Annotated in this window: 49 protein-coding genes and 2 pseudogenes (1 of these 51 only partly in view); 25 read left to right on the forward strand and 26 right to left on the reverse strand. The window is 65.1% G+C overall.

Annotated features, from left to right (window positions below; all coding sequences use genetic code 11):
- Positions 1–207: 207 nt before the first annotated feature.
- Together tpiA and secG are read left to right on the forward strand one after the other, a co-directional pair.
- Complete coding sequence (tpiA, locus tag ABIB35_RS14605; RefSeq protein ID WP_354182534.1) at positions 208–1023, forward strand: triose-phosphate isomerase; 816 nt, start codon at positions 208–210, stop codon at positions 1021–1023.
- A gap of 64 nt (positions 1024–1087) precedes the next feature.
- The gene (gene secG / locus ABIB35_RS14610) at positions 1088–1339 is read left to right on the forward strand and encodes a preprotein translocase subunit SecG (RefSeq protein WP_354182455.1); all 252 of its coding nucleotides are present in this window, start codon (positions 1088–1090) and stop codon (positions 1337–1339) included.
- Between the two features lie 64 nt (positions 1340–1403).
- Here the strand turns inward: secG and pgl are convergent, their stop codons facing one another.
- The 6 genes from pgl to tkt are packed head-to-tail and all read right to left on the reverse strand — an operon-like array spanning position 1404 to position 9664.
- Positions 1404–2228, reverse strand: a complete 825-nt coding sequence (pgl, locus tag ABIB35_RS14615; protein WP_354182456.1) for a 6-phosphogluconolactonase — start codon at positions 2226–2228, stop codon at positions 1404–1406.
- On the reverse strand, positions 2225–3160 hold the full coding sequence (locus ABIB35_RS14620; RefSeq protein WP_354182457.1) for a glucose-6-phosphate dehydrogenase assembly protein OpcA: 936 nt from the start codon (positions 3158–3160) through the stop codon (positions 2225–2227). The genes pgl and ABIB35_RS14620 overlap by 4 nt, the downstream gene beginning before the upstream one ends.
- Complete coding sequence (gene zwf / locus ABIB35_RS14625; protein WP_354182458.1) at positions 3157–4701, reverse strand: glucose-6-phosphate dehydrogenase; 1545 nt, start codon at positions 4699–4701, stop codon at positions 3157–3159. Before zwf ends, ABIB35_RS14620 begins: the two co-directional genes overlap by 4 nt.
- Entirely contained in the window at positions 4702–6330 is a 1629-nt protein-coding gene (locus ABIB35_RS14630; RefSeq protein ID WP_354182459.1) for a phosphoglucose isomerase-related protein, read from the reverse strand.
- Positions 6331–6334: 4 nt separating this feature from the next.
- Positions 6335–7450 carry a transaldolase gene (gene tal / locus ABIB35_RS14635; RefSeq protein ID WP_354182460.1) on the reverse strand — a complete coding sequence of 372 codons (1116 nt, stop codon included), beginning with the start codon at positions 7448–7450 and terminating at the stop codon, positions 6335–6337.
- 24 nt (positions 7451–7474) lie between these two features.
- Entirely contained in the window at positions 7475–9664 is a 2190-nt protein-coding gene (tkt, locus tag ABIB35_RS14640) for a transketolase (RefSeq protein ID WP_354182461.1), read from the reverse strand.
- A gap of 439 nt (positions 9665–10103) precedes the next feature.
- Between tkt and ABIB35_RS14645 the strand changes: the two genes are divergently transcribed.
- The gene (locus ABIB35_RS14645) at positions 10104–11000 is read left to right on the forward strand and encodes a heme o synthase (protein WP_354182535.1); all 897 of its coding nucleotides are present in this window, start codon (positions 10104–10106) and stop codon (positions 10998–11000) included.
- A 113-nt stretch (positions 11001–11113) separates the two neighbouring features.
- On the opposite strand, the gene ABIB35_RS14650 is transcribed toward ABIB35_RS14645, so the two are convergent.
- The 4 genes from ABIB35_RS14650 to ABIB35_RS14665 all read right to left on the reverse strand — a co-directional run bounded on the left by ABIB35_RS14650 (position 11114) and on the right by ABIB35_RS14665 (position 14432).
- Positions 11114–11536 carry an excalibur calcium-binding domain-containing protein gene (locus ABIB35_RS14650; RefSeq protein ID WP_354182462.1) on the reverse strand — a complete coding sequence of 141 codons (423 nt, stop codon included), beginning with the start codon at positions 11534–11536 and terminating at the stop codon, positions 11114–11116.
- A 174-nt stretch (positions 11537–11710) separates the two neighbouring features.
- Positions 11711–12733, reverse strand: coding sequence for a COX15/CtaA family protein (locus ABIB35_RS14655; RefSeq protein WP_354182463.1), 1023 nt, complete (start codon positions 12731–12733; stop codon positions 11711–11713).
- A gap of 5 nt (positions 12734–12738) precedes the next feature.
- Positions 12739–13482, reverse strand: coding sequence for an ABC transporter permease (locus ABIB35_RS14660; protein WP_354182464.1), 744 nt, complete (start codon positions 13480–13482; stop codon positions 12739–12741).
- Positions 13479–14432, reverse strand: a complete 954-nt coding sequence (locus ABIB35_RS14665; protein WP_502915799.1) for an ABC transporter ATP-binding protein — start codon at positions 14430–14432, stop codon at positions 13479–13481. Before ABIB35_RS14665 ends, ABIB35_RS14660 begins: the two co-directional genes overlap by 4 nt.
- 133 nt (positions 14433–14565) lie before the next feature.
- Here ABIB35_RS14665 and ABIB35_RS14670 point away from each other — a divergent pair, with 133 nt between their 5' ends.
- The 6 genes from ABIB35_RS14670 to ABIB35_RS14695 all read left to right on the forward strand — a co-directional run bounded on the left by ABIB35_RS14670 (position 14566) and on the right by ABIB35_RS14695 (position 20224).
- Entirely contained in the window at positions 14566–15345 is a 780-nt protein-coding gene (locus ABIB35_RS14670; protein WP_354182466.1) for a helix-turn-helix transcriptional regulator, read from the forward strand.
- Complete coding sequence (sufB, locus tag ABIB35_RS14675) at positions 15345–16820, forward strand: Fe-S cluster assembly protein SufB (RefSeq protein WP_354182467.1); 1476 nt, start codon at positions 15345–15347, stop codon at positions 16818–16820. Before ABIB35_RS14670 ends, sufB begins: the two co-directional genes overlap by 1 nt.
- Complete coding sequence (gene sufD / locus ABIB35_RS14680; protein WP_354182468.1) at positions 16820–18151, forward strand: Fe-S cluster assembly protein SufD; 1332 nt, start codon at positions 16820–16822, stop codon at positions 18149–18151. The genes sufB and sufD overlap by 1 nt, the downstream gene beginning before the upstream one ends.
- Positions 18152–18258: 107 nt before the next feature.
- The gene (gene sufC, locus ABIB35_RS14685; protein WP_354182469.1) at positions 18259–19056 is read left to right on the forward strand and encodes a Fe-S cluster assembly ATPase SufC; all 798 of its coding nucleotides are present in this window, start codon (positions 18259–18261) and stop codon (positions 19054–19056) included.
- Between the two features lie 38 nt (positions 19057–19094).
- Positions 19095–19424: a metal-sulfur cluster assembly factor gene (locus ABIB35_RS14690; RefSeq protein ID WP_229965736.1), complete on the forward strand. Its 330-nt coding sequence runs from the start codon at positions 19095–19097 to the stop codon at positions 19422–19424.
- Positions 19425–19540: 116 nt separating this feature from the next.
- Positions 19541–20224: an HAD family hydrolase gene (locus ABIB35_RS14695; protein ID WP_354182470.1), complete on the forward strand. Its 684-nt coding sequence runs from the start codon at positions 19541–19543 to the stop codon at positions 20222–20224.
- Here the strand turns inward: ABIB35_RS14695 and ypfJ are convergent.
- From ypfJ to ABIB35_RS14715, 5 genes and pseudogenes are all read right to left on the reverse strand, one after another.
- Positions 20221–21123, reverse strand: a complete 903-nt coding sequence (gene ypfJ, locus ABIB35_RS14700) for a KPN_02809 family neutral zinc metallopeptidase (protein WP_354182471.1) — start codon at positions 21121–21123, stop codon at positions 20221–20223. The two genes, ABIB35_RS14695 and ypfJ, sit on opposite strands and share 4 nt — an antisense overlap.
- Positions 21124–21130: 7 nt before the next feature.
- Entirely contained in the window at positions 21131–21793 is a 663-nt protein-coding gene (locus ABIB35_RS14705; protein WP_354182472.1) for an energy-coupling factor transporter transmembrane component T, read from the reverse strand.
- A 10-nt stretch (positions 21794–21803) separates the two neighbouring features.
- Positions 21804–22094: a hypothetical protein gene (locus ABIB35_RS18770; RefSeq protein WP_502915804.1), complete on the reverse strand. Its 291-nt coding sequence runs from the start codon at positions 22092–22094 to the stop codon at positions 21804–21806.
- Positions 22095–22433, reverse strand: a pseudogene (locus tag ABIB35_RS18775) (ATP-binding cassette domain-containing protein); the annotation flags it as partial. It abuts the gene before it with no gap.
- A 140-nt stretch (positions 22434–22573) separates the two neighbouring features.
- Complete coding sequence (locus ABIB35_RS14715) at positions 22574–23197, reverse strand: biotin transporter BioY (RefSeq protein WP_354182474.1); 624 nt, start codon at positions 23195–23197, stop codon at positions 22574–22576.
- Positions 23198–23428: 231 nt separating this feature from the next.
- Here ABIB35_RS14715 and ABIB35_RS14720 point away from each other — a divergent pair, with 231 nt between their 5' ends.
- From ABIB35_RS14720 to ABIB35_RS14730, 3 genes are all read left to right on the forward strand, one after another.
- Positions 23429–25027: an ABC-F family ATP-binding cassette domain-containing protein gene (locus ABIB35_RS14720; protein WP_354182475.1), complete on the forward strand. Its 1599-nt coding sequence runs from the start codon at positions 23429–23431 to the stop codon at positions 25025–25027.
- Between the two features lie 597 nt (positions 25028–25624).
- Positions 25625–26794, forward strand: coding sequence for an ATP-binding protein (locus tag ABIB35_RS14725; RefSeq protein WP_354182476.1), 1170 nt, complete (start codon positions 25625–25627; stop codon positions 26792–26794).
- 279 nt (positions 26795–27073) lie between these two features.
- Positions 27074–28675, forward strand: a complete 1602-nt coding sequence (locus ABIB35_RS14730) for a hypothetical protein (protein WP_354182477.1) — start codon at positions 27074–27076, stop codon at positions 28673–28675.
- Between the two features lie 142 nt (positions 28676–28817).
- On the opposite strand, the gene ABIB35_RS14735 is transcribed toward ABIB35_RS14730, so the two are convergent.
- From ABIB35_RS14735 to ABIB35_RS14745, 3 genes are read right to left on the reverse strand one after another with little or no spacing between them, the layout of a single operon-like run.
- A complete protein-coding gene (locus ABIB35_RS14735) occupies positions 28818–29696 on the reverse strand; it encodes an SURF1 family cytochrome oxidase biogenesis protein (protein ID WP_354182478.1) in 879 nt (292 codons plus the stop codon).
- On the reverse strand, positions 29697–30035 hold the full coding sequence (locus ABIB35_RS14740) for a hypothetical protein (RefSeq protein ID WP_354182479.1): 339 nt from the start codon (positions 30033–30035) through the stop codon (positions 29697–29699).
- Entirely contained in the window at positions 30032–30442 is a 411-nt protein-coding gene (locus ABIB35_RS14745; RefSeq protein WP_354182480.1) for a DUF3099 domain-containing protein, read from the reverse strand. The genes ABIB35_RS14740 and ABIB35_RS14745 overlap by 4 nt, the downstream gene beginning before the upstream one ends.
- 115 nt (positions 30443–30557) lie before the next feature.
- On the opposite strand from ABIB35_RS14745, the gene ABIB35_RS14750 reads away from it, so the two are divergent.
- A complete protein-coding gene (locus ABIB35_RS14750; RefSeq protein WP_354182481.1) occupies positions 30558–31286 on the forward strand; it encodes a beta-ketoacyl-ACP reductase in 729 nt (242 codons plus the stop codon).
- 164 nt (positions 31287–31450) lie between these two features.
- Complete coding sequence (locus tag ABIB35_RS14755) at positions 31451–32227, forward strand: SDR family oxidoreductase (protein WP_354182482.1); 777 nt, start codon at positions 31451–31453, stop codon at positions 32225–32227.
- 3 nt (positions 32228–32230) lie between these two features.
- Here the strand turns inward: ABIB35_RS14755 and serB are convergent, their stop codons facing one another.
- On the reverse strand, positions 32231–33214 hold the full coding sequence (gene serB / locus ABIB35_RS14760) for a phosphoserine phosphatase SerB (protein ID WP_354182483.1): 984 nt from the start codon (positions 33212–33214) through the stop codon (positions 32231–32233).
- A gap of 129 nt (positions 33215–33343) precedes the next feature.
- On the opposite strand from serB, the gene ABIB35_RS14765 reads away from it, so the two are divergent.
- From ABIB35_RS14765 to ABIB35_RS14795, 7 genes are all read left to right on the forward strand, one after another.
- Positions 33344–34129, forward strand: coding sequence for an ABC transporter ATP-binding protein (locus tag ABIB35_RS14765; protein ID WP_354182484.1), 786 nt, complete (start codon positions 33344–33346; stop codon positions 34127–34129).
- Positions 34130–34156: 27 nt separating this feature from the next.
- Complete coding sequence (locus tag ABIB35_RS14770; RefSeq protein WP_354182485.1) at positions 34157–34990, forward strand: sulfite exporter TauE/SafE family protein; 834 nt, start codon at positions 34157–34159, stop codon at positions 34988–34990.
- A complete protein-coding gene (locus tag ABIB35_RS14775; protein ID WP_354182486.1) occupies positions 34991–35797 on the forward strand; it encodes a TrmH family RNA methyltransferase in 807 nt (268 codons plus the stop codon).
- 375 nt (positions 35798–36172) lie between these two features.
- On the forward strand, positions 36173–36781 hold the full coding sequence (locus ABIB35_RS14780; RefSeq protein ID WP_354182487.1) for a hypothetical protein: 609 nt from the start codon (positions 36173–36175) through the stop codon (positions 36779–36781).
- Between the two features lie 181 nt (positions 36782–36962).
- On the forward strand, positions 36963–37220 hold the full coding sequence (locus ABIB35_RS14785) for a type B 50S ribosomal protein L31 (RefSeq protein ID WP_354182488.1): 258 nt from the start codon (positions 36963–36965) through the stop codon (positions 37218–37220).
- Positions 37221–37311: 91 nt separating this feature from the next.
- Complete coding sequence (lplAB, locus tag ABIB35_RS14790) at positions 37312–38391, forward strand: lipoate-protein ligase LplAB (RefSeq protein ID WP_354182489.1); 1080 nt, start codon at positions 37312–37314, stop codon at positions 38389–38391.
- A gap of 84 nt (positions 38392–38475) precedes the next feature.
- Positions 38476–38811 carry a cupin domain-containing protein gene (locus ABIB35_RS14795; RefSeq protein ID WP_354182490.1) on the forward strand — a complete coding sequence of 112 codons (336 nt, stop codon included), beginning with the start codon at positions 38476–38478 and terminating at the stop codon, positions 38809–38811.
- A gap of 27 nt (positions 38812–38838) precedes the next feature.
- Here ABIB35_RS14795 and pepN read toward each other — a convergent pair whose 3' ends face one another.
- From pepN to ABIB35_RS14810, 3 genes are all read right to left on the reverse strand, one after another.
- A complete protein-coding gene (gene pepN, locus ABIB35_RS14800) occupies positions 38839–41445 on the reverse strand; it encodes an aminopeptidase N (protein ID WP_354182491.1) in 2607 nt (868 codons plus the stop codon).
- Between the two features lie 41 nt (positions 41446–41486).
- A complete protein-coding gene (locus ABIB35_RS14805) occupies positions 41487–43172 on the reverse strand; it encodes a glycosyltransferase-like membrane protein (protein ID WP_354182492.1) in 1686 nt (561 codons plus the stop codon).
- 145 nt (positions 43173–43317) lie between these two features.
- On the reverse strand, positions 43318–44346 hold the full coding sequence (locus tag ABIB35_RS14810) for a YeiH family protein (RefSeq protein WP_354182493.1): 1029 nt from the start codon (positions 44344–44346) through the stop codon (positions 43318–43320).
- A 133-nt stretch (positions 44347–44479) separates the two neighbouring features.
- On the opposite strand from ABIB35_RS14810, the gene ABIB35_RS14815 reads away from it, so the two are divergent.
- Positions 44480–47254 (forward strand): cation-translocating P-type ATPase, encoded by a 2775-nt coding sequence (locus tag ABIB35_RS14815; protein ID WP_354182494.1) that lies wholly within the window; start codon positions 44480–44482, stop codon positions 47252–47254.
- Here the strand turns inward: ABIB35_RS14815 and ABIB35_RS14820 are convergent.
- Positions 47233–48672 (reverse strand): SDR family NAD(P)-dependent oxidoreductase, encoded by a 1440-nt coding sequence (locus ABIB35_RS14820; RefSeq protein ID WP_354182495.1) that lies wholly within the window; start codon positions 48670–48672, stop codon positions 47233–47235. The genes ABIB35_RS14815 and ABIB35_RS14820 overlap by 22 nt on opposite strands.
- A gap of 190 nt (positions 48673–48862) precedes the next feature.
- Positions 48863–50110: pseudogene (gene glgC / locus ABIB35_RS14825) on the reverse strand (glucose-1-phosphate adenylyltransferase); the annotation flags it as partial.
- A gap of 136 nt (positions 50111–50246) precedes the next feature.
- Between glgC and glgA the strand changes: the two are divergent.
- Positions 50247–51452, forward strand: coding sequence for a glycogen synthase (gene glgA / locus ABIB35_RS14830; protein ID WP_354182496.1), 1206 nt, complete (start codon positions 50247–50249; stop codon positions 51450–51452).
- Between the two features lie 474 nt (positions 51453–51926).
- Here the strand turns inward: glgA and ABIB35_RS14835 are convergent, their stop codons facing one another.
- Together ABIB35_RS14835 and ABIB35_RS14840 are read right to left on the reverse strand one after the other, a co-directional pair.
- The gene (locus tag ABIB35_RS14835) at positions 51927–54020 is read right to left on the reverse strand and encodes an acyl-CoA dehydrogenase family protein (RefSeq protein ID WP_354182497.1); all 2094 of its coding nucleotides are present in this window, start codon (positions 54018–54020) and stop codon (positions 51927–51929) included.
- Positions 54021–54113: 93 nt separating this feature from the next.
- Entirely contained in the window at positions 54114–54800 is a 687-nt protein-coding gene (locus ABIB35_RS14840) for a TetR/AcrR family transcriptional regulator (RefSeq protein ID WP_354182498.1), read from the reverse strand.
- Between the two features lie 76 nt (positions 54801–54876).
- On the opposite strand from ABIB35_RS14840, the gene ABIB35_RS14845 reads away from it, so the two are divergent.
- The gene (locus tag ABIB35_RS14845) at positions 54877–56214 is read left to right on the forward strand and encodes an acetyl-CoA C-acetyltransferase (RefSeq protein WP_354182499.1); all 1338 of its coding nucleotides are present in this window, start codon (positions 54877–54879) and stop codon (positions 56212–56214) included.
- A 2-nt stretch (positions 56215–56216) separates the two neighbouring features.
- Positions 56217–57429, forward strand: partial view of a 3-oxoacyl-ACP reductase gene (locus ABIB35_RS14850; RefSeq protein ID WP_354182500.1) — the 5' portion only. 128 nt of this gene lie beyond the right edge of the window; only the first 1213 of its 1341 coding nucleotides appear in the window; it begins with the start codon at positions 56217–56219; its stop codon lies off the right edge, out of view.

Below are 57429 nucleotides of genomic sequence, written 5' to 3' on the forward strand. Positions count from 1 at the left end.
TCGGCCCCGGGGGGGGGGGGCCCCCCTGTCCCCCCTCCCCCGCCCCCCCGCCCGGCGGCCGCCCGCCCGCCCACCCCCCCCCCCGCGGGGGGGGGGGGGGGGGGGGGGGGGGCCCCCCCCACTTCCATGTCCGCTCTTTCTGCCCGGACACAACATGGCGGATCCACATCCCATTTGATGAAGATATATGAAACCGGAGCGAAGAAGATGACCACCTCGACCAACGGCAAGTTTGATCGGACACCGCTTATAGCGGGCAACTGGAAGATGAACATGGACCATGTCCAGGGCATCACCCTGCTGCAGAAGCTTGCCTGGACGCTGAAGGATGCACAGCACGACTACAACCGTGTGGAGGTGGCGATTTTCCCGCCGTTCACTGACCTGCGCAGCGTGCAGACCCTGATCCGGGGCGACAAGCTTGATCTGGAATACGGTGCGCAGGACCTCTCTCCGAAGGACTCCGGCGCCTACACCGGGGATGTGTCAGGCCAGTTCCTCTCAAAGTTGGGCTGCAAGTACGTCCTGGTGGGCCACAGCGAACGCCGGACCGTGCACGGGGAAAGCGACGAACTGCTGAACGAAAAGCTCAAGGCGGCGTACCGCAACGATCTGGTACCCGTGCTCTGCGTGGGCGAGGGGCTGGAAATCCGCAAGTCCGGTACGCATGTGGCGCATACCCTGGAACAGGTCCGGAGTGACCTCGCGGGCCTGGACGCAGACGCCGTTTCCGCCCTGGTCATTGCCTACGAGCCGATCTGGGCCATTGGTACCGGAGAGGTGGCCGGACCCGAGGACGCGCAGGAAATGTGCTCTGCCATCCGCAGCGAGATCGCGGACCTGTACGACGATGCCGTCGCGGCCAAGACCCGTTTGCTCTACGGAGGGTCTGTTAAGGCACAGAATGCGGCGAGCATTCTGAAGGAACGGGACGTTGACGGCGTGCTCGTTGGCGGCGCCAGTTTGGATGTCACCGAATTTGCTAATATTGTCAGGTTCGAACATCATCTGGTGACCGACTGATTTGCAGCTGACCTGCACCGCAGCGTAAGTCTCCGATCCATGAGTCACCCCCGAAAGGCCTTACGTGGAAATTCTGAAGATTATCCTGCTGGTTCTTCTCGCGATCACCAGCCTGCTGCTGACGCTGCTTATCCTGCTCCACAAGGGACGCGGCGGCGGCATGTCCGATATGTTCGGCGGCGGTATGACCAGCAGCATGGGTTCATCAGGTGTAGCTGAACGCAACCTGAATCGCTTCACCGTGGCCCTTGGCCTTTCCTGGGGCGTCGTGATCGTTGCTCTGGGACTGATCCAGCGCTTCTCCGGCGAAGCCTGATTCTGAACACTTAAACCACAACAGCCCCGGAGATCCGCAGGGATCTCCGGGGCTGTTTGTTTAACTAGTCCTCCGTGTCAGGGCCGTCTCCCTCAGGATCCAGCAGACGGTCGGACAGCTGGGACGCTGCAGACTGGTCGATGAGCCAGCGGGTCTTTCGTCGTCCCCGGGGACCGGCTGCGGGAACCTGGACAAGTCCGGCGCCGGCCAGGGCCAGGCCCACGGCCCCGGCCTTGTCCTCGCCGGCCACGGTCAGCCATACTTCCTCAGCGGTGTTGATGGCTTCCATGGTCAGCGACACCCGTTCCGGCGGCGGCTTGGGCGCATTGTGTACGGCAACCACTGTTTCCCCGACGGTCCGCACACCGGCCATTTCGGGAAACAGTGAGGCGACGTGGGCATCAGGGCCCACACCCAGCAGTAGCACATCAAACCGGGGGAGGCGCGGATCAACCTGCTCAAAGCCGGGGGCCAGCTCTTCTGCAGCAGCGGCATCCGCCAGCGCCAGCGCGTACGCGGCCGCGGCCTCCTCAACGGAAGCCACCTCATCGGCTGCCGGCACCGGATGGACCCGGTCAGGATCAACGGGCAGCTGTGAGAGCAGGGCTGCGTCGGCCTGGACTGCGTTGCGGTCGGGGGAGTCCGCCGGCAGGAAGCGTTCATCACCCCACCAGAAATTCACCCGGCTCCAGTCCACGGCACCACGAGCAGGAGCGGTGGCAACGGCGTCGAGCATGGCAATACCCACGGTCCCGCCGGTGAGCACCACAGTGGCGACTCCGCGGCGGCTTTGCACGTCCACCAGCTTGGTGATCAGCCGCGCGGCTGTAGCTGTGGTTAGGGCAGAAACATCCGGGTGGATGCTCACCCCGTTCGGAGAATGCCTCATGCGGTGGTCCCTTCCTGGGACAGGCAGGCTGCCAGTCCCTGCGTCAGTACTTCGCCGTACACTTCGTCAGGATCCAGCCGGCGCAGTTCCTCCGCCAGGCAATCGCGCAGGTTCCGGCGCGGCAGGGCAATCTGCTGCTCCGGCTGTCCGGGCTGGGTGAGGTGAGCCGTGATCTGGTCCGGTCGGAGGAGCTCCACATTGCCGCCGGAGCGTTCGAAGACCACCTGCCGGATGCCGGTTCCGCGTTCACCCTCGATGATCTTGACCGGCACCTTCAGGGCGTGCTTCAGCCACGCGGCAAGGAGGAAGGTGCTGGCCGAGTCGGATGCGCCGGCCACCGTGACGGCCTGGACCGGGTCCGGTCCGGCCCCGTCCAGCACAGCTGCCAGCTGGATCCGCCAATTGGTCAGGCGGGTCCAGCTCAGGTCAGTGTCACCGTCCGCGTAATCCTCGCCCAGCGCCAGGAGCGCCTTCTTCGGGTCGTCCTCGGTGGCGGCATCGGTGATCCGGCGGTGGGCAATGGCGCCCAGAGGTGTCTGCGCGGGGTTCTCCGGAACGCCGTGCGGCCACCAGACCACAATGGGAGCATCCGGCAGGAGCAGCGCAGAGACCAGCGACACGCTTTCGCGGGCCAGCTCGCCGTGCCCGTACAGGACAATGACCTCGGAGGCGCCCGCGTCGCCGCCCACGCGTATCTCTGCGTCGAGTCGGGTCTCATCATCAGTGGAGCCGTCGGCCAGCACGATAATCCGGCAGGGATGTTCCCTGCTGGCCTCATTGGCTGCGGCGATGGCTTCCTCGACAAAGTCGGGCTGGGTGTCCACCACCAGGGTCAGCACACGCCCCAGGGTCACCACCCCGCCCTTTTCGCGCATGGCCACAATCTCTTTGGATACCTTGGACGTTGTTGTGTCCGGCAGTTCTACAATCACGGCCTTCTCCAGGTCCTTCCGTCTTGGGCAAGCAGTTCATCGGCGGACTCCGGGCCCCAGCTGCCGGGTGCATACGGTTCCGGCTGGGTACCCAGGGACGCCCAATATTCTTCGAACGGATCCACGATCTTCCAGGACAGCTCAACTTCCTGGTGCCGGGGGAACAGGGGCGGCTCACCCAGCAGAACGTCCAGTATCAGGCGTTCGTAGGCTTCCGGGCTGGATTCGGTGAAGGAGTGTCCGTAGCCGAAGTCCATGGACACGTCCCGGACTTCCATCTGGGTGCCGGGAACCTTGGAGCCGAAGCGGATGGTGGCGCCCTCATCGGGCTGTACGCGGATGACCACGGCGTTCTGGCCGAAATCATGGTCATTGTGGTCGCGGAAGAGCAGGTTCGGAGCCCGCTTGAAGACCACCGCAATTTCCGTGACACGCCGGCCCAGCCGTTTCCCGGCCCGTAGGTAGAACGGAACCCCGGCCCAGCGGCGGGTATTGATGTCCAGCCGGATCGCAGCGAAGGTCTCGGTGGTGGAATCCGGGTTGAAACCCTCTTCCTCCAGGAAGCCGGTGACCTTTTCTCCGCCCTGCCAGCCGCCGGTGTACTGCCCGCGGGCGGAGTGCTTGGAAAGGTCTTCGGGCAGCCGCACTGCAGCGAGGACCTTTTCCTTTTCGGCCCGCAGATGGTCGGCGTCGAAGGAAATCGGTTCTTCCATGGCCGTCAGCGCCAGCAGCTGCAAAAGGTGGTTCTGGATGACGTCGCGGGCGGCGCCCACGCCGTCGTAATATCCGGCCCGGCCGCCAATGCCAATGTCCTCGGCCATGGTGATCTGGACATGGTCCACAAAGTTCGCATTCCAGATCGGCTCGAAGAGCTGATTGGCAAAGCGCAGCGCCAGGATGTTCTGGACGGTTTCCTTGCCCAGATAGTGGTCGATCCGGAACACGGAATCCGCCGGGAAGACCGATTCCACCACGTTGTTCAGTTCCCGGGCGGACTGCAGGTCATGCCCGAAGGGCTTTTCAATGACCACACGGCGCCACTTGCCCTCGGAGGTCTTGGCAAGACCATGCTTTGAAAGCTGCTGGCAAACCTCTTCAAAGGACTTTGGCGGAACCGAAAGATAGAACGCGTGGTTGCCGCGGGTGCCGCGCTCCGCGTCCAGGGTCTCCAGGGTCTTCTTGAGCTTGCCGAAGGCGTCGTCGCTGTCAAAGCCGCCCTCAACAAACCGGATGCCTTCAGCGAGCTGCTTCCAGACGTTCTCATCAAAATCGGTGCGGGAATGGCTTTGCACCGATTCCTTCACCTGGGCGGCAAAGTCCTCATCGCTCCAGGAGCGGCGGCCAAAACCGACCAGCGAGAAGCTGGGCGGCAGCAGGCCGCGGTTGGCGAGGTCATAGACGGCCGGAATGAGCTTCTTCCGGGCCAGGTCGCCGGTAACCCCAAAAATCACCAGGGAAGAGGGGCCCGCGATGCGGGAGAGACGGCGGTCGCGCGGGTCCCGGAGCGGATTGGCCGCAGTGCTCTTTTCATCAGCCGCCATTTACGAGCGACCGCCTTCAGCGGCCAGGTCCCGAACGGCAGCTTCGAGTTCCCGGACGCCCTGTTCCCGATTGAGCAGGTTCAGTCGCAGCACCGGCCGGCCCTGGTCGGCAAGGACGGAGGCATCACCGGCCGCCTGTGCGGTAATCAGCTGACCGAAGGAGAAGGGTCGGCCGGGAATGTCCAGGTCGGCCTGCGGGGCCCCGGTGATCTGCAGGTAGACACCCTGTGCGGGTCCGCCCTTGTGGAACTGTCCGGTGGAGTGCAGGAAGCGCGGTCCCCAGCCGAAGGTCACCGGACGTCCGGTGGCTGCGGCGAGCTCCGGCCGAAGGTCGGCCAGCTCCGCCTGGCGGTTCCGGTCCAGATACGCCTGGATGCTGAGGTAGCCGTCAGATCCGAGCTGCTCCAGCAGAGCCGCCAGGGCTCCGCGCAGCGTATGGGTATCACCGAGCATCTCTGCCGGCCCGCGGACCTCCACCGATCCGTCGACGAAAGTCGGCTCGGTGGGTTCCGGACGGGCATCCAGCATGCCGCGGGCGGCTATTTTGGCCGCCTCCACATCCGGCTGGTCAAAGGGATTGATGGCCAGAAGGCGGCCCGCTACGGCGGTCGCAAATTCCCAGAGCATCATGGAGCCGCCCAGAGAGCCTGCCACCACCACCTGATCGCCCTCCGGAGCGGCGTCTGAATCGACGGCCACCAGACGTGCGGTCAGTACGTCGGCGGCGCCGGAGGAGATCTCCGGTGCACCGGGTTCGACGACGACGGGCAGCAGTCCGGTGCCGAGCTTGCCGGTGGATTCGGCAATGAGCTGCTCGGCCCAGTCGGGGAAACCGACCAGTCCGGAACCCTCGTCCACGAGGACAATCTTGTTGCGAAGCGGGTCGGTTCCGCCCAGGGCGGCGCCGAGCTGCAGGCCGATGTTGGCGCCGTCGTTGTCGCTGAGGATTTCCAGTGCATCCTCGGCGTCGTCCAGCAGTGCCCCGATGTCCGCGCCCGCCAGTCCGGAGGGGACCAGGCCAAAGGCGGTGAGGGCCGAATAGCGGCCGCCGACGTTCGGATCCGCGTTGAAGACGGCACGGTAGCCGGTCTCCCGGGCTGCACCGTCCAAGGGGGAGCCGGGGTCGGTGACAATGACGATCCGGGACTTGGCGTCAATCCCGGCGTCGGTGAAGGCCTGTTCAAAGGTGCGCCGCTGGGAGTCGGTTTCCACTGTGGAGCCGGACTTTGACGAGACCACAATGACGGTCTCGGCCAAGCCGGTTGCCAGGGCGGTGCCCACTGCGTCCGGATCCGTGGAATCCAGGACGGTCAGGTCCACCCCGGCGGTGCGGGTAATAACCTCCGGCGCCAGGGAAGAACCGCCCATGCCGGCGAGGACCACACGGGTCACTCCCTCGGCGGCCAGTTCTTCCCGAAGGCGCAGGATCTGTCCAACGAGCGGCCGGGAGGCTTCTGTTGGATTCAGCCATCCGAGCCGGATGGAAGCCTCCGCTTCGGCGTCGGGACCCCACAGGGTGGGGTCCTGGGCCAGGAGGCGGGCTGCGACGTCGTCACGGACCAGGGCAGGTACGTTCTTTTCGACGGCGGCAAGCGCTGCTCCGGCTGCTTCGAAGGACAGTGTGGTCATTTTTCTATGCCTCTTTCGCGGTATCCAGGGCGGTCTGAACGGTCTTCAGGAGTTCTCCCCAGCTGACCACGAACTTGTCCAGGCCTTCGGTTTCCAGCTGCTCCACGACGTCAGTGTAGGAGATGCCGAGCCCGTCCAGCTGATCCAGGACGGCGCTGGACTCCGCGTAGGTGCCGGTGATGGTGTCACCGGTGACGACGCCGTGGTCCGCAGTGGCGTCCAGGGTCTTTTCCGGCATGGTGTTCACCGTGTGCGGTGCAACCAGCCCGGTGACGTACAGGGTGTCCGGCAGTGCCGGGTCCTTGACGCCGGTGGAGGCCCAGAGCGGACGCTGGGCGTTGGCGCCCGCTGCGGCCAGCACGGACCAGCGCTCGGTGGCGAACTGCTCCTCGAAGACCTGGTATGCCAGGCGGGCGTTGGCCAGGCCGGCCTTGCCCTTGAGTGCCTTGGCCTCGTCCGTGCCGATGCCATCCAGGCGCTTGTCGATTTCCGCATCGACGCGGGAGACAAAGAAGGAGGCCACGGAGTGGATCTTGGACAGGTCGTGCCCATTTTCCCGAGCCTGCTCAATGCCCACCATGTAGGCGTTGATGACCTCGCGGTAGCGCTCCAGCGAGAAGATCAGCGTGACGTTGACGCTGATGCCGGCGGCCAATGTGGCGGAAATGGCCGGCAGGCCTTCCTCGGTGGCCGGAATCTTGATGAGCACGTTGGAGCGGCCAACCTTGTCAAACAGCTCGCGGGCTTCCTTGACGGTGCCCTCGGTGTCGCGGGAGAGGCGGGGATCAACCTCGATGGAAACGCGGCCGTCCACGCCTGAGGTGGCCTCGGCCACGGGGGCGAAGACGTCGCAGGCCTGCAGGACGTCGTCGGTGGTGATTTCGAAAACGGCCTTGTCCACGTCGGCGCCGGAGCGTGAGAGCTGCTGTACCTGGGCGGCGTAGGACTCGCCGTTGGCCAGGGCTGCAGCGAAGATGCTCGGGTTAGTGGTGACGCCAACTACGTTCTTGTGCTCGATGAGGTCCTTGAGGGATCCCGAGACAATGCGTTCGCGGGACAGATCGTCCAGCCAGATGGAGACGCCGGCTTCGGAGAGCTGTGCGGTGGGTGTGGAAGTCATGAATTAGCTCCTAAGTAGCTGGAATTACTTCTGGTCGCCGGTTTCGGTGGACGTCTCGCCTGACGGCGCGGCGGTGGTGCCCGACGGCGGGGTGTCCGAGCCGCGAGCTGCCGCCAGCGAATTGCGTGCTGCCTCGGCGACCGCCTCGGCGGTGATGCCGAACTCGCGGTAAAGGGTCTTATAGTCGGCGGAGGCACCGAAGTGCTCCAGAGAGACGCTGCGGCCGGCGTCGCCCACGAGTTCGCGCCAGCCCTGGGCAATTCCGGCCTCAACCGAGACGCGGGCCTTGATGCCCTTGGGAAGGACAGTTTCGCGGTACTGCGCATCCTGCTTGTTGAACCACTCGACGCTGGGCATCGAGATCACACGGGCGGCGATTCCCTCTGCCGCCAGGGCTTCGCGGGCCTGCACGGCCAGCTGGACCTCGGAACCTGTGCCAATGAGGATGACGTCCGGGGTAACAACTGCGCCGTCACGGACTGCTTCGGCCAGGATATAGCCGCCGCGGGACACTCCCTCTGCGGAGGCAAAGGAATCGGCGGTGGCTGCGCCGTCGCCGCGGACGTACGTGGGAATATTCTGGCGGGTCAGCACAATGCCGGCCGGGTTTTCCGTGTTTTCCAGGATCGTCTTCCAGGCCACGGCAACCTCGTTGGCATCACCGGGACGGACCACATCCAGTCCCGGAATCGCGCGCAGTGAGGCCAGCTGTTCCACCGGCTGGTGGGTGGGGCCGTCTTCGCCCAGACCAATGGAGTCGTGCGTCCACACGTAGATGGAGGGCACACCCATGAGGGCGCCAAGGCGGATCGCTGGACGCTGGTAGTCGCTGAAGATCAGGAACGTGCCGGAGAACGCGCGGGTGCCGCTGTGCATGGTGATGCCGTTGACGATCGACGCCGCAGCATGCTCGCGGATGCCGAAGTGCAGCACCCGGCCGTACGGGTTGCCGGACCAGGCGTTGGTCTGCTTGCCGGCCGGGATGAAGGAGGGTGAGCCCTCAATCGTGGTGTTGTTGGACTCTGCGAGGTCCGCGGAGCCGCCCCAGAGTTCAGGCAGAACCGGGCCGATGGCGGAGAGCACCTTGCCGGAGGCAGCGCGGGTGGACATTTCCTTGCCCGCTTCGAACTCCGGAAGGGCCTTTTCCCAGCCCTCGGGAAGCGTGCCGTTGCTGATGCGCTCCAGGAGGTCGGCGCCTTCGGGGTTGGCGGTCTTCCAAGCGTCGAAGCCCTTGTTCCAATCGCAGTGCGCCGCAGCGCCGCGGGCCACCACCTGGCGGGCATGCGCCAGGACCTCAGGATCCACCTCGAAGGACTTCTGCGGGTCGAAGCCCATGATTTCCTTCAGCGCGGCCACCTCGTCCTTGCCGAGGGCGGAGCCGTGGATCTTGCCGGTGTTCTGCTTGTTCGGTGCCGGCCAGCCGATGATGGTGCGCAGCGAAATGATGGAGGGCTTGTTGGTCTCGGCCTTGGCGGCGAGCAGCGCGTTGTACAGCTCATTGACGTCCTCGACGTACTCGCCGGTCTTAGTCCAGTCCACGCGCTGGGTGTGCCAGCCGTAGGCTTCATAGCGCTTGAGCACGTCTTCGGTGAAGGCAATGTCAGTGTCGTCTTCGATGGAGATGTGGTTCTCGTCATAGATGACTACAAGGTTGCCCAGTTCCTGGTGGCCGGCCAGCGAGGATGCCTCGCTGGTCACGCCTTCCTGGAGGTCGCCGTCGGACGCGATCACCCAGATGGTGTGGTCAAACGGGCTCTGCCCCTGCGGCGCGTCGGCGTCGAGCAGGCCGCGCAGGCGGCGCTGGGCGAACGCGAAGCCCACGGAGGAGGCCAGGCCCTGGCCGAGCGGGCCTGTAGTGATTTCCACGCCGTCGGTGTGGCGGTACTCGGGATGGCCCGGGGTCTTGGAGCCCCAGGTGCGCAGCGACTCGAGGTCTTCGAGCTCCAGTCCGTAGCCGGAGAGGAAGAGCTGGATGTAGAGCGTCAGGGAGGTGTGCCCGGGGGAGAGGACGAAGCGGTCCCGGCCGGTCCACTTCGGATCCGAGGGATCGTGGCGCATCATCTTCTGGAACAGCAGGTACGCTGCCGGTGCCAGGCTCATAGCTGTGCCCGGGTGTCCGTTGCCCACCTTCTCAACGGCGTCGGCGGCCAAAACACGGACCGTGTCCACGGCCTTGCGGTCCAGGTCTGTCCAGCTCAGTTCTTGCTCTTCCATATGTGGCACGTTTACCGGGCCCCTCTCTACTACAGATGACCGGCGCCCACGACGCCGGAGACTCCTGGGTGCGCTGGTTCTCCAGCGCACCCGGTTCCTTAACCACAACAACAGGCTGATCAGGAAAATCGTTACCGGGATGCGGCAAATTCTTTCTCCTGAACGGTCCCGCACGGTGCTGTCCGGCGGCAATTTACCAGCCGCGGGAAAGGTCCGCTCCAACCTTATCCCTTGGGAAGTGCCAATGGGCGTATCGTTTACGGAAGTGCGACTGGCCGCGCCGTGCCGAACCGCCGGGGGTGCGTCAGCTCGGGGCTTCGTTTTCTACAGCCGATAGAGGCTATGATGATGGTGGACTTTTCCGGCCCAGATTGGATGATGTGATCGCCCCGTGACAACGCAGCAAGCCCCCGCCGAACTTCCGGTGTATACCGGCAGGATGACGGCAGGCCGTAAGCTCCGGGCCTACGTAGCACTCACCAAGCCCAGGGTCATTGAACTGCTGCTGGTGACGACGCTGCCAACCATGATTTTCGCCGAGCGCGGACTTCCGGACCTGTGGCTCGTTGTCTTCACCATGATTGGCGGCGCCCTGGCGGCAGGCAGTGCCGGCGCATTCAACTGCTACATTGACCGCGACATGGACAAGCTGATGCAGCGGACCAAGAACCGTCCGCTTGTCACCGGCGAGGTATCTCCGCGTGAGGCCTTGGTGTTCGCTTGGGTGCTGGGCTTCATTTCCATTGGCCTGCTCTGGTTCGGCGCCAATCCGCTGACCGGCCTCCTGGGTGTCGGCGCGATCCTGCTGTATGTGGTCTTCTACACCCTGATCCTCAAGCGCCGCACCACCCAGAACATTGTCTGGGGCGGTGCCGCCGGCTGCATGCCGGTGCTGATCGCCTGGGCGGCCGTCACCAACAGTGTGCAGTGGCCGGCGATCATCCTCTTTATGATCATCTTCCTGTGGACTCCGCCGCACTACTGGCCGCTGTCCATGAAATACGGCGAGGACTACCGCAACGCGTCAGTGCCGATGCTGGGTGCGGTGGCCGGAGCCAAGACCGTTTCGGTCCAGGTTGTCCTTTATGCCTACGCGACCGTAGCCTGCTCGCTGCTGCTGATTCCGGTGGGAGGCGCCGGGTGGGTCTATACGCTGGCCGCCGTGCTGTCCGGGGTCTGGTTCCTGGCTGAGACGCACCGCCTGCACACTCGGGCACAGCGCGAAAACCTGACCGACAAGACCGCCATGAAGGTCTTCCACGGGTCGATCAGTTACCTGACGATCCTGTTCCTGGCCCTGGCCGTGGACCCGTTTGTGGGTTCCGCGCTCCTGTAGACCGCATACGGGGCGGGTAGGTTCCATTTCCCAAGTAAAGGGCCGGAGGATTACCTCCGGCCCTTTCTGTGTATCAGCCGGTGCGGGTGCCGCCCCTGCCCGGCTCAGCTCACCTAGCGCTTCTCGCAGGCAATGCCGTCCTTGTCCCGGTCACTCTTAGTGTTGGCTGCATAGAGGGCATTGTTCTTGGTGAAGTTGGTGACGGGCTTGGTTTTGCCCTGCACTTTGTCCTTCGCTCCGACTTTGCCGACCCCGTGGGGGTACACCCGGTTGAGGGCGGTGCAGTTGGCGAACTTCTTGGCCGCCGCTGGCTTGGCTGCTGCCGCAAAGATGGAATTGTTGCTGCTGAGGCTCGAAGCGGCGTCAACAGCGGCGGGTGCGGTGATTGACATCGAAGCAGCGTTGCCAACTGCGGCTGGGGAAGCTGCTGTTGCCGGACCGGCGCCCAGGGCCAGGACGGAAGCGACGGCGATAATGAGCCCCGCGCCTGCCCGCCGGGCGGGTGAGGGGCGGGAGGAGGCAGGGATTTTCAGCATTGTGAGACCGTTCGTTTCCGGGGAATGGGCGGGAGAGTCCTCCCACGCCTGCGTGATCCTACCTCAGGCCGTCCGTAGGAGTGACATCCGCCACGGGGAGCCTGCTCTGCGAAACGCTTGTGGGATACGAAAGGGCCGGGCTCCAGCTGGAACCCGGCCCCTGTCTACGGTTGGTCAGGGCATCCGGGAAACGGGGGTGCCCGTCTGCGCTGGAGCGGGGTCCGTGCCGGGAACCCGCCGGGCAAAACCGGTGAACACCACGTGGGCAGCGGCGCCCGTGAGCAGCGACGCTCCCAGCATGTGAAGCCCCACCAGAACGATCGGCAGGTGCATGAAGTGCTGTGTGTAGCCAATCACGGCCTGGAGCAGTACAACGGCGGTCAGCAGGAGCAGCGAGGAACGCAGGCGGCCGTCCGTTGCATGCCGGTACACCAGATAGAGGGTGACGATCAGAGTGAAGACCAGCAGGTAGACGGGAACCACGTGCAGGCGGGTGATCAAATCAGGATCCAGCCCGTTGCGCGCTGCTCCGTGGTCTCCGGCGTGGGGGCCGGAACCGGTAACAACGACGCCGAGCAGCACGGACAGTGCCGACAGCACGCCCAGCGCCCCCAGCAGGGGACGCAGCGTGCGCGTAGCCAGGGGGCCGTTGGCAGTGGTGAGCTGCTGCGGGGAGAGCCAGGCGCGGTTGACCAGCACCGTGGCCAGCACAATGAGGACCATCGACAGGATGAAGTGTCCACCCACAATCCACGGATTCAGCCCGGTCCAGACGGTGATGCCGCCCAGCAGTGCCTGCGCGGGAATTCCGGCCAGCAGGGCAATGGACAGCCTGAACAGGTCCCGGCGCTGCGCCCGGATCTTCCAGACGCTGAACACCATGGCAAAGGCGACGGCGGCCAGGACAAAGGTCAGCAGCCGGTTGCCGAACTCGATGATCCCGTGGACGCCCATTTCCGGGGTGGTGGTCAGCGAATCGGGGGTGCACAGCGGCCACTCCGGGCAGCCAAGCCCGGAGGCGGTCAGCCGCACGGCACCGCCGGTGACGACAATGGCGATATTGGCCACGAGCGAAGCTACGGCAAAGCCGCGCACCGTCTTGGGAACTGCAGGTTTGGTGTCTGCAGCCACTGCGGAGGCAGCGGTTCCGTTTGCGGGCAGCGGGGTACCCGGCTGGCGGGGGGATGTTGGTGACACGGGATTTAGCTCCATTTGAACCAGCGGACGGCGGCAAGGCCACCCAGGATTGTCCACGCGAGGAGGATCAGCGTGGCGGGGATGTTGAAGGCGGAGTCGATCAGGGCGGATCGCATGGCTTCACCGAGGGCTGCCGAGGGCAGGATTTCCACGAACGGCGCCATGACCTCGGGCAGGTTTGACGCCGGAATGATGATACCGCCGACGGCTGCGAGGAGTATCCAGAGCAGGTTGGTTACGGCCAGTGTTGCCTCCGGACGTGCGGTCCCGGCAACGAGCAGGCCCAGCGCCGTGAACGCTGCAGCCCCGATCAGCAGTGACACCAGCCCCAGCGGAATTCCGCTCCAGGACGGCTGCCAGCCCAGGAAGGCGGCCACAATGCTCACCACCAGCACTTGGATCGCGAGGACGGCGACGACGGCGATTCCCTTGCCGGCGATGAGGCCGGCCTTGCCCAGCGGTGTGGTGGAGAGGAACCGCAGGACGCCGTAGCGCCGGTCAAAGCCGGTGGCGATTCCCTGGCCGGTAAACGCGGTGGACATGGCGCAGAGAGCCAGGATGCCCGGCGTCGCCATGTTCACCCGCGAGGTGCCGTAGCCGTCAAGGATGGGAGTCACCGACAGGGCAATGAGTGCCATCAGGGGCAGGAAAACGGCCAGGATCAGCTGCTCGCCGTTGCGGAGCATCGTGATGGCCTCGTAGCGCCCCTGGTTCAGGATGCGCACGGGCAGGGAGGCGGGGGCACTCATCGGATGTCCCTTCCGGACAGGTCGAGGAAGACGTCTTCCAGTGTTCGTGAGGCCATGTGCAGTGCCGAGGGAAGGATGTCCTGCCTCGCCCACCAGGACGAGAGCGCGGCAATGTCGGCGGGCGTGATTGGCCCGCGCAGTGTGTAGTGTCCGGGAGCCGTTTCTCTGGCACCGAGATGGGGAAGCCCGGCTCCCGTGAGATTAAGTCCCGGGGCGGCGTCGAAAGTCAGCAGCCGCTGATCGGCCAGTTCGCCGGTCTGGGCGGTCAGTTCGGCCACGGTGCCCGAGGCCACCGTCTTGCCGGCGTCGATAATGTAGACGTAATCGGCGAGTTTCTGCGCGTCGTCCATCAGATGGGTGGTCAGGATGATGCCCAGGCCGTCGTCGCGCAGTTCGGTGATGAGGTCAAAGACGATCTGCCGGGACTGCGGATCCAGGCCGGCACTGGGCTCGTCCAGGAACAGAACTTCCGGGCGGCCAATCAAGGCTGCGGCCATGGCCAGACGCTGCTTCTGCCCGCCGGACAGGCGCCTAATGTTGGTGTTCGCAAAGCTGCCAATACCCAGTCGTGCCACCAGCTCATCCACCGGGCGGGGATCCGCATACATGGAGGCGATGTGGTGCAGCAGGGGTACCGGGCGTGCGGCCGGGGGCAGGCCGCCGTCCTGGAGCATGACGCCCACGCGGCTGCGCAGCTGCGCCCCCGCTCCGTAAGGTTCCTGGCCCAGCAGCAGCACTTCGCCGCCGTTGATGGGCTGCAGCCCCTGCGCGCATTCCAAAGTGGTGGTCTTGCCTGCGCCGTTGGCGCCAAGCAGAGCGGTGACGGCGCCGCGGCGGGCGGAGAAATCCACGCCGGCCAGCACCCGGATCATTTTGCCGTCGAGACCGGCTACCGGACCGCAGTCCTTTATGAGGCCTTTTATGGTCAGGCAGGGTTCATCGTTAGGCACGGTCATATTCTACGTTAGGTAGTACTGCTCACTGGACCCGTCCGGGTGGCTCGCGCAGAAGCGTCCTGTGGTGGGAAGCCTGTCCTTAGTGGCGGGACGGAACAGATTAGGTCATGATTGTGTTGTGTATTCTATGAGCAACTCTGAGCCGAAGGCAGTGGCCAAACCGGCAACAGCCGAGGCCGAGGAACGTACCCGGGACCGTGTCCTGGGGGCGGTGCTGGAGCATGGCCCGGTAAGTGCTGCGGAGCTTGGCGAACGGCTGGGTTTCACACCCGCGGCAGTGCGCCGGCATCTCGATGCGCTTTCCGTGAAGGGCCTGATCGAAGTCAAGCGGGTGAATAATCCGTCCTCCGGTGCCGGGCGGCCCGCCCGGCGCTATGTCCTGAGCAAACAGGGGCAGGCATATTTGGGTAATGACTACCTGGATATCGCCACTGAGGCCCTGCGCCAGCTTGGCCTTGCGGCCGGGCCGGAAGCCATTGAACGGTTTGCCGCGGATCGGTTTGATCGGATGGAAGAACGCTACCGTCCTGCGGTCGAAGCCGCCGGACCGGCAATCCAGGACAAGGCGGAGGCCTTGGCTGCTGAGCTGACCAAGGACGGATTTGTTGGCTCAACCACCATGATTGGCACGGCGAAGCAGCCCAGCACGCTGCTCAGCGTCCAGCTCTGCCAGGGACACTGCCCCATCCAGGGGCTAGCCAGCGCTTACACGGTCTTCTGCGACAAGGAAACCGAAATTTTTGCCCGACTGCTGGACGTGGACGTCCGTCGACTGTCCACGCTCTCCCGGGGCGGGCATGTTTGTACGACCCACATACCCGTGGGCCGCACCAGGAACGAGGCGCACGTCCCCGTGCACGCCGAAACCAACCAGTCCACATCCATTCATCAGCAAGAAAGGCCGTGATGACGGATCAAGCAACCCAGAAGTCAACGGCACCCGCCGCGGTGCCGGACTCTGTGATTACAGACATCCTGGAGAAGAACCCTGAACTTGAGGGAATCGGTACCTACGAATACGGATGGGCCGACTCCGACGTCGCGGGTTCCAATGCCCGCCGCGGGCTCAGCGAGGAAGTCGTCCGGGACATCTCGGCGAAGAAGAACGAACCCCAGTGGATGCTGGACCTTCGTCTCAAGGGTCTGAAGTACTTCGACCGCAAGCCCATGCCGACCTGGGGCGCAGACCTCTCCGGCATCGACTTCGACAACATCAAGTACTTTGTGCGCTCCACGGAGAAGCAGGCCAACACCTGGGAAGACCTGCCCGAGGACATCCGCAACACGTATGAGAAGCTCGGCATCCCCGAAGCTGAGCGCGGCCGCCTGGTCTCCGGCGTGGCAGCACAGTACGAGTCCGAGGTTGTCTACCACCAGCTCCGCGAGGATCTGGAACGCCAGGGTGTCATCTTCCTGGACACGGACACCGCCCTGAAGGAACACCCGGAGATGTTCCAGGAGTATTTCGGCACGGTCATCCCCGTGGGCGACAACAAGTTCGGTTCACTGAACACTGCCGTATGGTCCGGCGGTTCCTTCGTCTACGTCCCCAAGGGCGTCCACGTGGAGATCCCGCTGCAGGCTTATTTCCGTATCAACACGGAAAATATGGGCCAGTTTGAGCGCACCCTGATCATTGCGGACGAGGATTCCTACGTCCACTACATTGAGGGCTGCACCGCCCCGATCTACACCTCGGATTCGCTGCACTCCGCCGTGGTGGAAATCATCGTGAAGAAGGGCGCCCGCGTCCGTTACACGACCATCCAGAACTGGTCCAACAACGTGTACAACCTGGTCACCAAGCGTGCCATTGCACACGAGGGCGCCACCATGGAGTGGATCGACGGCAACATCGGTTCCAAGGTCACCATGAAGTACCCGGCTGTCTACCTGGTGGGCGAGCACGCCAAGGGCGAGACCCTGTCCATCGCTTTTGCCGGCGAGGGCCAGCACCAGGACACCGGATCCAAGATGGTCCACATTGCCCCGAACACCAAGAGCTCCATCATCTCCAAGTCCGTGGCCCGCGGCGGCGGCCGTGCCGCTTACCGCGGCCTGGTCCAGGTCCGCGAAGGCGCCAAGCACTCGGCCAACACCGTGCGCTGCGACGCCCTGCTGGTGGACACCATCTCCCGCTCTGACACGTACCCGTACGTTGACATCCGCGAAGATGACGTCACCATGGGCCATGAAGCCACTGTTTCCCGCGTCAGCGAGGAGCAGCTGTTCTACCTCATGTCCCGCGGCCTTCCCGAGGACGAGGCAATGGCAATGATCGTGCGCGGCTTTATTGAGCCGATCGCCCGTGAACTGCCGATGGAATACGCCCTTGAACTCAACCGCCTCATCGAACTCCAGATGGAAGGAGCCGTCGGTTAATGTCGAAGCTTAACGACGTCGTCGAAACCGTGACCGAACAGGTCAGCAATGCCGTGGAGGGTGTCAAAGCCCGGATTGGCGCACCCTCAGGGAGCAGCCGGATCCGGATTGACGGATTCACCGAAGAGGGAGAGAACCTTTCTCCTCTGAACGAGTCCTCCTCGGTCCTCGGCGGCGACAGCACCAAGTCCCACAGCCACGGCGCAGGGGCGGGAATTCCGGATAGCTCACGCGCCGGACGCCTGACCTCCTACACCCGCGGCGACTTCGGCAAACTGACCGGACGTGAAGAGGACTGGCGGTTCACCCCGCTTAAGCGCCTTCGCGGCCTGCACACCGCTGAACTGACCGGAACCGCCCCCGAGGTGGCCGTTGTGGCACCCGAGGGCGTCCGCGTGGAAAACGTGGCCCGCACGGATGCCCGCATCGGTTCGGCCGGCATCCCGGAGGACCTGGTGGCAGCTGCCGCCTGGGAAGCCTTCGCCGAAGCCACCGTTGTCACCATTCCGGCTGAAACCGTCGTCGAGGGCAGCACCACGCTGACCATGACCGGTGCCGGCAAGGATCCTGCCGCCCAGCACATCGTCATCACCGCGGAGAAGTTCTCCAAGGCGGTGGTGGTCCTGGACCATAAGGGAAGCGCCACGCTGTCCCAGAACGTGGAAATCGTTGTCGGCGACGGCGCTGAACTGACCGTTGTGTCGGTTCAGGACTGGGACGACGACGGCGTGCACGCCTCCGCCCAGTACGCCAAGCTCGGCCGCGACGCCAAGTTCAAGCACGTAGTGGTCAGCCTCGGCGGAGACCTGGTGCGGATCACGCCGTCGTCGCGCTTCACCGCTGTTGGCGGCGACGTGCAGATGTTCGGCCTGTACTACGCCGATGCCGGGCAGCACCTGGAGCAGCGCCTGTTCGTGGACCACGCGGTTCCGAACTGCAAGTCCCGCGTCATGTACAAGGGCGCCCTGCAGGGCCGCGATGCGCACACCGTCTGGGTGGGTGACGTCCTGATCCGCAAGGAAGCAGAAGGCACCGACACATACGAGGTCAACCGCAACCTGCTCCTGACCGACGGCGGCCGCGCCGATTCCGTGCCGAACCTGGAAATCGAAACCGGCCTGATCGAGGGTGCCGGCCATGCCAGCGCCACCGGCCGGTTCGACGACGAGCACCTGTTCTACCTGATGGCCCGCGGCATCCCCGAGGATGTTGCCCGCCGCCTGGTGGTCCGCGGGTTCCTCAACGAGATCATCCAGCAGATCAGGGTTCCGGCACTGGAAGAACGCCTCACTGAGGCCGTCGAGCGCGAGCTCGCCGCAGTCGAGAGCTAGCACACGTTCCCCGGAAGCCGCGCCGGCTTCCGGGGAACCAAGCTGCACCCACACTTTTTGAAGCTTAAATACGCACCAGAGCGTGCAAAGGAGAAAGCGTAACTCGTATGTCTACTCTTGAGATCAAAGATCTTCACGTCAGCATTCTGACTGATCAGGACGTCAAAAAGCAGATCCTGAAGGGCGTCAGCCTGACCATCAACACCGGTGAGACCCACGCCATCATGGGCCCCAACGGCTCCGGCAAGTCCACGCTGGCCTCCACCATCGCCGGACACCCTCGCTACATCGTCGACAGCGGCTCCATCACGCTCGACGGCGAAGACGTCCTCGCCATGAGCGTTGACGCCCGCGCCCGCGCCGGCCTGTTCCTGGCCATGCAGTACCCGGTCGAGGTTCCCGGTGTCACCATGACCAACTTCCTGCGCACCGCCAAGACCGCACTCGACGGCGAAGCCCCCTCGCTGCGCCACTGGACCAAGGACGTCAAGGCGGCCATGACCCAGCTGCGCATCGACGCCGACTTTGCCTCGCGCAACGTCAATGAAGGCTTCTCCGGCGGCGAGAAGAAGCGCGTGGAGATCCTCCAGCTCGAGCTCTTCCGCCCCAAGTTCGCCATCCTCGACGAGACCGACTCCGGCCTGGACGTTGACGCACTGAAGGTTGTCTCCGAAGGCGTGAACCGCGAGCACTCCAAGGGCGAGATGGGCACCCTGCTCATCACTCACTACACGCGGATCCTGCGCTACATCAAGCCGGACTTCGTCCATGTGTTCGTTGACGGCCGCATCGCCGAGCAGGGCGGACCCGAACTGGCCGACCGCCTCGAAGAAGAAGGCTACGACCGCTTCACGGGTGCCAATGCCACTGCCGCCACGGCTACCGCCAACGCCCTGAAGGCCTAGGCTTAACCCTGTCCGCTACAACTGCCAAGGAGCAGATGATGAGTGAGTCGAATCTGGCCCAGACGTCCCTTGAAGACGTCGAAGAGGCCTTGAAGGACGTCATCGACCCGGAGCTGGGCGTGAACGTGGTGGATCTGGGTCTGCTCTACGGCCTGCGGTACGCCGACGACGGCGCGCTGCTGATCGACATGACGCTGACCACGGCTGCCTGCCCCCTGACCGACGTGCTCGAAGAGCAGGTTGGCCAGGCACTGGACGGCGTCGTCGATGACTGGCGCCTGAGCTGGGTCTGGATGCCGCCGTGGGGCCCTGAGAAGATCACGGACGACGGCCGCGACCAGATGCGCGCGCTGGGCTTCAATATCTAGAGCAGCACGCACAAAAGCAGGCAGGGCCGCTTCCCCGGCAACGGGGGAGCGGCCCTGCCTGCGTGTCGGGTACTTTTCGGCGCCCCGGCCCCAGGCGGAGTGTTACCGTCTGGCGCATGGGGAATTTCGACTTTCACGATGACTACATGGCCGCCTGGAATGGCTGCGGCCCAGCAGCGACTGCGCTGTCCCGTTCCGGAACCTGGTATGTCTTCGACTACGGGATGGTTGTTTCCACGGCACCGGAGCCGGCAGACTGGGTGGCGCTGGAACGGGAAACAGGCCTGAAGCTGGCACAGGCGTCAAGCCCCTACTGGGCGCACCGGGAAGGTTTCGACGCCGGCGCGCTTGAAACCGCCGAATACTGGGCCCGGGTGCTGGGCAGACCGGCGGACGCGGAACAGCTGGAGAAGCTGGAGGAACTGGACGCCGCGCAGTGGTCCCACCTGAATTGCGCGACGCTGTCCGTGCTGGAGACCTTGGCCGGCGAGGGGGCGCAGCTTGCGCTGCTCTCCAACATGCCCGCCGGAATGTCCGAACGCTATCTGGATGGTTCGCCGTGGTCAGGGTACTTCGCCAAGATGTTCTTCAGCGGCAAGCTGGGCGTGGCCAAGCCGGACCGCCGGATCTTCGCTCATGTCCTGGCAGACCTGCGGGCGGCGCCCCGTGACGTGGTTTTTATTGACGACAACGAACCGAACATTGATGCAGCGCGGGCACTGGGCATACGTTCAATCCACTTCACTCCTGAGACGGACCTCTGGCGGGAACTGGCGGCAGCCCCAGTCCGCGACAGCTAGGGATTGTCCAGGTCCGAGGAAGTAAACGTGTCGCACGAGGTGATGCTCCCGCCGTCGTAACCCTGCATAAACCAGGCCTGCCGCTGGTCCCCGGAGCCGTGGGTCCAGCTTTCCGGATTGACCTGGCCGGTGGCCATGGACTGGATCCGGTCATCACCAATTGCGGAGGCGGCGGAGAGGGCATCCTGCACATCCGCGGCCGTCAGTTCCGCGAGGAACGGTTCGGTACTGCCGGGGGCCGGGACGGAGGCGGAGTTGCCCGCCCAGAGCCCGGCATAGCAGTCGGCCTGCAGCTCGGTCCGGACCGCGGCGGAGTCGGCGCCGCGCGGATCTGACGCCGAAGCGCCCAGCACTCCGGTGAGGTTCTGGATGTGGTGGCCAAATTCATGGGCCACCACGTATTCCTGGGCGAGCGGCCCGCCGGAGGCGCCGTACTGGGCCACGAGCTCGTCGAAGAACGCTGTGTCGTAGTACGTCTGTTCGTCCGCGGGGCAGTAGAAGGGGCCCACCGCGCTGGTGGCCGATCCGCAGCCGGTGTCGGTGCGTCCGGTGAAGAGCGCGACGCCGGGCTCCGTGTAGGTCAGGCCCTGCGCGGCCAGTGCGGGCTCCCAGAAGCTGTCCAGGCTTTCAGCGGTCCCGACGATCCGGCAGTCCAGGCGCTCGTTCGCATCCGCACCGTCCAGGCAGCCGGAGATGCTCTCCGTATAGCCCGAACCGGTTCCGGCTGGGTTCCCGCCGTCGCTGAGGCCCAGCCCGTCCACCACATCCGATCCGAAGATCAGGGAGAGGATGAGGATCAGTCCGCCGCCCAGCCCGCCGCCCACAGCAATACCTTTGCCTTTCCCGCGCCGGTCACTGACGCGGGAGGAGTCCAGCCGTGCATTTTCGTTAAAACTCATGCCCCGATTATCCCCGACGGTCAGCCTGCTTGTGTTCGGGCACCGCGGCCCTCTCAGAGGGTTCACCAATTCCGCGGGCCGCCAGGGCGTCGCCGGTCTGCTGCGCATAGACAACGGCCCGGATCACCACGGGAACGGTGAGCGCCCGCGGATTCCGTTCCAGACCCCGCGCCATAGCAGAGTGCCGCACGTCCTGTGCCGAGCCCAGCAGGAACGGAATGCTGCGCATCATCAGGGCCAGAGTCAGCCCAAACCGTTCCGGATCCGCGCCAAGGAATCGGAAGGGCCCGGCCAGCGCCACGAGTCCGTCCAGCAGTTCCTGCGGGGGCGTGGCGAGGGTCAATAGCCGCGCGGCTGTCACGCAGGCCACAATGTTCCCGATCACCAGCAGCGCGGCGGCGGGTCCGTTGGACCACGTCTGGAAGGCTCCCAGCAGCAGCAGGACCGGCCACATCATTTTTAGCGGCCGCCACCACTCCGAAAAGAGGCGCGCTGCGGCGTATGCGCCGAGGATCAGCAGAAGGGCCGCGCCCAGCAGGGGCAGCGACCGGAAGATCAGCACGGCGGCGGACAGTACGACGACGGCGGCAGCCTTGAGTCCCAGCGGTGCCCGGTGCACGGGGGAGCGGCCGGCCCGGTACGCACCGAGCAGGTGTGCCGATCCCCTCACCGCAGGCTCCTCACGGCTTGCCCCTGACGGCAGGCCCGCTGTCGGAGCCCAGCGCCAGCGATCGGTAGGCAGCCAGCGCAGCGTCGGAGCCGCCATCGAACACGATCCGGCCGTCCTCCACCACCAGGACGCGTTCGGCGTCCGCGGCAAAGTCCAGATCATGCGTGGTGTAGATGATCTGCTGCGGCAATTCGGCGAAGATTCGGCGCAGCTCCGCCGTGTTGCGCAGGTCCAGCAGGGTGCTGGGCTCGTCGGCCACGAGAACGTCCGGCTCGACGGCCAGCACCGAGGTCAGGGCCATCAGCTGACGCTCCCCGCCGGACAGGTCGTAGATGCTTCGGTCGGCCAGATGCAGAAGACCAAACGACGCCAGACGGACCTCCGCTGCTGCGCGGCGCTCCGCCCGGCTGCGGATGCCCGCGCGCAGGGAGAGCTCCACATCGTCGCGGCCCGTGGGCATGACCAGTTGGGAGAGGGGATCGGTGAAGACGAACCCCACTCTGCGCCGGACCCGGCTGCCGTGCCGTACCGTGTCCAGGCCGTCCACGGTCACGGTGCCGGTATCCGGTGCCAGCAGGCCGTTGAGCAGTTTCAGGAGCGTCGACTTGCCGGAGCCGTTGGCGCCGATCACGGCAATCCGCCGTTCGTTCAAGTCCAGTGTGACGGGGTGCAGAATCGGGCCGTTGCCTACGCCGGTGTGGGCGGCACGCTCGTCCTGCTCGGGGAAGGCCGAGGAGTCGGGGGAGCGGAGCACCGAGACATCCTGCAGGCGGATGTGCGTCATCCGCGGCGCGGGGCTGCGAGCCGGGGGAATGCGGTGAAGACGCTGACGCCTACGGCAGCTGCCAGCAGGTTCTTCAGCACGTCACCGGGCCAGAAGGCCATGTCGGCGACCAGGGCCGCTGGGAACTCCAGCTTCGCATTGATCATCAGTCCGGCGATGCCCATTGGATGCACAAAGATAAAGCTGGCCGCCATGGCTGCGGCGAACAGAAGAGGGAAGCGCGCCCGGCGGGTCCGGCGGAGAACTGCCCGGGACAGCAGGCCCACAGCAAAGGCCGCAGGGACAAAGGCAAGCAGGTATCCGGCCGACGGACCGGCCAGCACGCCCAAGCCGCCGGAGAAACCGCTGAAGATGGGTAAGCCGGCAAGACCCGCCGCCAGGAACAGGGCAACCGCTGCCGCGCCCCGCGAGGGCCCAAGGATGATCCCGGTCAGCATGACCGCCAGCGTCTGGAGCGTAATGGGAACCCCGGCGCCCAGGGGCACGCCCGGCAGCAGCGAAAAGGCGGCTACCAGGGCTGCAAAAACAGCTATGAGTGAGAGATCCGCAGCCGTCCAATGCCCGCGGACGGTTTCGTGGCGGCCGGTGGGAGCCGCGGTTTCAGCGGAGGAAGTGTTCATGGGAACTCATTTCGTAGGTATTCGACAAAGGTTGCTCGTGGCCTGCGCTGCCTGATGAGCCACGATGTCCTGTCGGACAGGCTGAAAACTGCGGCGTCCCTGTCGACACTAGCGGCGCAGAACCTCATTTTCCCTTGGAGGTTTTCTACAAATCGTTGATGGACGGTAGACTAGAAAGGCTGCCATCGCAGTTGAAGTTCTATCCCCGAACCCCCTCGAAAGGTCCACTGAGTGATTTCCGTATCTAATCTCGAGCTCCGTGCCGGCGCACGTTTGCTCATGGAAGCGGTCTCATTCCGTGTTGACAAAGGCGACAAAATTGGACTCGTGGGCCGCAACGGCGCTGGCAAGACCACTCTGACCAAGGTCCTGGCGGGAGAAGCCCTGCCAGCCGGCGGACACGTCAAGCGTGCCGGAGAAATCGGCTACCTGCCGCAGGATCCCCGCACCCCTGACATGGAGCAGCTGGGGCGGGACCGCATCCTCTCCGCCCGCGGCCTGGACAAGGTCTCCGCTCAGCTCAAGAAGTGCCAGGACGAGATGGCCAGCGAGGACCCGAAAATCTCGCAGAAGGCTATGAACCGCTATGACCGTCTGGAGGCCGAGTTCCTGGCCGCCGGCGGGTACGCCGCGGAGTCCGAAGCTGCAACCATCACTGCCAACCTGGCCCTGCCGGACCGGCTGCTGAACCAGCCCCTGAGCACCCTTTCCGGTGGCCAGCGCCGCCGCGTGGAGCTGGCCCGCATCCTCTATTCGGATGCTGAAACCATGCTCCTGGATGAGCCCACCAACCACCTCGACGCCGACTCCATCGCCTGGCTGCGCGAGTTCCTGAAGAACCACACCGGCGGCCTGATTGTGATCAGCCACGATACCGAGCTGCTCGAAGCCACGGTCAACAAGGTGTTCTCGCTGGATGCCAACCGCGCCACGATCGACATCTACAACATGGACTGGAAGCGCTACAAGATCCAGCGTGAAACGGATGAGCGCGCCCGCAAGCGCGAGCGTGCCAACACCGAGAAGAAGGCCGGCGTCCTGCTGGCCCAGGCCAACAAGATGAAGGCCCGTGCCTCAGGTGCATCCGCCGCGCAGAGCATGCTCAAGCGCGTGGACCGCCTTCTGGGCGGCCTCGACGCGGTCCGTGCCACTGATCGGGTGGCGGCTCTGCGCTTCCCGACACCCGCTCCCTGCGGCAAGACTCCGATGATGGCCGAGGGCCTCAGCAAGAGCTACGGCTCGCTGGAAATCTTCACGGACGTCGATCTTGCGATTGACCGCGGATCCAAGGTGGTTATCCTGGGCCTGAACGGCGCCGGAAAGACCACCCTGCTGCGGATGCTGGCAGGGGTGGACACTCCGGACACCGGAAAGATCATTCCGGGCCACGGCTTGAAGGTGGGCTACTACGCCCAGGAGCACGAAACCCTGGACACTGAGCGGACCGTGCTGGAGAACATGCGCTCGTCCGCTCCGGACATGGATGATGCCGAGGTTCGCAGCGTCCTTGGTTCCTTTATGTTCAGCGGCGATGACGTCGAGAAAAAGGCCGGAGTCCTCTCCGGCGGCGAGAAGACCCGCCTGGCACTGGCCACCATTGTGGCGTCCTCTGCCAACGTGCTGCTGCTGGATGAGCCCACCAACAACCTGGACCCTGCCTCCCGTGCGGAGATCCTGGGCGCCCTTGCCAGCTATGAAGGCGCAGTGGTGATGGTCAGCCACGACGAGGGTGCCGTAGCCGCTCTGAACCCGGAGCGGGTTGTGCTGCTGCCCGACGGCGACGAAGACCATTGGAACGAGGGGTACCTGGATCTTGTGACGCTGGCCTAGGACAGCGCAGCACCGGAGGACTCCTGACTCCCGGGTGCGTGCGGGGTGGATCCACTGGGTCTGCACCCGCACCCCCGGCAAGTACGTCATCGCCTCCAAGGTCACTTTGTTGGATCATCAGGTGGCCGATCCGGCCGTAGATGTTTTTCAGCCAGCTGTGGGATCATCCCCGTTACGGCCGTTGCTGCGAGGATACCGCCTATATTGTGCGCATTTGCCCACGGCGTCCTTTCAAAGACAGCGTGCGCTGTGTGTCTAAGGGCCAATCCCAACCTACGACGCAGCTAGGCACGATTCCGCCCAATTACCTACCAGTTGGGGTTCCCGGGGCGGCAAAAGAGGGCTGCCGCGCTAACGGGGGTCTCCTGCACCCAAGCGGGGGAGCGATGCCCCGCCCCGATGGGTCCCGAGCGAGCGTGCGGCAGGTGATGAGCCTGCAGGTGCCCTTTGCCGTGTCAGGGTGAATCTACTTGCCGAGGCAGCTTCCAGGGGTTGTTGAAGGCACTTCATCACATCCAGTGTCATTCTCTTGGCTATTTGTATCCAATTCTATACACCAATATAAATTAATCTGGATATAGCGCTAGGATGGGTGGCATGCACAGTGCCTCAGACCCGTACTCACCTGGCGCCGGCCGGACATCCTACGAACTGGCCGGCAGAAATGCCTTGATGAATGATTTTGATCTCCTCATTTCCCGCGTCGCAGCCGGTCGCACGGACCGGGGGATAGTGCTTCACGGCCTTCATGGAGTAGGTAAAACCGTGCTGCTCAATGAGTTCAGGCGGAGGGCGGAAAACACCGGGTTTCTGGTGGTCTCGCTCGAGGGTAGGGATGCCGAAGGCGGACCGAAGGCCATTCGAGCCAAGCTCGCCCGCGGGCTGCTGCAGGCCGGGCGCAAGGCCAACTCCCGCGGGAACACAGCGGCCCTCGCCGCAGCTCTGGGAACCATTGCCTCCTTTGCCGCCGGCCTGCAAGTCAGCGGCATAGATGTGGGGGTGGGAGCCCGGAACGGCAGGGGGGACTCAGGGGCCTTCGCTGTGGATCTGGAGGAGACCGTCGAGGACACCGCAGTTGCCCTGGCGGAGCGTAAATCAGCGCTCATCTTCGTGGTGGACGAACTCCAGAGTCTGGATGCCGGTCTTATATCGGCTCTGTTGGCTGTGCAGCATCAGGCCGGACAGCGGGACTGGCCGTTCTACCTGATAGCTGCAGGCCTGCCGAACCTGCCGCAAGTTCTTAACCAGTCGCAACGGTATGCCGAGGGCTTGTTTACCTACCGAAGCGTTGGTGCCCTGGACCGGGAAGATTCCGCGGCCGCCTTGGCAATTCCGGCGCAGGAGCAGGGGGTCACTTATGATCCGGCGGCGATGGATCTGCTCTTGAATGCTGCCGGGGGATACCCCTACTTCCTGCAGGAGTACGGATCCGCTGCCTGGGAATCAGCTCCGCATAAACGCATCACCGCCGACGACGCGAAGATCGCCGTCGAAATCGGGCGTGCACAGCTGGACCAGGGCTTTTTTCCCATGCGGTGGCGTCGGGCAACCAAAGCGGAACGGGAGTTTTTGCGCCTCATGGCGATCGACGGGGCCGGCGGCTCCAGTACAGCAACACTGGCAGCCCGGGCCGGCAAAAAGATGACGTCCATGACCATGACTCGCGGTTCCCTGATCCGCAAGGGCATCATCTATGCTCCCGAACTGGGGCAGGTTTCCTTCACGGTGCCCGGAATGGCGGACTACGTGCGGCGCGTTAGCGGCTGATAGCCACAAGGACTCCGACTGTCCACTTTTGAGCGGTGTCTGCTCTCTCGGTAGGGTGGAGGTTTTGGGTCTGACCCGGTTCAGGCCCTCCCAGACTTTTCGACTCCGAAGGACGGCATCGCTATTCCTGCCTCATCTTCCACATCTTTTCCCCGCTCTATGGTTGTAGGCGCCCTAACACTGGGGTTGGTCCTCGCTGGCTGCGGCGGTCAACCGGGAACTGCGGAGGAATCGGATATCCCGGACGTTCCGGCGGTCAGTTTGCTCCGGTCCGGGGCAGTGACGGGCGTCTTTGACGGTGGAGCAGGCACGGCATCGCTTGCCGCCAGCGCCGCCTTCTTTAGATCCAGTCCTTCGGCCGTGGTTCTGGCGCTGCCGAAACGCGATTCGCCGGCGACCGCCCCCTCGGCACCGGGGGCACCGGCTGCCTCCGGCCCGGCCGCAGCAGCCGCAGCCGGGCTGGGCATCCCCCTGCTCGCGGTCGTCCCCGGAAACGAAGCAGACGTGGCCGGCGAGCTTGATCGACTCGGCGCGGAGTCCGTGGTCCTGTACGGCACTCCAGTCGGAGACTGGTCTGTGTCTGTTGGAGACCGGATACAGGTGCCTGGTCCCGGCGACGCTGACGGTTTCCGGTCTGTGTTTGGACTGGACACGGAGCCCTCCGCCGCCGAGCCGCTGGTTTCGCAGATCGCGGCTATGGACCGGAACGTCAAACTTCCGGTCCCCGGGCTGGAGGTCACGGTACCCGAGGGAAATGAACCAGATTCCTCGGAGGCAGGTGCACCGGCAACGGCAAGTCCGGAGCCCACCGCCGCTGCGGATCCGCTTCCTGAGTTTGAGCCTGACACAGACGCGACCGACGCCGTGGTCCTGGCCACGGAGGATCCGGCGTCTGCCGCTGCGGTTGCCACCGCCCGTGCCGCCGGAGCAGAGGTGCGGATGGTGGGCACCGCTGATCCCCGCGCGGACCCGGAGGTGATCCAGCTGCTGCGCAGCCACCGTGAGGGAGGCATTTACGCAGCCGGCGATGCCTTCGGCGGGCGTGAGAATTTCGCGGACCAGAGCAACGTTGCCCTGAACGCGGCGGAACTGCCCGGAGGTGGGCAGACTGTCTTCCCCGGGCGGCGGATGGTGGCCTTGTATGGCCACCCCAGCGGCGGCAGTCTTGGTGTGCTCGGCGAGCAGGGGATGGCGGAGTCCATTCAGCTCGCCAAGGAGACGGCGGCGCAGTACCAGCCTTACAGTGATGAGCCGGTGGTGCCGGCCCTTGAGATCATCACCACCGTGGCCAGCTCCGAAGCCGGACCTGACGGCGACTATTCCGATGAAAGCGCCGTGGCAGACCTGCTGCCCTGGATTGAGGCTGCCCAGGCGGCCGGCGTGTATGTGGTTCTGGACCTACAGCCCGGGTACAGCACGTTCCTGGACCAGGCCCTCCGCTACGAGGAACTGCTCAAGTATCCCCATGTGGGGCTGGCCCTGGACGCGGAATGGCGGCTGGCGCCCGGTCAGCGGCACCTGGAACAGATCGGGTCGGTGGATGCGGCTGAGGTGAACGAGGTATCAGCGTGGCTCTCCGCCCTGACCCGGGAGAACGTCCTGCCGCAGAAGGTCTTTATGCTGCACCAGTTCAATCTCTCCATGATCCGCAACCGTGAGCAGCTCCAGGTCAGCCACAGTGAACTGGCCATGAGCCTGCATGCGGACGGGCACGGATCTCCGGGGGAAAAACAGGACACCTGGAATGCTCTGCGCGCCGGACTGCAGCCGGAGATCTGGCCGGGATGGAAGAACTTCTACGACGAGGACACGCCCACGCTGACCCCGGAACAGACCTTCACACAGATCGACCCCAAGCCCTGGTTCATCTCCTACCAGTAACTTCCGTCCCTTCCCCGAGATGGCAGTAGATGCTCTTCCCAGCGCTGGGAAGAGCATCTACTGCCATCTCGCGAGTCCTGGTCCGCGGAGAGGCTGGTCCGAGGACAGACTGGCGCGGGGGCAGGCAGCCGGAAGGGGCAGGCTAGAAGCCCTGTGCGTCCAGCAGAGCGTCCTCTTCGTCCTCCTGCGTGCTGCCGCGCTGCTTGCGGCGCGGACGGCGGGGTTGGCCCGGAGCCGGGTGAGCGGCGATTATTTCGTCGTCGTCCTCGTCTTCCCACTCGTCGTCATCCCGGTAGCGCAGGTTCAGCGCTTCCTGGCGGGCGGCGTAGCCCAGACCCACAAAGAGCATGACGGCGAACGCAAACCACTGCATGGCATAGGAGAGGTGCGGTCCTTCGTCCACTGACGGTTTGGGTGCAGCCTCCGGCACCGCGGCGGGGCGGGGGTCCTCGCTGGACATCAGCCCGTAGGCCGCCTGCTCCAGCTCGTAGCCGACCTCGTCCTGGTACTGCGCCAGGTCAATGGAGGCCAGCTGGCCCGCGGGAGCTCCGCGCTGCACATCAGGCTCGCCCGGCTTGATGCGCGCGACGACGGTGACCTCGCCGCCGGGGGCGGCAGGTACGGCATCAGGCTTGCCGGCCTCGTCGTTGCCAATCGGCAGCCAGCCCCGGTTGATCACCACGGAGGTCCCGTCAGAGAGCTTCAGCGGCACCACCACCTCGTACCCTGCCCGCCCGCTCAGCGGACGGTTGCGGACAATGCGCTGGTTTTCCGTGTCGTAGACACCGGTCATTGAAACCGGCAGCCATTCCTTGGCCGGGTCGTATGCCTCAAAGAGGCCGGCGGCTTCCTCGAACGCCACGGGAGCGGCGTCATAGTTGTTGATGACATTGCCAATGTCATCACGGATGGCATCGCGGCGGTCCAGCTGCCACATGCCCAGGGCGGAACAGGCAGCGGACAGCAGGCAGACCAAAGCAAACCAGCCCAGCCAGCGGCTGGAGAACAGGAACTTGTACATCTAGGCGGTCCCGCCTTCAGTGTCCGCCCGGCCTTCAGTGTCCGCCGGGCCTTCAGTGCCCGCGGGGGCAGGCATGCCAGCCAGGGGAAGGGTTTGTTTCCACAGGTCCCGGGTCTGCAGATACTCTTCGAGCCAGCCTCGGTGATCACTGCAGGCAAGCCAGATCTTCCGGCGCTCGGGCGTGTGGATGCGCGGGTTATTCCACAGCAGCTGCCACGATGCGTTCAGGCGGCAGCCCTTCCGGGAGCAGACAGCGGGTTCGCCGGACAGCGGATCCGACGGTTGGGCCCCGGGCCGGGGAGCGCCGGTGGTCCGGGCCAGCTGGTCAAGAAGGTTCATGCTGAAGGTGGTGCCTTATCGTCGTGGTGGTCAGCGGGATCATCGTCAATGATCTCACCGTGCAGTACTGCGGTCTCTGGGGCCTCGGGCTCACCGGCTTCGCGGGGCCGGGGCGCCTCGATTGCGGCGGGGGGAAGCGTGTCAATCATGGACTCCGACGCCGTCATGTTGCGGGTGTCGGATCCGCCGTTGGCAATGATGACCGCAAAGTACGGAAGGACGACGGCGCCGGCGATCACCACCCAAAGCAGCCACCCGTGCACAAAAAACAGGAGGAACAGGCAGACAAGACGGATGCCCATGGACACCGAATACTTGATCATGCGTGCGCGCATCTCATCGGTGTGCGCCGTACGGGCGTCGGTGATCCGGGGGACCGGGACGCCGCGGCTGGATTCCTTGTTCATCACTCTCCCAAACAGATTCACCCATTGTCGCACCGCTTCCTGTGATGGTGAAGTCGGAAGCGGCCCGGCTAGGATCGAATCGAACCACCCCCACACTCTCAGCGGAGGAATATCTGTGCAGAACAACCCCCAGCCGTCCACCGGCCGCAGCGTCCTGGTTACCGGCGGAAACCGCGGAATCGGCCTGGCCATAGCCCAGGCGTTCGCAGCGAACGGCGATCAAGTGGCGATCACTTACCGAAGCGGGGAGGTGCCCGAGGGCATGCTCGGCGTCAAGGCCGACGTCACCGACATGGCCTCCGTTGACGCCGCGTTCACCGAGGTGGAAGCGGCACACGGCCCGGTGGAGGTGCTGGTGGCAAACGCCGGAATCACCCGCGACACCCTGCTCCTGCGGATGAGCGAGGATGACTTCACCGACGTCGTGGACACCAACCTCACCGGAGCCTTCCGTGTTATCAAGCGCGCTTCCAAGGGCATGATCAAGATGCGCCGCGGACGCGTTGTCCTGATCTCTTCGGTGGTGGGCCTGTACGGCTCGCCGGGCCAGATCAACTACGCCGCGTCCAAGTCCGGCCTCATTGGCATTGCCCGGTCGCTGACCCGTGAACTGGGCTCACGCAACATCACGGCCAACGTGGTGGCCCCGGGCTTCATCAACACGGACATGACCCGCGCCCTGCCCGAAGACACGCAGAAGAGTTACCTCTCCTCCATTCCGGCCAACCGGTTTGCCGAGCCTGAGGAGGTGGCCGCAGTGGTGCGCTGGATCGCCAGCCCGGAGGCTGCGTACATCTCCGGCGCGGTCATCCCCGTTGACGGCGGCCTGGGAATGGGCCACTAGGCCCAGCCTGCCGGCCGCGCCGCTCAGACACCCCGGCTGCCGCCAAGGTCTCCGGGGGATTCGTTGGAGGTTTCCACCACTTCGCGAACCCCCGGGGACTGGCAGGATGGGAGAAGCTGCACAAAACTTTGGATACTTTCCACAAACCTTACAAAGGAGCACCCATGGGCCTGCTGGACGGCAAAGCCGCCATTGTTACCGGATCCTCACGCGGCATCGGCGCGGAAGTGGCCAAGTACCTGGCCGCTGAAGGCGCCGGAGTGGTGGTCAACTACCGGCAGAAGGCTCCGCGGGCCAACAAGGTTGTCACCGGCATTGAGAACGACGGCGGCCGCGCCGTTGCCGTCGGCGCCGACCTGACCTCTCCGGAAGGTCCGGCGGCCTTGATTGCCGCCGCCACCGAGAACTTCGGCGGCCTGGATGTGCTGGTGCTGAACGCTTCCGGCGGGATGGAAACCGGCGTTGAGGAGGACTACGCGCTGAAGCTGAACCGCGACGCGCAGGTCAACATGCTCACTGCTGCCCTGGAGGTCATGCCGGCCGGTTCCCGCGTGGTCTTCGTCACGAGCCACCAGGCGCACTTCATCCACACCGTGCCCACCATGCCCGAATACGAGCCGGTGGCCCGCAGCAAGCGGGCGGGAGAGGACGCGCTCCGGGAGATGCTGCCGAAGCTTCAAGAGAAGGGCATCACTTTGGTGGTGGTCTCCGGGGACATGATCGAAGGAACCGTGACCGCCACGCTTCTGGACCGGGCAAACCCCGGCGCCATCGAAGCCCGCCGGGTGGAAGCCGGCCGGCTGTACTCCGTGGCCGAGTTCGGTGCCGAGGTGGCCCGCATGGCCACTGCGGATGTCCCCTCGGGCCATACCGAATATGTGGGCGGTGCGGACTACCTCGGTGCCGCCGGCCAGGTTTCCCCGGTTTCCTCGGAAGGCTAGTCCCTACAGCTTCACGAAGTGCTGCACCACGTCCAGATTGGGCAGGTTCAGCACGGCATCAGCGGCGGCCTGCACAGCCGGTTTGGCATTGAACGCCACGCCTAGTGCGGCCGCCGCCAGCATGTCCAGGTCATTGGCTCCGTCACCCACTGCAATGGTGTGCCGCTCCTCAATGCCGAGCCCGGCCGCCCACTCGCGCAGAGAGCGGGCCTTGACGGCGCGGTCCACCACCGGGCCCTCCACCGTGCCGGTCAGGACGCCGTCCTCGATGCCCAAGAGGTTCGCTTTGGCATGGGTCAGCTGCAGGCGTGCGGCCAGCGGATCCAAAACCTGGCTGAAACCGCCGGACACCACGGCCACCGCATGGCCCGCGGCCAGGAATACCTTGACCAGGGACTCGGCACCGTCGGAGAGCTCAATCCGCGCACCCACTTCGCCGATGACAGATTCCGGCAGTCCCGCCAGCACCTGAACCCGCTGATGCAGGCTCTGGGCAAAATCCAGCTCGCCGCGCATGGCGGCCTCCGTGACAGCGGCCACCTCGGCTTCGCGTCCGGCATGCGCGGCCAGCAGCTCAATCACCTCCTGCTTGATCAGGGTGGAGTCCACATCCATAACCAGCAGCTTGCGGGCCGGCTCCAGCAGGGAAGAGGGAACAACGGCGCTGGCGGCTCCCTGCGCCTCGTCGCCCAGCGCGGCGGCAGCTGCGGTGACGGCCATCCGGAGCGTCTCGATCCCGCCGTCGTACTCCACCATCAGTTTGGTGACGGTGTAACCGTCCCCGGGGGCGTTCTCCAGTTCCAGGATGCGGCCGCCCACCACACCCACCGCCTGCTGGATGGCCGAGAGGTACGCGTCCGTGAGGGCCCGGCCGTAACTGACGACGCCGTAGTCCGGCGTGCCGGCGGACAACGAGGAGGCAATGTCCCTCAGCTCGGCAGTGTCTTTCACTGCGGCACTGTCTTCGGGACGGTTCTGATCGGGCATTACATTTCCGTTTCTGGAGGCGGGGCTGGATTGGCGGGGTATCCGGGGATGTCAGGACGGGGGAACTCCGGGGGAGCGCGGGGGCCGCGTTTAGCCATCGGCCCTTTCTTTAGCCTAATGTCTAGTGCTATGAGTGATGTTCTTGAATTTGCTGCCGTAAGTGTCGTTCGCGGCGGCAAGACCCTGTTGGATGCTGTCGACTGGCAGGTCAAGGAGGGGGAGCGCTGGGTCATCATGGGCCCCAACGGCGCCGGAAAGACCACTCTGCTGCAGATTGCCGGCGGCCGGATGCACCCCACCCGCGGTGTTGCCGGAATCCTTGAGGAAGTCCTCGGCACGGTTGACGTTTTTGAGCTGCGCCCCCGGATCGGGCTGGCGTCGGCCGCACTGGCCAATCAGATCCCCGAACACGAAACAGTTCTTAATGTGGTCCTGACCGCCTCCTACGGCATGACCGGCCGGTGGCGGGAGAAGTATGAAAAGCTCGACGAGCGCCGCGCCTTCCGGCTGTTGCACGACTGGGGCATGTCCACCTTCATGAACCGCACCTTTGCATCTCTGAGCGAGGGCGAACGCAAACGCGTGCAGATTGCCCGTGCACTGATGACCGACCCGGAGCTGCTGCTGCTGGACGAGCCGGCCGCCGGCCTGGACCTCGCCGGACGTGAGGACCTGGTGGCCCGCCTGTCGGAACTGGCCCGTGACGAAGAGGCGCCCGCCATGGTTTTGGTCACGCACCATCTGGAAGAAGTTCCCCCGGGCTTCACGCACGCTCTGCTGCTGCGTGACGGCGGCGTTGTTGCCTCCGGTCCCGTTGCGGACGTCTTCACCGAAGCGAACCTCAGTGCGGCCTTTGATCTGCCGCTGAACGTACAGCACGACGGCGGCCGCTGGTCGGCCACCGCACGCCGCTAACCGCACGCACTGCACCGTTTCAGATCCGTGGACCTTTTCTCTGATGCCATAGTCTTTGTTGCCGGTTTGTGGGCGGGGGCCATCAATGCCGTCGTCGGGTCCGGAACGCTTGTCACCTTCCCGGTGCTCGTGGCGCTGGGCTATGCCCCGGTGGCCGCCACGATTTCCAACGCAATGGGACTCATTGCCGGCAACGTTGCCGGTTCCTGGGGGTACCGGCGTGAACTTGCCGGACTGAAGTCCACGCTCCTGAAGCTCCTTCCCGCTTCGGTGCTGGGCGGCATCACGGGAGCTGCCCTGCTGCTGCACCTGCCGGAAAGCGTCTTCGGAACAGTTGCGCCCTACCTGATTGTGGTGGCGCTGCTGTTCGTCATTTTCCAGCCGAAGCTGCAGACCTGGGTTCGACGGCGGGCGGAGGCACCGGTGTCCGCTGCGGTCTCGGGAGCCGTGGCGGGGCCTGCAAACCCTCCGGCGGGCAACCCGGCACCGGCCAAGGCATCCCGCCGCCAGAACGTGCTCCTGGTCATCCTGATTTACCTGGCCGGCGTGTACGGCGGCTATTTCGTGGCTGCGCAGGGAATCCTTCTTGTCGGTATCCTGGGCATCTTCCTGCGCGGCAGTATCCACAACGCCAACGCCATGAAGAACGTGCTGGTGCTGGGGGTCAACATTGTTGCCGCCTGCTCCTACCTGCTGTTCGCCTTTGACCGGATCGTCTGGCCGGTGGTGGCGCTCATTGCGGTGGGTTCCCTGATCGGCGGATTCCTGGGCGCCGCCGTCGGCCGCAGGCTCTCTCCGGTGGTGCTGCGCACCGTGATCGTGGCGCTGGGACTTCTTGCCCTGTGGAATATGGTGTTCTAAGTGACCCTTCACCATCTTCAGTCCGCCGCCGATCCGCGCGTTGCCGACTACGCCGGCCTGACCGACACCGCGCTGCGCCGCCGCAGGGAACCTGAGGAAGGCATGTACATTGCCGAGTCCTCCAAGGTTCTGCGCCGGGCACTTGACGCCGGACACCGGCCCCGCTCCTTTTTCCTGGCGGAGAGGTGGATCCCGGATCTCCAGGATCTGCTGGACCGGTATCCCGAGGTGCCCGCCTTCGTGGGAACGGCTGCAATCCTGGAGGAAATTACCGGATTCCACCTACACCGGGGTGCGCTGGCAGCGATGGAACGTCCGGCACCCCTTGAGCTGGGCCCACTGCTGGCTTCGGCACGCCGGGTGGCTGTGCTGGAGGACATTGTGGACCACACCAACATTGGTGCGATCTTCCGCTCCGCCGCCGCGCTGGGCGTGGATGCGGTGCTGGTTAGCCCGCGCTGCGCGGATCCGCTGTACCGGCGGGCCATCCGGGTCAGTATGGGCACGGTTTTCCAGGTGCCGTGGGTGCGTCTGGAGCAGTGGCCGGAACAGCTGGATGCCCTGCGGAACGCCGGCTTTGTCACTGCCGCGCTGGCGCTGGCCGAAGACTCGCTGACCCTGGATGAGCTGAGTTCCCGCCGGGACGAGCGGCTGGCGCTGGTGCTTGGCACGGAGGGTGACGGCCTTGCTGCCGGCACCATCTCCGCCGTGGACCTCACTGTCCGGATTCCCATGAGCGGGGGAGTGGATTCGCTGAACGTGGCTGCCGCCAGCGCGGTGGCCTTCTGGGAATGCCGTCCTCAATAGGCGGGGTTCGCTTACCCTGGCCCTGGTTTAGTGCAACACTTGCGGCAGCATTGACCACTCGCCGTTCTTCCTTCCGGGGCTGCCATGACTGTTGGTTCACACCGAGCGTCCCTACGCCGGTCTCGTTATCCTGATTCCCGCGCGCTGCGGGCCGCCCCGCTGATGTTCCTGTTGGCCGGTGGATTAGCCCTTACGGGATGCGGGCCGACGGCGGAGCAGGCCAACGCGCGCGAACTCGTCTCGTCAGCGCCCTCCGCCCCGCGGCCGCCTCAAGAACCGCGCCGGACAGTCACTCCTTCCCCGCCTGTTTCCAGCCCGAGTCCCACACCCACCCCTGAGCCGCTAAAGGTGGGCGTCACCGGGAACCAGGCAGGTATGCCCCAGCCCGTGCAGGATGCCTGCCAGTTCCTGCTGCGCCGGGATCCGGCACGTCTGCCTGCCGGCGAAGCAGGGGAGTGTGTCCGGGCCGCCATGACCGCAGGCGGCAGCGGAACCCAAACGCTGACCACAGCCTCGAGCTGGATCCCGCAGGGAACCCACACCGTCGAGTTCACCACTGCACCTGAGTTCGCCCTCACCTTGGAGAACGCGGAATTGGGCCTTAGGATCAGTGCCGGAGCGGGCGGGAGCAGCGTGGACACCGGCACCGGCCGGATAGCCGCTAATGAATCCGGATCGCCGGAAGAGGCCTACGCTGCAGTTCTAACCCGCGCCGCCGAGCTGACCGTTAATCCGGACCGGGTGGCTGACCTGCTCCAGGGCGCCCAGTCGCTGGACGTAGAGTACGGCGCAGTGCTCAACGGTGCGGGGCGCACCAAAATCACCGGCTACCGGACCACCGAGGACAACGCAGACGACATGATCCCTACCGGTGTGACGCTGTGGCTGGACGACTATTACCGCCCGGTCCGGTTCGAGCTCACCGGGAGGACACGGGGCATCGACTCCAGCATCACTGCGGTCAATACAGCATGGGGATCCTGACCGGGTTCTGCCGGTTCGGTGTGCCGGCCCGTCGTTTCTCCCGGCTTTATCCTGCCGCCGCGGATGCGGTATGCTGAATTGCTGATCCCGGTGCATGTGCTTCACGGTGCAGGGCGGGATCAATCCAAGCTTTCAACCACCAGTGCCTGGCAAAATCCAGGCACCAAAAGAAGGTAATACATTGAAGTCTGATATCCACCCGAAGTACGGCCCGGTTGTTTTCCGCGATCTCGCGTCCGACACCTCGTTCCTGACCAACTCCACGGCTACGTCCGCCAAGACCATTGAGTGGGAAGACGGCAACACCTACCCCCTCATCGAGGTGGAAATCTCCTCCGCGTCGCACCCGTTCTACACGGGCAAGCAGCGCATCATGGACTCCGCCGGCCGTGTCGAGCGCTTCAACGCACGCTTCAAGGGCTTCGGTACCAAGAAGTAATTCGTTCGTAACGAACACTGCAGGTTCTACACTAAGAAGACCCGCCCGGTATCTCCGAGCGGGTCTTTTTACATGCGGAGAAGGAAACCGAATGAGCAGCATGCAACAGGACAGCGACCGCCTGCACGGCGAGTTCAAGGTAGCCGGCGGAAAACTCGTGGTGGTGGATTTGGCGGTCCGCGACGGAAAGCTGGCGGACGTTTCACTCAGCGGCGACTTTTTCCTGGAGCCCGACGACGCCCTCGCTGACATCAATACGGCACTCGAGGGGCTTCCCGCGGAGGCCACGGGCGCAGACATAGCCTCAGCGGTCCGTGCCAATCTCCCGGCCGACGCCGTCCTGTTCGGCTTTTCGCCCGAGGCCATTGCCACCACCGTCCGCCGCGCACTGGCCAAGGCCACGGGGTGGACTGACCATCAGTGGGAGATCATCGGCCCCACGCCCCTCCCCACCGCGATGCATGTGGCCATGGACGAAGTGCTGGCCGAAGAGGTGGGCTCTGGAAAGCGGAACCCCACGCTGCGGTTCTGGGAGTGGGAGACCCCGTCCGTGGTCATTGGCAGCTTCCAGTCGCTGCGCAATGAGGTTGATCCTGCGGGAGCGCAGAAGCATGGCGTGACGGTGGTTCGCCGTATTAGCGGCGGCGGGGCCATGTTCATGGAACACGGCAATGCCATCACCTACTCGATCTACGTTCCGCAGTCCCTCGTTGACGGCCTCAGTTTCGCGGAGTCCTATCCCTTCCTGGACGCGTGGGTGATGGAGTCACTGGAGAAGCTGGGCATCAAGGCCTGGTACCAGCCGCTCAATGACATTGCCACGGATCAGGGCAAGATTGGCGGGGCGGCCCAGAAGCGCTTCAGCAGCGGCGGCATGCTGCACCACGTGACCATGTCCTATGACATCGATGCGGACAAGATGCTTGAGGTCCTGCGAATCGGCAAGGAAAAGCTGTCCGACAAGGGCACCACCAGCGCCAAGAAACGGGTGGATCCGCTGCGCCGCCAGACGGGCCTGACCCGGGAGGAGATCATCCAGACGATGATGGAGACCTTTACTGCGCGCTACGGTGCTGTGCCGGCCGGAATCACAGATGAGGAACTGGCCCTTGCCGAGGCAAAGGTGGCGGAGAAGTTCGGCACCGCTGAATGGTTGAACCGGGTTCCTTAGCGGCACGGGCTGCACCGACGGCGCGGCAGACGGGCCCGACGCCGGTGCTACCGCCGGCAGTGCCCCTGGCCTAGACTGCCGAGCATGGAAAAAAAGTCTCTGACCGCCCTGGTGCGGACCCAGCTGCAGATCGCCGCCAACGCATCGAGCGGCCGCAGCGCCCAAACGGTCTACGGCGGCCATGAGCATGTGCTTCGTCAAACGATCATTGCCCTGAGCGCCGGCTACATTCTGGATGAGCATGATAACCCGGGTGAGGCCACTCTCTACGTTCTCAAGGGACGCGTCCGGCTCAGGTCGGAGGGGGACTCCTGGGAGGGATCTGCCGGAGATCTTTTGATCGTGCCCCAGGCACGGCACTCGGTGGAGGCAGTGGAGGATTCCGCGGTCTTACTGACCGTAGCCAAACGGGACCGCTGATCCCTCCACCGCCTACCGCCCGGCTTCCTACCTGCCGGCCGCCTGCGCCCGCAGCGCCCGCAGCAGCTGGTCCTGCTGCTCCACGATAAGCCGGCGCAGGGCGGCCGGAGCCTGTGGATTGGCCTCCAGCCAGTCCATGCTGGCCACCAGGACAGGGTGGTCGGCCGGGACCATGTGTTCGGGAAGGTCCTGGGCTCCGGGGAACAGACCGTTCACTACGCGGCTGGCCTGCCCGATGCTCCGGGAGCCCCACACCAGGGTCAGGGAAGCGAAGTAGTCGGCCTGGAAGACGGACAGCAATTCGGCGCTGCCCATGGCGAAGCCGTCGATGGTGGCGGACAGCAGCTGGTTGGACAGTTCGTCCGAATGGACGGCGTCCTGCCAGGCGGCAGCCTTAACGGCGGGCTCAGGGAACGCCGCCGCCGCGGTGGTGAAGCCCACCCGGCCGGATGCGGTGGAGTCCCGTTCCAGCTCCGCGTCCAACTCAGCACGGGTGGCCTTGCCGGTGGCGGCCAGCGCCTGCCACAGCAGCCAGCGCAGGTCCGAATCCACCACCAGCCCCGGAACTGCCGCCGTGCCCTGCAGCAGCCCGCGCAGCAGCTCCGTGTGGGACGTGCTGTGCCGGCCCAGGGCTGCGGCGTTTCGGGCCCAGATGAGCTGGCGGTCGCTCCCGGGCTCGGCGGCGTGAAGCTGCTCCACCACCAATGAGTACAGGACTTCGCGCAGAGCGGTGCGGCGTTCCGCCGGTGCATAACGTTCAACGGCAAAGCGGGCATTGTCCAGCAGGACTGCCAGGACGCCCGCGCCGGTTTCGGCCGGGGCAGCATGGACAATGAGCCGGACGTAGTCCTGAGCACTGAGCGCGCCGTCCCGGACACTGTTCCACAGGGCAGAAAAGCACACGGCGCGGGCGAGCGGATCCGGGATCCGGCCCAGGTTCTGCAGCAAGGTCTGCAGGGAGTCGTTGTCGAAACGGATCTTGGCGTAGGTCAGGTCCTCGTCATTGAGCAGCAGCAGTGCAGGCCGCGGCCTGCCCTTGAGTTCCGGAACCTCGGTCCACGCTCCGGCCACGTCAATTTCCACGCTGTCTGTACGAACCAGGGCGCCGGAGGGATCAGGGTTGTACAGGCCGATCCGCAGGCGGTGCGGACGGGGAACCTGTTCTCCGCTGACTGGATCAGGGGCATCCTGGCGGATCGTGACCGAGGTGATCACGCCGTCGTCGTCCGTTTCCACCGAGGGGGTCAACGTGGGCACGCCGGCGGTCTGCACCCACAGCCGGGACCACACGCCCATGTCCCGGCCCGAGGCCGTACTCAACGCGCTCAGCAGGTCAGCGAGGGTGGTGTTGCCGAAGGCATGGTCACGGAAGTAGCCGCGCGCGGCCTCGATGAAGGCATCGAAGCCCACGTAGGCGACCAGCTGCTTGAGGACGGAGGCACCCTTGGCGTACGTAATACCGTCGAAATTCTGCTTGGCCGCTTCCAGATCGGTGATGTCCGCGACGATCGGGTGTGTGGTGGGCAGCTGGTCCTGGACGTAGGCCCAGGCCTTGCGCCGGTTAGCGAAACTGACCCAGGAATTGGTGAACCCGGTGGCCTGATCCACTGCCAGGGCGCCCATGTAATCGGCGAAGGACTCCTTGAGCCACAGGTCATCCCACCATTTCATGGTGACGAGGTCACCGAACCACATGTGCGCCATCTCGTGCAGGATGGTGTTGGCGCGCGCCTCGTACTGCGCCTCGGTGGCCTTGGAACGGAACACATAGGCCTCGGTAAAGGTCACCAGGCCCGGGTTCTCCATGGCTCCGAGGTTGTACTCGGGGACAAAGGCCTGGTCATACTTGCCGAACGGATACGGGTAGGCAAACAGTTCGTGGAAGTACGCCAGCCCCTGCTTGGTGATGTCGAAGATATTCTGCGGGTCAAAATGCTCGCTCAGCGAGGACCGGCAGTAGGCGGCCAGAGGAATGTCCAGGACTGAGCCGTCAGGCAGCGTGGTGGACCAGGAGTCCTCCGCCTTGAAATACGGGCCGGCCAGCACCGTGGTGATGTAGGTGGAGATGCGCTGCGTGGTGGCAAAATCCCAGCGGCTGAATCCGCCGTCGAATTCCGTGCGGTTGGTTTCCACGCCGTTGGAGGCAACTTCCCAGCCCGAGGGCGCGGTGACATGGAACGTGAAAGCGGCTTTGAGGTCGGGCTGCTCAAAGTTGGCAAACACCCGCCGGGCGTCGGCCGGTTCGTACTGGGTGTAGAGGTAGGTGCGCGAATCCGCCGGATCCGTGAACCGGTGCATGCCCTCGCCGCTGCGGCTGTACAGGGCGGTTCCGTCCACCGTGACCACGTTGACGTAGTCCAAGTCCGTCAGGTGGATGCGGGCGCCGTCGACGGCGGTCTCCAGGGGGAGGGGGCGGCCGTTCAGGACCACCTTGGTGACGCCGCCGTGGATGAAGTCCAGGAACGTGGCGGCTCCGGCCTCGGTACAACTGAAGGCGATGGTGCTGCTGGACCGGAAACCCGAAGCCTGCGGATCTTCGGCACTGCTCAGATCAAGTTCAATATCGTAGGCGTCAACGGATATGAGGGCGGAGCGGGCGGCGGCTTCAACACGTCGCAGATTCTGGTTCGACACACGTTCATTCAATCACTTCCCGCCCCCTGCCGTGGGCGGAGTCACTCCGCAGGCCGTCCGGCGGTCCGCCGGCCAGCCTGCAGCCGGTCCATGACGGCCTGGAAAGAAAGCGAGGCCAGCAGGATGAAGTACGGCATGTAGAGGTACAGAAACCGGGCCCGCCCCTCGGAGAGCAGAAGGAAAAGCAGCAGCCCCAGGAGCGCGATGCGCAGCCCGGAGACCTCCGGCAGCATCAGGCGCTGGGTGCGCAGTATCAACGGCACCGCCGCTAAGGCCAAGAGCACAAACCACGTCCCCTGCCAGAGGGAATAAAGCCAGGGATAGCCGGGATTCCCGTAGCCAAAGAAGTCTTGGATGGTGCTGTCTGCGGGATCGGAGGAGACAAAGTCGCTGCCGTCCAGAACGCCTTCACCCCAGGCAAAGAAGGAACCGTCGCCGATGATCCACAGCAACTTGTTGTTCAGGAATGAGGCGTAACCGCCCGGCCCCATGGCGGTGACTCTCTCTCCGTAGACCTCCAGGCCCTGTTGGAACTTCTTCTCCGGATCCGTAACGGCCTCGGTGGCCAGGACGTCGGCCTCGTTGTAACTCCCGTACAGGGGTCCGTACGGGCCCGGTGCCTCCTGCGCCCCCACTTTCAGGAAGTGCGTCACGGGCAGGGCGTGAGGATTCGCTTCAACATCAAAGCCCACGGCCGTGCCCTGCTGTTCCACCATGGTGATAAGCCGGTGCCCGGCAAAAAAGCTGCCCGCCACCACGGAAGTGCCCAGGAGGATAACCCCGGCTCCCCGGCCCCGGCCCCGGCCCCGGCCACGCAGCGCAGGCGCACAGGCGGCAGTGATTCCGGCTGCGACCAGACAGATGAGCACCGTCGGTTTGATCCCGTAGCCCACCGCACATGCTACCCCGGCCAGGACCCACAGCGGCACACGCACAGCAAGCCGCCGGGCCCGCTGGGCAGCCAGCAGCAGGCAGAGGATGAGAACCGGAAACAGCAACCCCATGGTGTCCGAGTAGAGGACGCCCAGCCACGGGGACAGCACCAGAAAGATGGTGGAAGGCAGCAGCGTGTTGGCGGCAAGGACGCGGCCGCCCAGCATGCGGGCGGCCGCGTAGGTCAGGGCGGTTCCGGCGAAGAGGACGACGGCGTTCAGCAGCGCCGCGGCCATCTCCAGATCTGTGACTCCCAGCGAGGTGAGGAAGCTGAACCAGGCGGCCAGCAGCAGGGTGAGCAGGATGTTATTGGGGTTCAGCGAAAAGTAGTACGGGTCGATGCTCTCCCGGGTCCCCAGGGCCAGCCCAGCCGCGGACCGGTAGATGGCCGCCGCATCCCAGTCTGCCGGCAGCCGGACGGCGTAGGCCAGCCTGACCACAATGGTGAAGAGCGCCACCCACAAGGAAGCAGATGCCAGCCGCGCCAACAGGCGGTTCCGGAGCAGGACCGGCTGGAGCCTCCGCAGGATCAGGTGCAGCCCTGTCATCAGCAGGAGCACCAGGCCTGCGGCCGCGAGCGCCCATGGCGTGGTGTACTGAAAGAACCCATAGTGCGGAAGCACAAGGTTGCCCAGCAGGCACCAGAGGATCATGCCGCAGAACACCAGGCCGGCCGCCGCGGGAAGCCTACTGTAGCCCCGTACCCCGTACCCACTGCAGACGGGGTTCGGAAGACGCCCGGTCGCAGGGTTTCCGCGCTCGGTGGTGCCGTCGCGGGCCAGATGTTGGTGCATCGCTACGCCCCCCCATGACAGTGCAGTGGCCGGTTGAGGGCAACACTAGGGCCCCGGGGGACGGGCGGCAAGGGAGGAAGCGCCGTCTGAACCTTTGCCCGGCAATGCTCCGGCCGGCGCGGCCCGGGCCCGGCTGGAAGGCAGGCTAGGAAACCAGCACCATGGCCAGCCCCAGCCCCAAGGCGCCGATCAGGAACCAGGACACCAGCGCCGCCGAGAGCGCGCGGACTCCGGAGGCAAATAGTGCACGGAAGCGGACTGCCGCCCCGAGCGCAAAGAGAGCCGCCGCAAACAGGATCTCCTGAACCACCGCCGCCGCGGCCAGCACACCTTCCGGAACCACCCCGGTGGTTCGCAGAACAATCAGGGCCAGGAAGCCTGCCACAAACAGCGGCACCAGGGGAGGGCGCGTTCCCTGCGGTTTGTCTGTGCCTGCGACGGCGGCTTTCCGGCGCGCCAAAATTCCTGCGGCAGCGGTCATCGGTGCCAGCAGGACCACGCGGGCCAGCTTGACGACGACGGCGGCAGCGAGCGCAGCGGTGCCGGCGGTGCCGGCGGTGGCCACCACCTGCCCTACGTCGTGGACCGAGGCGCCAGCCCAAATCCCGAAGGTTTCCTCCGGAAGACGCATGAGGGATCCCAGCAGCGGAAGCACTCCGATCGCCAGCGTTCCGCACAGCGTAACCAGGGCTATGGGCACCACCGTATCCTCCTGCCGCACCCGACGGGCAGCAGCCATGGCGCCGATGGCCGACACCCCGCAGATGGAGAACCCCGAGGCGATCAGCAGCGGCTCCTCCCCGGGGAGGCGGAACACCTTGCAGACCGCGTACGTTCCGGCAAACGCCGCACTCACCAGGGCCACGATCAGCAGAAGGGCAATCCAGCCCAAGCCGGCAATGTCCACCAATGACACCTTCAGCCCCAGGAGGACGATTCCGGCACGCATCAGTCTCCTGGCAGCCAGGGACAGTCCCGGCTTCAGCGGCCCGGACACCGCTGGCGCGACACCGGGCAGGTTGGCCGTTAGGAGCCCCAGGACCACGGCCACGGTCAGGACCGGAAGCCCGGGGAGGACGAGGTGTACCAAATACGCCGGAAGTACCGCGGCTGCTGCAGCCAGGAGCCCGGGCAGGATGGTGGTACTGCCCGTAAGGGAGGAGGGGGTGTTCACGGTTCCACCCTGCCGCAGAATACGGTGCCGGCCAAACAGCGGTTCGCTGCCGTCGATTCCAGCCCCGGCGGAGTCCACCGGGGGTGGGCTTTGTTACAGTGAAGAACACCCCCTATTCCCAGAGGCAGCCCGCATGCAAGTGGATGACCAGCTTCGGATTCCCGAATACCCGTGGACGCGGACACCAGAGCAGGCGGCGGCGGAGCTGGAGGTCACCCCCTCCACAGGGCTCGGCGCCGAGCAGGTCAGGGCGCGCCTGGAACGGTACGGTCCTAATGAGCTGGCAGCAGGCCGGAAGGTTCCCGCCTGGCAAAAGATCCTGCGGCTCCTGGCCGACCGGCTGATTCTGGTGCTGATAGCGGCAGCCGTCATCAGCGCCGTCGTTTCCCGGGAATGGGAGACACCGGTGGTCATTCTGGTGGTCATCGCCCTGAACACCACCCTGAACTATGTTCAGGAGCAACGCGCGGAAAGCAGCCTGGAGGCACTGCGCAGCACGGCGGTCTCCGTTGCGACCGTCCGCCGTGACGGAAGTCCGGTGAATATTCCGCGCACCGAACTGGTTCCCGGAGATGTGGCGCTGCTGGAAGCGGGGGACACGGTGCCCGCTGACGGTCGGCTCCTTGAAGCCGTGCGGCTGCAGGTGGCCGAGGCGGCATTGACCGGCGAATCCCAGCCGGTCAATAAGAACACTCCCGCCCTTCCCGATCCCGAGCTGCCGGTGGCAGACCGCACCAACATGCTGTACATGGACACCGACGTGAGCCGGGGACGCGCTGTCCTCCTGGTAACCGGTACCGGTATGGACACCCAGATCGGGCGGATCGCACACCTGCTTGGTTCCACGGTGGAGGAAAAGACCACGCTCCAGCGCAGCATCGACCAGCTGGCGCGGCTGCTGACCTACGTGGCGCTGATCGTGGTGGCGGTGGTGTTCCTGCTGGGCCTGCTGCGCGGAGACAGCTGGGAAGACCTGTTCCTCACCGCCGTCTCGCTGGCCGTGGCCACCATTCCGGAGGGGCTGACCGCCGTCGTCGCCTTCACCCTGGCGATGGGAGCCTCCCGGCTCGCCGCCCGCGGGGCCATCATCAAGCAGCTTTCAGCCGTGGAAACTCTGGGCAGCACCTCCCAGATCTGTACCGACAAGACCGGCACTCTGACCCTGAACGAAATGACCGTTCGGCGGCTCTACACAGCCTCCGACCGGGTTTTTCGGGTCTCTGGCTCCGGTTACTCCACGGAGGGTGCGGTGCTCAGCGCTGACGGGCGTCCGGCACCGGCGCTTTCGGTGGCCTTCCTTGGCTTCGCTTTATGCAATGACGCCTCGGTGCGCGACGGCGTGCTCACCGGTGATCCCACGGAGGGTGCGCTGGTGGTGCTGGCGGAAAAAGGCGGCATCGATGCAGAAGGTGCGCGAACATCCCATCCGCGGATCGCGGAGGTGCCGTTCGATTCCGACTACAAGTTCATGGCCACCTTCAACCGGACCACGGATGAGGAAGCCGGGGAGGTCCCGGAGCTGGGCAGTAGTGTCTTCTGCTACGCCAAGGGGGCTCCCGGCGTGCTCCTGGAACGCTCACAGTTCGTGGCCACGGCGGAGGGCAGGCGTCCGCTGGGCCCTGAGGACCGCCGCCGCATCAGCGACGAAGTCACCGCCCTGGCCGAACAGGGCCTGCGCACCATGGCCGTCGCAGGGCGGCCGGTGGACGGGCCGCTGCCTGATGACCCGGACGAACTCCGGGACAGCGTTGCGGACCTGACCCTCTATGCGGTGGTGGGCATTATGGATCCTCCCCGCAGCGAGGCCGGCCAGGCCATCGCCCGGGCCCATGAGGCGGGCATCAGCGTGCACATGATCACCGGGGACCATCTGATCACCGCGTCCGCCATTGCCCGTGACCTGGGGATCGGCGGCGAAGCCGTGTCCGGAGCGGCTCTGGATAGCCTGGATGACACGGAGTTGGCGCGGCGTGCCCCCGGCTACGGGGTGCTGGCCCGCGTTTCTCCGGAGCACAAGATCCGGATGGTGCGTGCGCTGCAGGCCGACGGCGCGGTGGTGGCCATGACTGGCGACGGCGTCAACGACGCTCCGGCGCTGAAGCGCGCGGACATTGGCATCGCCATGGGTATCACCGGCACTGATGTGTCCAAGGGTGCAGCGAAGATGATCCTGACGGACGACAATTTCGCCACCATTGTGGCTGCCGTCCAGGAAGGCCGGGGGATTTACGCCAACATCATCAAATTTGTCCGGTTCCAGCTCACCACCGCGTGGGGGTTTGTGCTGATCTTCCTGGCGGCGGCTGCTTTCTCGCTGGCCGGCGGGGCGCCCTTCACGGCGCTGCAGATCCTCTGGGTGAACATCATCATGGACGGCCCGCCCGCCCTCGCCCTGGGCGTGGATCCTGCCGATCCGGACCTGATGAAACATCCTCCGCGGCCGGCGCGGGAGCCGCTGCTGACCGGGCGGCGGATCCTGCAGATCCTGACCATGGGCGTGGTAATGGCCGCGGGAACCTGCGCCGTCCTGTACCTGGCCCCGCAGATGTATCCGGAGAGTGCCGGTGATCCGCTGTTCGCCACCACCCTGGCCTTCACCACGTTTGTGTTCTACCAGGTGTTTAACCTGCTCAACGTGCGGTCGGCCAACGGCAGCGTCTTCTCCTGGCAGACCTTCACCAACCGGGCCATCTGGGTGTCGCTAGCCGCCGTCGTGGTACTGCAGGTCCTGGTGGTGCAGCTGGGAGCACTCCAAGGGCTCTTTGACACAACGGACCTCACCTCAGGCCAGTGGTTCCTGGCCCTGGGCGTGGGCTCGACCGTGCTGTGGGTTTCAGAAATCCGCAAGGCGGTGTCCCGTTTCCGGGAGCGGGACACCGTGCCGGCTTACCAGGGTGAGGGCTTGTAGTCCTTCAGGAAGACGCCGTACTGATCGTCGCCGGCTTCACCCATGACAATCGGGTCATACACGCGGGCAGCGCCGTCCACCAGGTCCAGGGGAGCGTGGAAGCCCTCCTCGGCCAGGCGTACCTTTGTGGGGTGGGGACGCTCATCGGTGATCCAGCCGGTGTCCACCGCGGTCATGAGGATGCCGTCGGTTTCCAGCATTTCCTCCGCGCTGGTGCGCGTGAGCATGTTCAGCGAGGCCTTGGCCATGTTGGTATGCGGATGGCCCGGGCCTTTATAGCGGCGGCTGAACTGTCCCTCCATGGCGGAGACATTCACGATGTACTTGCGGCGTGCGGCGGAAGCCGCCATGGCCGGACGGAGCCGGTTGACCAGCAGGAACGGTGCGGTGACGTTGCAGAGCTGGACTTCGAGCATTTCCAGCGGCTCCACCTGGTCCACCACCTGCGTCCAGGAATTGATCGGGGCGGTGTCCGGGACCAGGCCGCCGGCATCGATGGCCGTTCCCGCGTTCAGCTTCTCCAGCGACGAGGAGCCGGCGGTCAGCGCCAGGGAGGTCACGGCGTCGCCCGCCAACACCGGGTGTTCCGCGATGGAGCTGGCCAGCGCCGTCGGATGCGCGTTGTAGGTGTGGCCGAAGGTGACCAGCTCGGGCATGGCCGCGGAAGCCGGCAGCGCCTCCAGCTCCGCGTCAGCCAGAGGCTGGTAGGCGTTGGAGGTCCGGCGCACGGTCTGCGCGGCGTTATTGATCAGGATGTCCAGGGGGCCGGCCTCTGCCACTGACTCGGTGAGGGAGATCACCTGCGCCGGATCACGCAGGTCGATGCCCACGATCTTGAGCCGGTGCAGCCAGTCCGCTGAGTCCTCCATGGCCGCGAAACGGCGGGCGGCGTCCTTGGGGAAGCGGGTGGTGATGGTGGTATGCGCGCCGTCGCGCAGCAGCCGCAGGGCAATGTACATGCCGATCTTGGCGCGGCCGCCGGTGAGGAGGGCGCGCTTGCCGGTGAGGTCGGTGCGGGCATCGCGCTTGGCGTGGCTGAAGGCGGCGCACTCCGGGCAGAGCTGGTGGTAGAACGCATCCACCACGGTGTAGGGCTGCTTGCAGATGTAGCAGTTACGCGGCTTAAGCAGCGTGCCGGCCGAGGGCCCGTGTGCGGAGGTGCGCAGCTGGGCACCTCGGGTTTCATCGTCAATGCGGTCGGCGGCTCCGGTGGCGGTGCGGGCAACAACGGCGCGGTCCGCCTCAGCGACGGCGCTGCGCTTTTCGATCTTCTTGTGCTTCTTCACGGACTTGAACATCTTGGCGGTGGCGCGCCGGACGGCAACATAGTCCGGGTCTTCCTCGTCCAGGACATGGATGGAGGACAGGACCCGCAGGCAGGCGGCAAGGTCTTCGGGGCTCAGATCGGGGGTGCTCATGAAAGTCGTTTCTGCTGTGAATCGGTGCCGGCGGTGGACACGGCGAAGGCATATTTGGTGCCATCCGACCTTACAACGAAACGCCGCGACACCCGGTATTCGGGGTGCCGCGGCGGTCGAAGATCACAGCTGCCGGTTACTGCCCGGCATCCCGTGGAGTGTTCTAGCTGGCCTAAACCGCTGCCACTTCTGGCTCGGGGAGGGTCACCTTCTGCCCCTTGCTCAGCACAGTAAGCCCGGAGGCCGTCACAGTGAACCCCCGTGCCAGATCCAGATCACGGTCAACGCCAATGGTTGCCCCCGGCGGAATCTGCACGAACTTATCGATGATTGCCCGTCGAACCACGGCGCCGGCACCCACATGGATGCCGTCCATCAGCACGGAATCGGAAACCACGGCGCCGGAGTCCACATAAACGTCCGGAGCCAGAACGGAACCCGTGACAGTGCCGCCGGAAATCACAACGCCGTTGGAAACTATCGAGTCGAACGCAGTGCCGGCCACCTCGGCGGCGCTGCGGACAAATTTCGCCGGCGGCGAGATGCTCTGGCGCGTGTAGATCGGCCACTGCAGGTTGTACAGGTTGAAGGCCGGGAGCGGGGAGATCAGGTCCATGTTGGCGTCATAGTACGAGTCCAGCGTACCGACGTCGCGCCAGTACTGGTGGTCACTGCCGGTGGCCCCCGGAATGACGTTATGGGAAAAGTCGTACACCGCGGCGTCGTCGCGCTCCACAAAGTAGGGAATGATGTCCCCGCCCATGTCGTGCTTGGTGATGAGGCGTTCGGCGTCAACCTTCAATGCCTCCACGAGCGCGTCCGTGTTGAAAACGTAATTGCCCATTGACGCCAGGAACATTTCCGGATCATCCGGAAGGCCGGGGGTGGAGGAGGGCTTTTCGATGAATGCGCCGATTCGTCCCGGGTTTTGCGGGTCCGTTTCGATAACTCCGAACTGGTCGGCCAGGTGAAGCGGCTGGCGGACGGCGGCAACGCTGACGGAGGCTCCGGAGGCAATGTGTGCTTCCACCATCTGGGAGAAGTCCATCCGGTACACGTGGTCGGCACCGATGACCACCACAATGTCCGGCCGGGCGTCGTCAATGAGGTTCATGGACTGGTAGATCGCGTTTGCGCTGCCCAGGAACCAGCTTTTGCCGACCCGCTGCTGCGCCGGAACCGAGGCCACATAGTTCTGCAGCTGCGTGGACAGCCGCCAGGTCTCGGAGATGTGCCGGTCAAGGCTGTGGGATTTGTACTGGGTCAGGACCACGATCTGCAGGTATCCCGAGTTCACCAGATTGGATAACGCGAAGTCGATAAGCCGGTATCTTCCGGCGAACGGAACAGCGGGTTTTGCACGGTCCGCTGTGAGGGGCATCAGGCGTTTGCCTTCCCCGCCTGCCAGGACAACGGCCAGGACCTTCTTTGGCGCCATTTTGTACTTCCCCTGTTTGTAGCTGCTTATCTAAGTGCTGTTCTTCCGACCTATTCCGGGAACCGTCAAGCCCCGGTAATAAGTCTGCTGTTCTTCACACTAGATCACTACGACGCCGGTGCACTACGTTGGTTTAGTGCGAGTAGATATTGTGTCCAAGGAATTCCCGCCCGAAATCTATGGCGGTGCAGGCGTCCACGTGGCCGAACTCAGCCGCGTGCTGGCAGAATACGTTGACCTTCACGTGCACTGCTTCGGTGCCCCGAGAGCCGCTGATTACCACGGTGCTACGGTCAGGGCCTACAACGTCCCCACAGAACTTGATGCCGCCAATCCGGCAGTGCAGACGCTGGGCACCGATCTGGAAATCCTGCAGGGCCTGGACGGGGCTGACCTGGTCCACTCCCATACCTGGTACGCCAACATGGCCGGGCATCTGGGCTCGCTTCTGTATGGGATTCCGCACGTGCTCAGTGCCCACAGCCTTGAGCCGCTGCGCCCGTGGAAGGCCGAGCAGCTCGGCGGCGGCTACGCGCTGTCCTCCTGGGTGGAAAAAACCGCCTACGACGCTGCCGCCGCAATCATCGCAGTCTCCGAAGGCATGCGGCAGGACATCCTGCGCAGCTATCCGGAGGTGGATCCGGCCAAGGTGCGGGTGGTGCACAACGGGATCGACGTCGACCTGTGGCGTCCGGATGCCGATCCGGACGGGATCGCGGCGCTGGGCATCGACCCAGCGCGTCCCAGTGTGGCGTTTGTGGGCCGCAACACCCGTCAAAAGGGGCTGCCGTATCTCCTGCGGGCCGCTGCACTGCTGCCCCCCGAAGTCCAGCTGATCCTGTGCCTGGGTGCAGCCGACACTCCCGAGCTGGCGGCGGAAACAGCCGTGCTGATCGAGGAACTGCGGGAAAAGCGCAGCGGCATAGTCGTCATCGAACGGATGCTGCCGCGCGCCGAGCTCATCAAGGTCCTTAGCTCGGCCACTGTGTTTGCCTGCCCGTCCATTTACGAACCGCTGGGCATCGTCAATCTGGAAGCGATGGCCTGCGGCACCGCCGTCGTCGCCAGCGCCACCGGCGGGATTCCGGAAGTGGTCGATCCCGGTGTTACAGGCCTGCTGGTACCCATCGACCAGGTCACCGACGGCACCGGCACGCCGCTGGATCCCGAGACCTTTGTGCGGGACTTCGCCGCCGCGCTTACTGAGGTTGTGACGGACCCGGATCGGGCCCGCCGGATGGGCGAGGCCGGACGCGTGCGGGCTACTGAGCAGTTCTCCTGGTCTTCCATTGCTCAGGCCACGCTGGAGGTTTACCGCTCCGTCCTGCCTGCAACGGTGTAGGCAGGGCTCCGGACCGCATTCCCGCACATCGAGTGTCGGGATCGTGCCGCTTTGCCCCGCCGAGTGTCGGGACTGTGCCGCTTTCAGGCGGTGTTTCGCGCATCGCCGCGACACTCGGCGGGCCTAAGCGGCATCGCCTCGACACTCGAAAGGGCACACTCAGCCAAGACTCAAGTGGACGACGTCGTGCCCGTGTTTAGTGCGGGCGGTTCCCCGGCGTCGTGCCACCTCCCACCGTCGCCCCGCATTCCCGCACATCGAGTGTCGGGATCGTGCCGCTTTGCGCCGCCGAGTGTCGGGACCGTGCCGCTTTCAGGCGGTGTTTCGCGCATCGTCGCGACACTCGGCGGGCCTCAGCGGCATCACCTCGACACTCGAACGAGCACCCGGGCACCCGGACATCCGGACGGGCAGACATTCCGCAGACATGCAGGAGGCCCGGACCGAAGTTGCGATCCGGGCCTCCTGCGTGCCTCAGCGGCGGGACTTTGCCGCCTGCTTCTTCCGCTGGATGAGGATTTTCTCATCCACGGGTGCGGCGCCGCTGGCCCGCATCAGGCGCTGGTACTCCATGGCCTCATCCTGACGCTTCTTCTCGGCGCCGGACGCCACCGAGGCGCGCAGATGTTCGGGGCCGTAGCCGAAGGCATCCACGAGATCCAGCGAATGCGGCCGGATCTTGGCCAGGAGCCGGTTGATGTAGGGGCCCAGTGTCCGTGCGCGCTGGGTGGAAAGACGCCCGTGCATCAAGTACCAGGACAGGTCCTTCTCGATCAGGCACAGCCCAAAGAGGTCGCGCATCCAGGTCATGACCTGGCGCGTACCGGTATCCTCGATGCGGTCCAGTGCCCGGGTGAAGGCCTCCCACTGCAGCAGCTCGGAGTGCGCACGTGCGGCCTCGATCAGGGCATGCTGGTTGTCATTAAAGACGGCCGCGCCCTTCTCCTTGGGCAGCTTTCGGGCGTCGCGCAGTGCACCGGCCACCTCGGCCACCATGGTGCCTACCCGGTCCGTCAGCAGATCGCGCTGCGTCTTGGGGTCGCGCAGGGCAATGGCGGATTTCTTTTCCGAGCCGGTATCCGCAAAGGCCTGGACGATCTGGCGCAGACCGGTCCGGTGCATCGTCCGGTCGGTCGCCTGCCCGACGGCGTAGCGGGCCAGAACGCCGAAGTCCGCACCGACAAACTCCTTGGCATAGTCCGCGAGCAGCCGTTTGGCGACCAGCTGCAGCAGGACGGTGTTGTCGCCTTCGAAGGTGACATAAATATCCAGGTCAGCGCGCAGTGCCGTCAGCCGGTTTTCGGCCAGGAAGCCTGCCCCGCCGGTGGCTTCACGGGCTTCCTGCAGGGTGTCCAGGGCGTGCCAGGTAGACAGCGACTTCAGGCCGGCGGCAAGAGTTTCCAGGTCCTGCCGGTCTTCGTCCGTGTCGTGTGCGCCGGAGAAAACGTCATCGAACTTCTGCAGCAGCTCCTCGTGGGCGAAGGCCGCTGCGTAGGTGGTGGCCAGGCGGGGGAGAAGGCGTCGCTGGTGCTGCTGATAGTCCATCAGCACCTCTTCACGGATATCGGAGGCGCCGTTGAACTGGCGCCGTTCGGTCCCGTACTGGATGGCCGTCTTCAGGGCCAGTTTGCTGGCAACCACAGCGGCACCGTCCAGCGATACCCGACCCTGGACCAGGGTTCCGATCATGGTGAAGAAGCGCCGGCCGGGGCTTTCGATCGTGGAGGTGTAGGTGCCGTCCGCAGCCACGTCACCGTAGCGGTTCAGCAGGTTGGTGCGGGGAATGCGCACATTGGAGAAGTGTAGCCGGCCGTTGTCGATGCCGTTCAGTCCACCCTTGACGCCGTCGTCTTCCCCGCCCACGCCGGGCAGGAACCCGTTGTCGTCGCGTAGATCAACGTAGAACGCGTGCACGCCGTGGTCCACGCCGTTGGTGATCAGGTGAGCGAAGACGACGGCGGCCTTGCCGTTGACGGCGGCGTTGCCGATGTAGTCCTTCCAGGCCGCCCGGAAAGGAGTGTTGATGACGAATTCCTCGGCGGCGGAGTCATATTCGGCAGTGGTGGCGATGCTGGCAACGTCAGAGCCGTGGCCGGTCTCGGTCATGGCGAAACAGCCCGGGATCTCCAGGCTCATGATGCCCGGCAGCCACTTTTCGTGGTGTTCCCGGGTGCCCAGGTGCAGGACGGCGGAACCAAAGAGGCCCCACTGCACGCCGGCCTTGATCTGCAGGGACGGATCCGCCACCACCAGCTCTTCAAAGCCGGCAATGTTCCCGCCGTGGTTGTCTTCGCCGCCTACGTAGGCCGGAAAAGCGCGGTGCACGGCTTTGGTATCCACGAGCACCTTCAGCTGGGACATCACCCGTTCCCGGTGTTCCGTGTGGGTCAGTCCCGCCGGCGTATGCAGGGCCTCTTCGCCGGCGAGCGCGCGGGCCTGGAGCCGGATGTCCGCCCACTTGCCCAGCAGGGCACGGCTCAGGGCGTCAACGTCGACGACGGCGCTGTCATCGTCGCGTACGGCACTGGCGGGGATCTGGCGTTCCGGCTTGGAGACTGTTTGCGTCATTGCGTGTCCTTCTCGTTGTGGTTGTGCCTGTGTGTGATGAGGGCCTATGCCCCTGCGGGCGGGAGAAAAGCTGTGGGAAGGAAGGAGCCTGTCTCACCCGGGCCCCGGCTCATATCCGATGCCGTCAAAGAGCCAAACGGTCAGCTGCTGCGTCATCTGCGCTTCCGTCGGCTTATCCGGTCCCGGCGCGGTGGCCAGCCACCGCTCACCGGCCGCGCGGACCATGCCCAGTGCCGCCGTCGGCCAGAATCCCGCTGCAATGCCGACCTTCGGGGCGGAGGATCCGCTCTCCAGATACGCGCGCAGCGCCCGTTCCATCATTGCCGTAATGGCTTCGAAGAAGGAGGTGAGGCTGTCGGCGAACCGGGGTCCGGTGTTTCCGGCTGATTCGCCCGCGGGGCCGCCCGTGACAAAGGCATACACATTGGGGGAGGTCTGAGCCATCTGGAGGTATGCGGACACCATGGCCTGCAGGCCGGCTCGGGGCGAAGAGGCTGTACGGCCCGCTGCGAGGATCTTGTCCTGCATCTGGGAGAGGACAATCTCGCCCATGGCCTGCTGCAGCCCGGCCTTGTCACCGAAATACCGGTAGTAGACAGACTTGGACGTTCCGGACGCTGCCGCTATCTCCTCCATGGAGGCACCCGCTCCCAGGGTGTGGACGGCACGCCGCGCCGCCTTGATCAGCTCGCGGCGGCGTTCGGCCCGGTGGGCTTCCCAGCGCAGGGACCGCCCGTCCGAGGGCGCAGGGGAGGAGGGATCTTGTAGAGCAGTGTTCACGATACTCAGCGTATCAGGTACGCTGGGTTGCAGTAATTCCCCTCACACTTGCAGCATCTTCCTAGGAGACAACATCATGGCTGTCCAGCCCCAGGCCGAGCCCGCCTCCACCGGCGGCAACACCCCTGCCCGCGCCGTCCGGAAAGCAGTCGTCATTGGCGGCAACCGGATTCCGTTCGCCCGGTCCGGCGGCAAGTACACGTACAGCTCCAATCAGGACATGCTTACGGCTGCCCTGGACGGACTGGTGGCCCGCTTCGGCCTGCAGGGCGAGCGGATCGGTGAAGTTGCCGGCGGCGCGGTCCTGAAGCACTCCCGCGATTTCAACCTCACCCGCGAAGCGGTACTGGGTTCTGCACTGTCGCCGGAGACCCCTGCCTATGATGTGCAGCAGGCCTGCGCCACCGGGCTCGAAACGGTCATCAGCCTGGCCAACAAGATCAAGCTGGGCCAGCTGGATTCCGCCATCGCCGGGGGAGTGGATTCCGCTTCGGATGCACCCATTGCCGTCAGTGAAGGCCTGCGCCGGGCGCTGCTGGACCTCTCCCGTGCCAAGACCACCAAGCAGAAGCTGGCCGCGGTGGCACGCATCCGCCCGAAGGACCTCTCCCCGGACGCGCCGTCCACCGGAGAACCCCGCACCGGACTGTCCATGGGCGAGCACCAGGCCCTGACCACCGCGCAGTGGAAGATCACCCGCGAGGCGCAGGACGAGCTGGCTCTGGCCAGCCACCGCAACATGGCCGCCGCCTATGACCGGGGTTTCTTCGACGACCTCCTGACTCCGTACCGCGAGCTCTCCCGCGATGCGAACCTGCGCCCGGACACCACCATGGAGAAGCTGGGCAAGCTCAAGCCTGCGTTTGGCCGGTCCCTGGGCGATGAGGCCACCATGACGGCCGGCAACTCCACCCCGCTGACCGACGGCGCCTCCGTGGTGCTGCTCGGTTCCGAGGACTTCGCCCGGGAGCACGACCTGCCCATGCTGGCGAACGTCGTCGACGCCGAAGCCGGTGCCGTTGATTTTGTGCACGGCAAGGATGGGCTGCTGATGGCTCCCGCCTTCGCCGTCCCGCGTCTGCTGGCCCGCAACGGTCTCACGCTGGACGACTTCGACTTCTTCGAAATTCACGAAGCGTTTGCCGGCACCGTACTTTCCACCCTCGCTGCTTGGGAGGACGACGAATTCTGCCGCACCCGGCTGGGTTTGGAAGGGCCGCTGGGCAGCATCGACCGCACCAAACTCAACGTCAACGGCTCCTCGCTGGCAGCCGGCCACCCGTTTGCTGCCACCGGCGGACGCATTGTCGCCTCACTGGCAAAAATGCTGCACGAAAAGGGATCCGGCCGCGGCCTCATCTCGATCTGCGCCGCCGGCGGCCAGGGCCTCGTAGCGATCCTGGAGGCACGCTGATCATGAGCGATACTTACCTGAACCTCGTCAACAACGGCATCACCAAGGAACTCGCAAAAAAGCTCGGCCTGCCCCGGCCCGCCATCCTGCGCCGCTTCGATCCGAGCAAACCGCTGGTGCCCGGACCGGTGCTGGTCCTGGGCAAGGGCGAGGCTGCCGATGAACTCTCCCAGCTGCTGCTCGGCTGGGACCAGGATGTGCGGCGCCATGCCACCCCCAAGGAGAAACTGGGAGCCATCCTTCTGGTGCTGGACACCGCAGCTGCACCCGAGGACCTGGCTGAGGCAACCCTGGCTGCCGGAGCGGCCCTGCGCGATCTGGCTCCGGGCGGACGCGTAGTCACCGTCTCCCGTCCGGCGTCGGAGGCACAGGAGCCCGAAGCGGCAGCGGCACGGCAGGGTGTTGACGGACTCCTCCGGTCCATTGCCCACGAGCTGCGGGGCGGTGCCACCGCCAACGGGATTGTCCTGGCCAACGGCGTTTCCGCGGCTGCCCCCGGCACCGCCGCAGCGCTGCGCTTCCTGCTGTCCGGCAGGAGCGCCTACGTCAGCGGTCAGTTCCTCACCGTGGGCTCCGACGCCGGTACGCTCCCCGCAGACTGGACCGCACCGCTGGCCGGCAAGGTTGCCGTGGTCACCGGAGCCGCACGCGGGATCGGCGCGGCCATTGCCCGGATCCTGCACCGCGACGGCGCCACAGTGATTGTGGTGGACGTTCCCGCCGCGGGTGAGCAGCTCGCCAAGGTGGCCAATGAGATCTCCGGCACCGCACTGCAGGTGGACATCACCCGCGACGACGCCGCCAACCGGATCCTGGCCCACGCCAAGGAGCGCTACGGCCGGCTGGATATTGTGATCCACAACGCCGGCATCACCCGCGACAAGCTGCTGGCCAACATGGATGAATCCCGCTGGCAGTCAGTCATTGCGGTGAACATCGCCTCGCAGCTGAAGATGAACCGGGTGCTGCTGGCCTCGGACACGTTCAGCCCGGAAGGCCGCATTGTTTCGCTGGCCTCCACCAGCGGCATTGCCGGCAACCGCGGCCAGACAAACTACGCTGCCTCCAAGGGTGGGGTCATCGGCATGGTCCGTGCCACGGCGCCGCTGCTGGCACCCCGCGGCGGATCCATCAACGCCGTCGCGCCGGGCTTCATTGAGACGGATATGACCGCGGCCATTCCGGCCCTGACCCGGCAGGTGGCCCGCCGGCTGA

Origin of the sequence: Arthrobacter sp. UYP6 (genome assembly GCF_040547315.1) — a bacterium.
In the GTDB taxonomy this organism is placed as follows: domain Bacteria; phylum Actinomycetota; class Actinomycetes; order Actinomycetales; family Micrococcaceae; genus Arthrobacter_B.

What these genes read in the sequence shown, in the direction of transcription:
- pgl (WP_354182456.1), bottom strand. Translation starts at nt 2,228, where the DNA reads ATGAGGCATTCTCCGAACGGGGTGAGCATCCACCCGGATGTTTCTGCC.
- ABIB35_RS14780 (WP_354182487.1), top strand. Translation starts at nt 36,173, where the DNA reads ATGCCCCAGCCCGTGCAGGATGCCTGCCAGTTCCTGCTGCGCCGGGAT.
- sufB (WP_354182467.1), top strand. Translation starts at nt 15,345, where the DNA reads ATGACGGATCAAGCAACCCAGAAGTCAACGGCACCCGCCGCGGTGCCG.
- ABIB35_RS14740 (WP_354182479.1), bottom strand. Translation starts at nt 30,035, where the DNA reads ATGAACCTTCTTGACCAGCTGGCCCGGACCACCGGCGCTCCCCGGCCC.
- tal (WP_354182460.1), bottom strand. Translation starts at nt 7,450, where the DNA reads ATGACTTCCACACCCACCGCACAGCTCTCCGAAGCCGGCGTCTCCATC.
- ABIB35_RS18770 (WP_502915804.1), bottom strand. Translation starts at nt 22,094, where the DNA reads ATGGCCCTGACCTCGGTGCTGGCCGTCGAGCCGGACGTTCTCGTGGCC.
- ABIB35_RS14660 (WP_354182464.1), bottom strand. Translation starts at nt 13,482, where the DNA reads ATGAGTGCCCCCGCCTCCCTGCCCGTGCGCATCCTGAACCAGGGGCGC.
- sufD (WP_354182468.1), top strand. Translation starts at nt 16,820, where the DNA reads ATGTCGAAGCTTAACGACGTCGTCGAAACCGTGACCGAACAGGTCAGC.
- ABIB35_RS14650 (WP_354182462.1), bottom strand. Translation starts at nt 11,536, where the DNA reads ATGCTGAAAATCCCTGCCTCCTCCCGCCCCTCACCCGCCCGGCGGGCA.
- zwf (WP_354182458.1), bottom strand. Translation starts at nt 4,701, where the DNA reads ATGGCGGCTGATGAAAAGAGCACTGCGGCCAATCCGCTCCGGGACCCG.
- ABIB35_RS14805 (WP_354182492.1), bottom strand. Translation starts at nt 43,172, where the DNA reads ATGCACCAACATCTGGCCCGCGACGGCACCACCGAGCGCGGAAACCCT.
- ABIB35_RS14695 (WP_354182470.1), top strand. Translation starts at nt 19,541, where the DNA reads ATGGGGAATTTCGACTTTCACGATGACTACATGGCCGCCTGGAATGGC.
- ABIB35_RS14820 (WP_354182495.1), bottom strand. Translation starts at nt 48,672, where the DNA reads ATGAGCACCCCCGATCTGAGCCCCGAAGACCTTGCCGCCTGCCTGCGG.
- ABIB35_RS14765 (WP_354182484.1), top strand. Translation starts at nt 33,344, where the DNA reads ATGAGTGATGTTCTTGAATTTGCTGCCGTAAGTGTCGTTCGCGGCGGC.
- ABIB35_RS14795 (WP_354182490.1), top strand. Translation starts at nt 38,476, where the DNA reads ATGGAAAAAAAGTCTCTGACCGCCCTGGTGCGGACCCAGCTGCAGATC.
- ABIB35_RS14715 (WP_354182474.1), bottom strand. Translation starts at nt 23,197, where the DNA reads ATGAACACTTCCTCCGCTGAAACCGCGGCTCCCACCGGCCGCCACGAA.
- ABIB35_RS14845 (WP_354182499.1), top strand. Translation starts at nt 54,877, where the DNA reads ATGGCTGTCCAGCCCCAGGCCGAGCCCGCCTCCACCGGCGGCAACACC.
- ABIB35_RS14670 (WP_354182466.1), top strand. Translation starts at nt 14,566, where the DNA reads ATGAGCAACTCTGAGCCGAAGGCAGTGGCCAAACCGGCAACAGCCGAG.
- ABIB35_RS14815 (WP_354182494.1), top strand. Translation starts at nt 44,480, where the DNA reads ATGCAAGTGGATGACCAGCTTCGGATTCCCGAATACCCGTGGACGCGG.
- ABIB35_RS14745 (WP_354182480.1), bottom strand. Translation starts at nt 30,442, where the DNA reads ATGAACAAGGAATCCAGCCGCGGCGTCCCGGTCCCCCGGATCACCGAC.
- ABIB35_RS14725 (WP_354182476.1), top strand. Translation starts at nt 25,625, where the DNA reads ATGCACAGTGCCTCAGACCCGTACTCACCTGGCGCCGGCCGGACATCC.
- sufC (WP_354182469.1), top strand. Translation starts at nt 18,259, where the DNA reads ATGTCTACTCTTGAGATCAAAGATCTTCACGTCAGCATTCTGACTGAT.
- ABIB35_RS14755 (WP_354182482.1), top strand. Translation starts at nt 31,451, where the DNA reads ATGGGCCTGCTGGACGGCAAAGCCGCCATTGTTACCGGATCCTCACGC.
- tpiA (WP_354182534.1), top strand. Translation starts at nt 208, where the DNA reads ATGACCACCTCGACCAACGGCAAGTTTGATCGGACACCGCTTATAGCG.
- ABIB35_RS14645 (WP_354182535.1), top strand. Translation starts at nt 10,104, where the DNA reads ATGACGGCAGGCCGTAAGCTCCGGGCCTACGTAGCACTCACCAAGCCC.
- tkt (WP_354182461.1), bottom strand. Translation starts at nt 9,664, where the DNA reads ATGGAAGAGCAAGAACTGAGCTGGACAGACCTGGACCGCAAGGCCGTG.
- ypfJ (WP_354182471.1), bottom strand. Translation starts at nt 21,123, where the DNA reads ATGAGTTTTAACGAAAATGCACGGCTGGACTCCTCCCGCGTCAGTGAC.
- ABIB35_RS14835 (WP_354182497.1), bottom strand. Translation starts at nt 54,020, where the DNA reads ATGACGCAAACAGTCTCCAAGCCGGAACGCCAGATCCCCGCCAGTGCC.
- ABIB35_RS14690 (WP_229965736.1), top strand. Translation starts at nt 19,095, where the DNA reads ATGAGTGAGTCGAATCTGGCCCAGACGTCCCTTGAAGACGTCGAAGAG.
- ABIB35_RS14630 (WP_354182459.1), bottom strand. Translation starts at nt 6,330, where the DNA reads ATGACCACACTGTCCTTCGAAGCAGCCGGAGCAGCGCTTGCCGCCGTC.
- ABIB35_RS14735 (WP_354182478.1), bottom strand. Translation starts at nt 29,696, where the DNA reads ATGTACAAGTTCCTGTTCTCCAGCCGCTGGCTGGGCTGGTTTGCTTTG.
- lplAB (WP_354182489.1), top strand. Translation starts at nt 37,312, where the DNA reads ATGAGCAGCATGCAACAGGACAGCGACCGCCTGCACGGCGAGTTCAAG.
- serB (WP_354182483.1), bottom strand. Translation starts at nt 33,214, where the DNA reads ATGCCCGATCAGAACCGTCCCGAAGACAGTGCCGCAGTGAAAGACACT.